Here is a 54,583-nt window from a genome sequence, read left to right as displayed (position 1 = left end):
CACGGCGCCCTCGGCGAGCGTCGCCTGCACGCCCCCGGCGTCCAGCTCCTCGAGCTCGGGCAGCTCGCCCAGGATGGCTGGCCCCTGCTTGTTCTGGCGCTTCATGCGGGCGAAGTAGGCGTGGGCGTCGGGCTGGCCGTCGAGCAGCTCGTCGATGAAGCCCTGCTCGTCGTCGTTCTTCAGGTAGTCGGACCACCACGCGTACTTGCGCTCGTAGCCGACCGTGGTGGAGGGCAGCGCGCCGAGTGCCTTGCCGCAGGCGGAGCCGGCGCCGTGGGCCGGGAACACCTGCACGTGGTCCGGGAGGGTCAGGAACTTCGCCTTGAGGGAGGCGAAGAGCTGCTGGGCGCCCTCGAAGCGGGTGTCGACGCCGCCGGCGGCCTCGTCCAGCAGGTCCGGGCGGCCGAGGTCGCCGGAGAACACGAAGTCGCCGGTGAGCATGTAGCCCGGGGCGTCCGCGAAGGCGCCGTCGGTGACGAGGAAGGACAGGTGCTCGGGGGTGTGGCCCGGGGTGTGCACGGCCTCGACGGTGATGTTGCCGAGCGTCACCGTGTCGCCGTCCTTGAGGAGGTTGCCCTCGAAGCCGTAGGCCCAGTCCTCGCCGCCCTCGCCGGACAGGTGGATCTGGGCGCCGGTGGCGTGGGCCAGCTCGCGGGTGCCGGAGAGGTAGTCCGCGTGGATGTGGGTCTCGGTCACGTGGGTGATGGTCATGCCGTTCTTGGCGGCCAGGTCCAGGTACACCTGGATGTCGCGGCGGGGGTCCACCACCATCGCCTCGTTCTTCGCCTGGCAGCCGATCACGTAGCTGGCCTGGGCGAGGTCCTCGTCGTAGATGCGCTCGAGCAGCATGGTTCTCCTCCGGGTCGGGGGGTCTCGATGTCCATCCGATACCCCCTGGGGTATGTCGAGAACGAGCGTAGGGTATACCCCCAGGGGTATGCAAGAGAGAGGGTGAGCCCGGGCGGCGACGGGAAGGGACGGCACGGTCGGGAGACGTCGCCAGGGGGCGTGAGCCAGATGATTCCGCTGCGGATCGGGCGTCAGAACGGCAGAAACGTCTGGCTCACGCGGCGGGGGGCGTGAGCCAGATGATTCCGCTGCGGATCGGGCGTCAGAACTGCAGAAACGTCTGGCTCGCGCGGCGGGGAGCGTGAGCCAGATGATTCCGCTGCGGATCGGGCGTCAGAACCGCAGAAACGTCTGGCTCAGCGCCCGGGCCCCTCAGAGCAGGGGACGCAGCGGGACCAGGAGGACCTCGACCACGCGGGCGAGGCGGTGACGGTCCTTCCAGCGCGGGGTGTCGATCCGGACGGCCCGCTGGGCGTCGAGAGCGAAGATCTCCTCCATCCGGGCGGCGAAGTCGCGGTCCACGACCACCACGTTGGACTCGTAGTTGAAGCCCAGGGAGAGGCGGTCGACGTTGGCCGAGCCCACGGTGGACCAGATGCCGTCCACGGTGGCGGTCTTCGCGTGGATCATGCTGGCCCTGTACAGCAGGATCGTGATGCCGGCCTCGAGCATCTTCCCGAAGAAGCCGCGCGAGGCCCAGTCCGCCACGATGTGGTTGGAGTCCTCCGGCACCATCACCTGCACGTCCACCCCCCGCCGGGCCGCGTGCAGCAGCGCCTCGAGGACCTGCTGGTCCGGGATGAAGTACGGCGTGTTGATGAGGATGCGGTGCTGCGCCCGCTGGATGGCGTCGAGGTAGCTCAGCCGGATCGGGTAGACCAGCAGCGGCGGTTGGTTCGCGGCCACGGTGATGCGCGGGTCCCACGTGTCCGGGGGGCGCCAGGACATCTGCTCGCCCGCGCGGTGGTGGGCGTTCCACTTGATGGAGATCGACTGGCCCAGCGCCCACACCGCCGGGCCGCGCTCACGCACGTGGGTGTCCCGCCACAGGCGGGCGTAGTCGTCGCCGATGTTGAAGCCGCCGGCGAAGCCGACCTCGTCGTCCACCACCATGATCTTCGAGTGGTTGAACCCGCTGTGCCGGACCACGCCTCGCCAGATCGGGCGGGCGAAGGCCGGCAGCCGGAACACGTGGATGCGCGGGTCCAGCTGACGGTAGAAGCGGGGCGGGACCACGAGGTTCCCGAACCCGTCGTAGGAGACGTAGACCTCCACGCCGCGCGCGGCCGCCCGGTTGAAGGCGTCCATGAACCGCTGGCCCGTGGGGTCGTCCTTCCAGATGAAGGTCTCGAACTTGATGATCCGCTGCGCTCCGTCGATCGCGGCGATCATCTCCTTGTAGAGGTCCTCACCCGAGGTGAAGATGCGCAGCTCGGAGCCCTCCACGTGGGCGTCAAACACGCCGGGGTTCGGCGCGGGTCGGCGCACTCGGCCGCCGCGCTTGACCATGTCCACGCCGGTGAGCCCGGCGGCGACCGTCAGCGGCAGTCCCACGAGACCGACGCCCGCGGCCACGGCCGCTCCCCGGAGGAGACGACGGACCGGCAGGCGGGACAGGGACGGCAGGGACGGTCGACGCATTCGCTCAGTCTACTCAGGGCCCCGTCAGCGCGGATCGGTCGAGCGGCGCATCTCGGTCCAGGCCGCGCTCACCTCGGAGCGCATGCGCACGAGTTCGATCGCCGTCTCCTGCAGCCTCCGGGCGCTCTCGCTCTCGGGGATGTACTGCCGCACCCGCTGGGCCTGGTCCTCCGCGGAGACGTCCACCATGACGGCGATCGAGTGTGCCACCAGGCGGGACTCCGCCCCGGTGCGTCGGCTCGCGTAGACGCGCAGCGCCACATGCATGGACCGCTCCGTGGTGTTCACCAGGAGGGCCTCCACGCGCACGAGGTCGCCCACGTGGATGTTCCGCACGAAGCGCACACCGCCGCCGAACACCGCGACCACGGATTCATGTCCGGTCCAGCGGGCGGCGCAGACGGCGGCCGCCTCGTCCACCCAGCGCAGGATCGCGCCCGCATTGATGGTGCCGCCCACGGTGGCCTCCGCGTTGGGGGCCAGGAACGCGAGGGTGCTCATCTCCTCGGGGGCCTCCCCGGGCGCGGGGAACGGCAGTCGGGCCATGCCACGCTCGACGGCGCGGCGGGCCACGGTGGAGCGGCGGGCCTGTTCGTCGCGCTCGATCTGGCCGGGGGTCGAGGGCTCCCAGACCGGCACGGTCACGCGCACCCCGTCCTCCTCCGCGGCGTAGACCACGAGGGACGAGGTGGCGACCACGGGGTCGCCGTCGTCGTCGCGGATCTCCGGCAGCAGCAGGCGGGTCTGGACGTGCACCTCGGCGCCGTCCGTGTGGACCACGCGCGCCTGCACCACGGCACGGCGGTCCACCGGCACGGGGTGGCGGAACTGGGTGTGCCCCATGTAGCGGGCACGCACGAACGTCCCGGCCCAGCTCGCCGCGACGGCGTAGCCGGCCTTCTCGATCCAGGAGATGACGGTGCCGGCGTCCACCAGGCCGGTGGGATGGTCGAAGCTGTCCGCCCGGAATTCAAGGGCGAGGGCTCCGGGTGGTCTCATGCCGTCGAACGTATCACCCGAGTCCGGGCCCTGTGCGGCCGGTCACGCCCCGTCCAGGAGTCTGCGGGGAACCTCTCGGCCGCGCCCCAAGCGGGTCCGTGCACGGGGGACAATGGACCCATGACCGCCTTCGACCGTCTCCCCCTGCCCGCGGAGCCCCAGACCCCGCACGACCGCCTGCGCCGCCGCACCGAGGCCGCCGTCGCCGAGCGCGGGGAGGCCGCCGTCGCCGGGCTGGCGGTGCGCCTGATGACCGGCGCGGCCACTCCCGATGACGTCACCTCGGGCGCCGCCCGCGCCCTCACCGGCGACGACGGCGACCTCAGCCCCGCCGCGACCGGCGCCCTGGCCCTGATGCACGCGTGGCACCGCAGCGCGCTGCCCGCCCTGACCGGGGCGCTCACCGCTCCCGAGGCGGACGTCCGCTCGGCGGCCCACCTCGTGCTCGCCTCCCGCGCCGGCTCGCTGCGCCGCGACGCCGCCGTCGACCGCACCCTCGTGGACGCGGTGCGGGCCGGCTGTGCCGACCCGGACCCGGAGGTCCGCGCGTCGGCCGCGTCCGCACTGGGTGCCCTCGCCCGCCCCGAGGACCTCGAGTCCGCCCTGCCCGTGCTCACCGGCATGGTGATGGACGTGGACGCGGACCTGGCCGCGGCCGCCGAGCTGGCCCTCGAGCAGCTCGCGATCCGCCTGGACCGGCCCGGCCTGCGGGTCAGCCTCGAGGGCTGAGGCGACGCCCGTGCAGTGCCCCCACTTCGACGTCGGCGAGTGCCGTTCCTGCCCACTGATGGGCGTGCCGTACGCCCGGCAGCTCGCGGACAAGCAGGCCGCGGTCCTGGCCGCGCTGGCGGACGCGCTCGATGCGGACACGGTCGTGGCCGAGCCGTTCGCCTCCGCGGAGGCCGGGTTCCGGAACAAGGCGAAGCTCGTGGTCACGGGGTCGGCGGCGGCGCCGCGGCTGGGCATCCTGGACCCGCGGCAGCACCCCCGCCATCACGACGGCGCCGGCGTGGACCTGCGCGACTGCGGCCTGTACGAGGCCGGCATGGAGGGCGTGTTCGAGGCGTGCGCGGCGGCGGTGACGGCGGCCGGGCTGGAGCCCTACGACGTCGCCGCCCGCACGGGCGAGCTGAAGAACGTGATCGTGACGCTCTCCCCCGACCGGGAGGCGATGGTCCGGTTCGTGCTGCGCTCCGCCGACCGGCTGGACGCGCTGCGCGCGGCGGTGCCGGGGCTGCTGGATGACCTCGCGGCGCGCGGGACACCCGCCGCCGTGGTGAGCGCGAACCTGCTGCCCGAGCACGTGGCCCTGCCCGAGGGCGACGAGGAGATCGTGCTCGCCGGCGGGCCGACCCTGCGGATGGAACTGAACGGGATCGGCCTGCGGCTGCGCCCGCAGGGGTTCTTCCAGACGAACACCGCGGTGACCGAGGGGCTGTACGCGACGGCGGCGGCGTGGGTCGCCGAGGGCGGTGTGCCGGCGTCGGCGTGGGACCTGTACTGCGGGGTGGGCGGGTTCGCGTTCCACCTGGCCCGGGCCGGCGTGCGGGACGTGTGGGGCATGGAGTCCTCCGCCGAGGCGGTGGCCGCGGCCCGGGAGACGGCCGCGGAGCTCGGCCTGGCCGACCGGGCGCGCTTCTCCGCCGGCGACGCCACCTCCGCGCTTTCGTTCGAGAAACGGCGGGCTCCGGAGGCGCTTTCGTTCGAGAAACGGCGGTCCCGCCCGGACGCCGTCGTCGTGAATCCGCCGCGGCGGGGCATCGGCGCCGAGCTGGCCGACGCGCTGGAGGACTCGGGCGCGCCCACCGTGCTGTACTCGAGCTGCAACCCGACGACGCTGGCACAGGACCTGGCCCGGATGCCGAGCTATCGGGTGGCGCGGGTGCAGGTGTTCGACATGTTCCCGCAGACCCGGCACGCGGAGGTGCTCACACTGCTGACCCGGCGGTGACGGGGGCCGGGGCGCGTCACCGCGGGCTCCCCGCCCGACGGTTCCGCTTCTTCAACTCGACGAAGACCTGCAGCAGCGTCAGAGCCGACGGCGCGAGCGCGGGTTGCGTGAGCACGAGCGGTTGCGCACGGGTCAACCCGCCACCCTGCAACGGCCGTCCCGAGTCCCACCGGTTGGCCTTGCGCAGACCACCCTCGTTCCACAGCCGCTCGTCCACCTTGAGCGCCACCTTCATCGTGTGCTCCGACTCTGGCGCCACAGCACGGACTTCCTTCACGTCCGCCCAGTCCACGGACCAGTCCCGCGTCCACACCCGTCGCTCATCGAACGTGACATGCCGAGGCCGGAACAGACCCATCGTCGCGGAGGGAAGCACCGCCAACGCCAGCGCCAACCCGATGAACGACGCCACACGCCACACCCCGAACCCGGCCGAGACATCCTCCGGCGGCCGGAAGATCACCCACACGAACACCGCGATGCACACCACGACGATCAGCCACAGGAGCAACCACCGCGCCGGACGCACCCGCGCCTGCACCGGCAGACTCGCCAGGATCTCCTCCCGCGTCGCCTTCTTCCGCAACCGCGTCGGCTTCGCATCCATCACTTGCTCCTCATCCAGTTCATGAGCCCTTCGCCCCCCAGCCATCTCCGCCGAGTGTGTCCTGCTCGTTCCCGGGCCACGCTTCCGGCGCGCGGGGGGACGCACCTCCGCCCCCCGTCGGCACGACCCTATTCCCGGAACCCACCGCGCCGCAGCGACATCACCGCAGCTGAGAACCGCTGTGATGTCGCTGCGGTGCGGTCGGCCGGAACGACGGCGCGCTCGCTGCGGTGAACATCGCCGCGGCACTCCCCGTGCGGCCCCACTTCCCCGCCCGTAGGCTGGTTCCCATGTCGCAGACGCTCACCCCCGCCGCTCCGCAGGACCTGAACGCCCGCCGCCACCGGCTCCGCCGCTACCGCGCCGTCATCTTCGACATGGACGGGGTCATCACGGACACCGCCGGCGTGCACGCGCAGGCGTGGAAGGAGCTCTTCGACGGGGCGCTGCCCGCCGTGGGCGCGCTGCCCGCCAACGCCGCCGTCGTCGCCGCGGACCCGGACGTGCTACGTCCCTTCGACGCCGCCGCCGACTACCTGCACCACGTGGACGGGCGCCCCCGCGAGGACGGGGTCCGCACGTTCTTCGCCTCCCGCGGCCTGCAGGTCCCGGAGGCCGACGCCCCCGAGGCGGACGCGGCCCCGGAGCTGACGGTCCTCGCCCTCGCCGAGCGCAAGCAGGGCTACTTCGAGCAGGTCCTCGAGCGCGACGGCGTCCGCGTGTTCCCGGAGGCCCAGGACCTCCTCGAGCGGCTGCGGGCCAAGGGTGTGCCGGTCGCACTGGTCACCAGCTCCAAGAACTCCCGCGCCGTGCTCACGGCCGGCGGCGTGCTGGACTTCTTCCCCGTGATCGTGGACGGGAACACCGCCGTCGAGCGCGGGCTGCCGGGCAAGCCGGACCCGGCGATGTTCTGGGAGGCCGCCCGCGAGCTGGGCGTCGACGTCGCGGACGCGATGGTCCTCGAGGACGCCGTCTCCGGCGTGAAGGCCGCCTCGGACGGCCGCTTCGGCCTCGTGATCGGCGTGGACCGCGAGCCCGAGCTCGGCAAGGGCCGACTCAAGGCGGCCGGCGCCCACCTGGTGGTCCAGGACTACGGGACCCTGCATCTGGAGGACCGCACCACCACCCCGTTCGACCCCGCGTGGGTGCTGCGCTGGGACCGCTTCGACCCGGCCTCCGAGGGCACGCGCGAGGTGCTGTGCACCCTGGCCAACGGGTACTGGGGCACCCGCGGTGCTGTGCCCGGCACGCGCATCTCCTCCGTCCACTACCCCGGCACCTACATGGCCGGGGTGTTCAACCGGCTGACCTCGATGGTCCAGGGCCGGGTCGTGGAGACCGAGCACATGGTCAACATCCAGGACTGGACCCCGCTCGTGGTGACCCCGCGCCACGGCCGCCCGCTGCTGCCCGGCGAGGAGAACCTCGTGGAGTACGGCCAGGAGATGGACCTGCGCCGCGGCGTGCTCTCCCGCACCATGACCTTCGAGGACGAGCAGGGCCGGCGCACCACGGTCCACACCCGACAGTTCACCTCGCTGGCCAACCGGCACCTCGCCGCGATCGAGCTGACCGTCGTGGCGGAGAACTGGTCCGGGGACCTCACGGTGCGCTCGAAGATCGAGGGCCGCGTGGCCAACCTCAACGTCTCCGACGACCGCACCCTCGCCAACCAGCACCTCGAGCCGGTCCAGGCCCGGGAGATCGACGGCGAGACCGTCCTGCTCGAGACCGCCACCAACCAGTCCGGCATCCACGTGGCCGTGGCCACCCGCACCCGCCAGGTGGCGCCGGTGGGCCACCACGAGCCCATCCGCCGCCCCGTGGACGGCTCGGACCTGGTGGTCGGCCAGGACATCCTCCTCCACGTGGACGAGGGCGTGCCGCTCGTGCTGGAGAAGATCGCCGCCGTCGCCACGAGCCACGACCACGCCAACGCCTCCGTGTGGGAGTCGGCGGTGAAGGACGTCCAGCGCGCCCAGAACTTCCGCAACCTGCTGACCCTGCACGAGCAGCGCTGGGGCACCAACTGGGACCGGTTCTCCGTGCGCATCGACCTGGCCGAGCCGTACCGGCATCAGCGCCGCTCCACGGCGGCGGAGGCCGGCGGCGAATACGCGCCGCCCGTCGTCGACGCCGGCCACTCGGCCCCGGTGGGGTCCGCGGTCCCGATGGGCAAGGACGGCGCGTCGCTGCGCCAGCAGCTCGCCCTGAACCTGCACACGTTCCACGTGCTCCAGACGGCCTACGGCCGCCGCCGGGACCTGGACGCCTCCGTGGGGGCACGCGGCCTGCACGGCGAGGGCTACCGCGGCCACATCTTCTGGGACGAGATCTACGTCTACCCGATGCTCACGCTGCGCCGCCCCGAGATCACCCGGGGCCTGCTGATGTACCGCTACCGGCGTCTCAACGAGGCCCGCGCCAACGCCCAGGCCGCGGGCTGGGCCGGCGCCATGTACCCGTGGCAGTCCGGCGCGGACGGCTCCGAGGAGACGCCCACCGAGCTGTGGAACCCGCGCTCGCGCATGTGGATGCCGGACAACTCCCACAACCAGCGGCACGTCTCCCTGGACATCGCCTACTCGGTGCTGCGGTACATCGAGATCACGAAGGACACGTCCTTCATCTCGGACTACGGCGCGGAGATGCTCGTGGAGATCTCCCGGTTCTTCATGTCCATGACCCTGCACAACGCCGTCACGGACCGCTACGAGATCCACGGCGTCATGGGCCCGGACGAGTTCCACGACGGCTATCCCGAGACCCCCGGCTCCGGCCTGCGCAACAACGCGTACACGAACGTGCTGACCTCGTGGGTGCTCGCGGAGACCGCCCGCCTGGTCCGCTGGCTGGACACGATCGACGACGGCCTGCCCGAGCTCATGGAGATCTCCGAGGAGGAGATCGAGCGCTGGGAGGAGGTCAGCACCCGCCTGACCGTGCCGTTCTTCGAGGAGGGCGAGGAGGCCGGCATCCTCGCCCAGTTCGAGGGCTACCAGGACCTGCTCGAGTTCGACTGGGAGGCCTACCGCGCCAAGTACGGGAACATCGGCCGCATGGACCTGATCCTGCAGGCCGAGGGCGACGCCACCAACCGGTACAAGCTCTCCAAGCAGGCCGACACCCTCATGCTCGGCTACCTGTTCTCCTCCGAGGAGCTGGACCGGATCCTGCGCCGCATGGGCTACGAGCTGCCGCAGGAGGCGTTCGAGCGGATGGTCACGTACTACGAGGCCCGCTCGACGCACGGCTCCACGCTCTCCCGTCTGGTGCACGCGTGGGTGGCGGCCCGCACGGACCCGGACCGCTCGTGGGACCTGTTCACGGAGGCCCTCGAGTCGGACCTCTCGGACACGCAGGGCGGCACCACCAAGGAGGGCATCCACCTGGGCCTGATGGCGGGCACCGTGGACACGGTGATCCGCTGCTACGCGGGCCTCGAGACGCGCGACGACGTCGTCCGGCTGCACCCCCGCATGCCCGCCCAGCTGCCCGGCGCCCGCTTCACCATCCGGTTCCGCCAGCAGCCCGTGGTCATCCACATGACCCAGCGGGAGGTGACGGTGGCCGCGGGCGAGGGCATGTGGCACGACGTGCCGATGATCATCGCCGGCCGCGAGCACACCCTCTCCCCCGGCGAGAAGCTGACGGTCCCGCTGGACTGAGGGCCGCCGTCGTCGGCCACCCCACCCCGTCCCTTTGGGGGCGAAAGTGGGCGGTATCCCGCGCGGATACCGCCCACTTTCGCCCCCGGACGCGGGAGGACGCTGGAGGACACGGGAGGACGCGGCTGCCGCCCCGGCTCAGCGCAGCGGCAGCTCGGCGCGGACCACCCAGCAGCCGCCCAGCGGGCCGGCCATGAGGGTGCCGCCGAACACGGCCACGCGCTCGCGCATGCCGGCCAGGCCGAAGCCGCTGGCCATCGCGACCACCACGCGGTCCCGGCGGGGCTCGCCCTCGTCCATGGGGCTGGCGATGCACAGCACGAGGCGGTCCGCGCCCTCGAGCTCCGAGGTCAGGCGCACCGTGCCGCGGCGCGGGGCGTGCTTGAGGATGTTCGTCACCGACTCCTGCACCACGCGCAGCACGGTCAGCTCCAGGGAGCGCGGCAGCTCCTCCAGCTCGGTCAGCGAGCGCTCCACCGCGAACCCGGCCGCGTGCAGGCGGGCCTCGAACTCGTCGAGGCGGGCCGGCAGGTCCACGACGGCGTCCCCCTCCGCCGTCTGCGCGTTGCGGGAGGAGCCGCGCAGCGCGGTGAGCATGCGGCGCAGGTCCACGAGGGACTGCCGGGCGGCCTGCTCGATGGCCTTCTCCGCGGCGGCCCGCTTCTCCGGGTCCTTCTGGGTGGGCAGCATGGCGGCCTGCATCGAGATCACGGTGAGCCCGTGCGCGACGACGTCGTGCAGCTCCGCCGCGATCCGCTGCCGCTCGGCCTCCGCGGCGCAGGCGGCGGCCTCCTCGGCCCGGCGCAGGGCCGCCTCGCGGTCCCGGGTCCGATGCCGGGACCGGCGGATCATGAAGGCCGGCACCGCCACGCACAGCGCGAGGATGAGCGTGACGACCATGACGCCCTTGAGGCCGTCCTCGTCCGACCACGTGCCGTCCGTGAGGAGCTCGCCCGCGACGGTGAGCAGGATGAGGGCGCCCAGGGCGGACCAGACGAACGCCCGGTGCGAGTACCGCGTCACCATGGCGGCGCCGAGGATGACCCCGCCGGTGAAGGCCTGCGGGGTGAGGTGCGCGTGGTCCGCCTCCACGAGGCCCACCAGACCGAACGTGCTCCCGAGCAGCACGAGCACCGCCGCCAGGGTGGGCTGCCACCCGAACAGCAGCGTGACCAGCACGCTCGCCAGGAACAGGACCCAGCGCAGGAGCGGCTCCCGCCCCTCACCCGTCAGCCCGCCGTCCTCCTCGAGGAGGGCCACGAGTTCGGGATCGGCGCTCAGCCCGGCCGCCACCATGGGCCCCAGCACCAGGGTGAGGATCTCCCCCAGCACCATGAGCCCGACGATCACGTAGAGCACGATCCGCGTGTGCCGGGAGACGGGTTCCGTGCGCAGGATCGCCGGCAGGCGGGATCCCAGGGGGGACTCGGCGGACCCGTGCGACGTCGCCGTAGACCGGGCGGGGGCGGGCGCCGCGGTGCTCATCCGATGTCCACGAGGCCCGCGCGGGCGGCGCGGATGAGGATCTGCACACGGTCGCGGACCTGCCACTTGTCCAGGACCTTGCCGATGTGGGACTTGACCGTGGCCTCGGCGAGGAACAGGGCGCCGGCGATCTCCGCGTTGGAGGCGCCCTTGGCGAGCTCGCGGACCACGTCCAGCTCGCGCTCGGTGAGGCGCTCGTGCGGGGCCAGCGGCTCGGCCGGGCAGGGGGCGGCGTGCCCGGGGGCCGCGGTGACGGCCTCCACCAGGTCCGCGGCCACGCGGGCGGAGAACACGGCGTCCCCGGCGTGGACGCGGCGGATGGCGTCCACCACCTCGGCCGGCGGGGCGTCCTTCACGAGGTAGCCGGCGGCGCCGGCGCGCAGGGCGGGCACGAGGTACTGCTCGGAGGAGAAGGTGGTGATCGCCAGGACGCGCACGCCCGGGGCCTCGGCGGAGATGCGCGCGGTGGCCTCGACGCCGTCCATGTGGGGCATCTGCATGTCCATCAGCACGACGTCGGGGGCCAGCGTGCGGGCCGCCTCGAGGGCCTGGACCCCGTCCTCGGCGGAGCCGACCACCTCGAGGTCCTCGGCCTGGGCCACGAAGTGCTCGAGGGCGGTGCGCATCAACGCCTGGTCGTCGGCCACGACTACTCGGATCATGGCGCCCAGCGTAGGCGGCGCACAGGCCGCCGCGCGTCCGCCGAAGGTCGACGTCGGCCCCCGCCTCGGGGCGGACCGGGCCGGCTCCCGCGCCCGGCCGGCCACCGCAGTCCCGGCGCCTCCGTGGGCAGAACCCACAACCCCGTCGCCTCCGTGGGCAGAACCCACAACCCCGGCGCCTCCGTGGGCAGAAGAGAGGGCACTTCTGCCCACGGAACGCTCTGGCCTGCCGCTTCCGCCCACGGAACCGGGCCGCCCCACCCGGGCCCCGCTCCACCCCCGCGCGTCACCGCGGCAGCAGGAACCAGCCCATCACGGCCATGCCGAGGATCCCGGCGAGCATGGCCGGCAGCAGCACCACGAACAGGTTCCGCCGCGTCACGGCCCAGCCGGGCATGTGCGGCGACTGCGCCCCCGCGGCCATGCCGTGGGCCACCTGGATGCGGGCGGGCCCGGCGACGATGCCCCAGCCGGCGGCCGCGTTGTGCAGGCCGTTGGACCAGGGCGGGGGGACGCCCAGGGCGGCGCCCGTGTCCATCTGCAGGGGGCCGATCAGGGCCATGGCCCCGGTGTTCGAGGCCGTGATGAAGCCGGCGAACGCGCCGAGGAACGGCATCGCCACCAGGTAGGACTCCCCCATCCCGCTGAGTGCGCCCGCGAGCGCCTGCGAGACCCCGCCGGCGGAGAGGATGAGCCCGAACGCCACGTAGAGCGCGTTGGGGATGGCGGTGCCCACCCACAGCTTCCCGGCCTCGCGGGGGACGCGGCGGCGGGCGGCGGCGTCGAGGTGGAGCAGCTGCACGCCCACGCCCACCGCCACGAACGCCCACAGCGCCGGCGTCCCCACGAGGGCCGCCGCCCCCTCGAGCCCGAACGCGCCCTTCACGGTGGTGCCCAGCACGGTGCCGGCCATGAGCGTCAGGTACGGCACCACGTCCCGCCCCGGCCCGGGCAGCAGCCGGCCGCCGCGGATCACGAGCAGCCAGGCCACGGTGAGCACGAACGTGGCGACGGCGCCCGCCGGCGCGGTGCCGACCACGAGGTTCGCCCCCAGGATCAGCGCCCACTGGGCGACCCCGGAGAGCACGGCGACGCCGAGCCAGGGCAGTGTCCGGGCCGGGCCGACGTCGACTCGCATGCCGCGCGCCCCGCGCAGCAGCAGCACCGTGGCCACGCCCGCCACCAGGCAGGCCGGCAGGTTGAACACCGCGGCGGTGACCCCGATCTCCCGGAAGTCCAGGCCGAACAGGCGGGCGCCCATGAGCGTGCCCGGCGCCATGGACCCCCACGGGCCGATGGTGAGCGCGAGGACGGAGATCAGCGCGGACCGGAACGCCGTGTAGCCCAGACCCAGCAGCAGCGGCACACCCACGATCAGGGAGACGCCGAACCCGGTCACGGTCTCGAGGAACGGGATGACGCCGTGCACCATGAGCAGCGCGGTCGCGATCGTGGGGCCGTTGCCCGCCGACAGCCACGCGGCCAGGCGCGCGTGCCCGCCCGAGTACTCCATGACGCGGGACAGGGTGATACCGCCAGCGATGATCGCCAGGATCTCGAGCAGCGTGGGCACGCCGGCGCCGACCGCGCCGCCCAGGTCGCCCGGGGCCACGCCGAAGACCGTGAGGGCCAGCAGCACGGCCACGGCCGTCCCGGCGGCCGGGGCCACCCACGCGGGCAGCCGGGTGAGCAGCAGCACGAGGGTGAGCAGGATGGGTGAGAGCGCGAGCAGCACCTCCACGGCGCACCCCCTCTCCTCGTGTACTGCGCCCCACTGTAGGCGCGGGGTGGGGCCGACACCCCTCCCCTTACTCTGGGGGTCATGACGCAGCCATCCCACCCCGACGACGTCACCCGCGCCCGCCTGATCCCGCCCGTGCCCGTGGCGGTGGCCCCGATGGCCGGCGGCCCCTCGACCCCGGAGCTGGTCGCCGCCGTCGTGGGCGCCGGCATCGGCGGGTTCCTCGCCGGCGGCATGCGGACGGCCGCGCAGATGCGCGCGCAGGTGGACGCGCTGCGCGCGCTGCTGGGCGCGGAGGGACCGGACCGCTGGGGCGTGAACCTGTTCGTCCCGGACGCCGTGAACACAACCATCCCGGCCGCGGCGCGCACGGAGGCGGCACGGTCGGCGCGGGCGGCGGCCGTCGCGGCGTACCGGGAGGACCTGGCGGCCGACGGCGCCGCCGACCTGCCCACCGCCGCGGACGTCGTCCCGGACCCGGACGCCGAACGGGCCGACTTCGACGCCCTGCTCACCGCCGCCGAGGAGCAGGCGTGGCCGCTGGTCTCCTTCACGTTCGGCCTGCCGGCCGCGGACGTGTTCGCCCGGCTGGCCGCCGCGGGCATCCCGGCCGGAGCCACCGTGACGGACGCGACCGAGGCGCGGGCCGCCCTCGAGCACGGCGCCGCGTTCCTCGTGGTGCAGGGCCACCGCGCCGGCGGGCACCGGGGCACGTCGGACCCGGCCGCGAAGCCGACCCGCGCCGAGCTGCCGGCGGTGTTGCCGGCGGTGCGCGACGTCGTCGGGACGGGGGCCACGAGCGCCGTGCCCGTGGTGGCCGCCGGCGGCGTGGGCACCGCCGAGGACGTGCGCGCCCTGCTGACCGCCGGCGCGGACGCCGTCTCGGCCGGCACCGCGTTCCTCCTCACCCCGGAGGCGGGCACCTCGGCGGCGCACCGGGCCGCCGTCGCGGCGTGTGCGGCCGGGACACGCTTCTCCGCTGACGACGGCCGGGCCCGCACCGGCCTGACCCGCGCCTACACGGGGCGGTGGGCGCGGTCGCTGGCCACCGCGTTCATGGCGGAGCACCCGGACGCCCCCGCCGCGTACCCCGAGGTCAACGTCCTGACGAAGGGGCTGCGCGCCGCCGCCGCGGCCGCCGGCGACCTCGAACGCGTCCACCTGTGGGCCGGCACCGAGGCGCACCGGGTCCGGGAGGCGCCGGCCGTCGACGTCCTCGCCTCCCTCACGCCCTGAGGACCGCCCCGGATCATCCCGCGGGCTGACGCCGGCCCCTCCGCCTGCGGCCTAGGCTGGCCCGCGTGAACCCCCTGCGCCGCCTCGACCAGTGGACGCGCCTGCACCCCGTGCGCACCGACGTGATGGCCGCCGCGGCACTGTTCACCGTGCTCGTGGCGCTGCCGTGGATCGCGCTCGGGCCGATGGTCGCCCCGGACCCCCAGGGCCGGCAGACGGCCGTCTCCCTCCTGGCCGGGGCCGGCATGGTCCTGCCGTGGGCCGTGCGTCGGGTGCGCCCGGTGGCCTCGGCCGCCGTCGTGACGGCCGCGGCCGTCCTGCACCTGCTCGCCGGGCCCGAGTTCAGCCTGTCCCTGCTGATGGTGCCGCTCACCGTCTACAACCTCGCTGCAAACGCGCCCCGGAGCGTCTCCGTGGCCGGGCTCCTCCTGGGGCTGGTCGGCGGCGTGGCCAACGGGGTGAAGGTGTGGCTGTTCCCGGCGCAGTTCGTCACCCCCGACGGCCTCACCGTCCGCTCCCCCGCGGAGCCGCTGGCCATGGTCATCATGGCGATCGGCTGCGGGCTCGTGGTGCTCACCGCGTGGGCGTTCGGCGACGTCGTGCGCAACCGCCGCCTCGCCGTGCGCGCCCTCGAGGACCGCGCCCACCGCCTCGAGGTGCAGTCCCGGCAGGAGCGCGAGCTCGCCGCCGCCGACGAGCGCAGCCACATCGCCCGGGAGATGCACGACATCGTCGCCCACTCCCTGCAGGTGATCATCTCCCAGGCCGACGGCGCCCGGTACGCCGCCGCCGCCAAGCCCGCGCTCGCGGTCACCGCGCTCGAGACCATCGGCCAGACCGGCCGTTCCGCGCTCGCGGACATGCGCCAGCTGCTCGGCGTGCTCCGCGAGACCGGCGAGACCGTGGCCGGGGTGCCCGGCGTGACCGACGACGACGCCCGGCGACCCGCCGCCGACGTCGTCGCCTCCCCCGACGGCCGCGGCACCCGCCTGCCCCCGGGCCGCCGGCCCCAGCCGCGACTCGCGGACCTGCCCGCCCTCGTGGAGACGATGCGCCTGTCCGGGCTCGAGGTGTCCCTGCTGGAGACCGGCACACCCCGCCGCACGCTGCCGGCGGGTGGGGAGCTGGCGGCGTACCGGATCGTGCAGGAGGCGCTCACCAACACGCTGCGCCACGGCGGGCCGGACGCGGACGCCTTCGTCACGCTCGCCTGGACGGCGCACGGCCTGGACCTGCAGATCGACGACGACGGCTGCGGCGCCGCCGCCGACCCCGCCACCCGGGGCAGCGGCCAGGGTCTGCGGGGGGCCGCCGAGCGGACGGCCCTGTTCGGCGGGACGCTCGAGACGGGGCCGCGCGTCGGGGCCGGGTACCGCGTGTCCGCCCACCTGCCGTACTCGGCGGTGTGAGGGGTGGCCGCCCCCGTCTCGCCCGCTCACCCCGCCCGACTTGAGAGGATGACCCCATGAGCTCTGAGGAGACCGTCCCCGTCCGCGTGGCCCTGGTGGACGACCAGGCACTGATCCGCTCCGGGCTGGCCATGCTCGTGGACTCGCAGCCGGACCTGACGGTCGTGGCGGAGGCGGGCAGCGGGCGCGAGGCGGTGGCGTCGGTGTCCGTGGCGGGCGCCGACGTCGTGCTGATGGACGTGCGCATGCCGGAGATGGACGGCATCGAGGCCACCCGCGCGCTGCTGCGCCGGCCGGACGCCCCGCGCGTCGTGGTGCTGACCACCTTCGACCTGGACGAGTACGCCTTCGACGCGATCGAGGCGGGCGCCAGCGGCTTCCTGCTCAAGGACGCCCCGCCCGAGGAGCTGCTCGCCGCGATCCGCACGGTGCACCGGGGCGACGCCGTGATCGCCCCGTCCACGACGCGCCGGCTCCTGACGCACATGGCCCCGCGTCTGCGCTCGGACCAGGTCCGCAGCGCCGAGTGCGAGGAGCAGCAGGCGGCCGTGGCGTCGCTGACCCCGCGCGAGCACGAGGTGCTGGTGCTCATGGCGCAGGGCGCCGCGAATCTGGAGATCGCCGCCGAGCTCGTGCTCTCCGAGGCCACGGTGAAGACGCACGTCGGCCGGGTGCTGGCCAAGCTAGGCGCCCGCGACCGCGTGCAGGCCGTGCTCATCGCCCACCGCGCGGGCCTCGTGCAGTTCTGACCCGCCGTTCCGGCACGCCCTGCAGCCCCCGCCCTAGCCCCTGCCCCACCCCTCGTCGAGGCCCGCAGACACGCCGCTACGCCGTCGTCGTAGCGGCGTGTCTGCGGGCCTCAACGGCCGGCCTCGGCGGTCGGCCGGGGCGGTCGGCCGGGGCGGCGGGGCCCTTCCCTGAGCCACTCCCCAGGCGCCTGCCAGCACAATCACAGGTCATACCTGGGTATGAGTCGGACGCCCCGAGGTTCATCCTCATGGCCCTGCCGGTGCGCCCACCCCCTCCGCGATGCTGGACGCAGGCCCCGCAGCGGGTCCGCCGCCGGGGTGCACGCGCCGATGGCCGCCCCGGCCCGACGCGCACTGGAGGAGAGGCACCATGACCGGCAGCATCCTGGACCACCCCACCCCGACGACGTCCCGCGCCTCCGACCCAGCCGCCGAGCAGGCGCAGCGGGACAGTGAATGCGTGGCCTTCTTCGTGGCGCTGGTGACGGCCGCCGTCGTGATGCTGGGCCTGAGCCTGTTCACGGGGGTCGAGGGGCTGCTCCGCCTGGCGCTCACCGCGGGCGCCGGCCTGCTCGCCGGCGCCGTCGCGTGGGCCACCGCCCGCCCCGTCCTGGAGGACGACGCCCCGGGCGACTGACCCGGCCGCGCCCTCAGGGCCGCAGGCCGCGCAGGTACGTGTCCAGCAGCCAGCCCCGCTGGTCCGGGCCGTGGCCCAGCAGCGCGCACTCCGGCGACCGGGTGACCATGAGCAGGCCGAACAGGTAGTCCGCCCCGGTCACGTCCGGGCCCACGAGCCCGGCCCGCCGCGCCTCGGCCACCACCTGGTCCGCGAGCTCGAGGATCACACGCTCGGCCTCGGCGATGAGGGCCTCGGGCGGCCGGTCGGCGGGGTCGAAGTCGTCCCGGGCCGCCGCGAGCGAGGCCAGGTTCACGGCCCCCAGGTCCTCCGCGAGCCTCCGCCACCGCGCCTCGGTCCCACCGCCGTGCCCGTCCCCGCCCACCCCGTCGAGGAAGGCCTGCAGGATCCCCCGGTGCGGGCCACGACGTCCTCGAGCACGGCGTCCAGCAGATCCCGACGCGTGGGGAAGTGCCGGTACAGCGTCCCCACGCCGACCCCGGCCTCCTGCGCCACCCCGCGCAGGGACATCGCCGCCCCCTGGGTGGCGATGAGACGGCCGGCGGCCGCCAGCAGGTCCTGGCGGTTGGCGCGGGCGTCGGCTCTCATGTCCCCATCATCCCACTCCACCCCGCACCGCCCGGCGGCGGGGACCTGACGCCCTCGGGTCCACGCCTCGCCGGCCCGCCTCATCCCCGGGCATGACCCGCCGCCCGCGGAGGTGGTCCCCTCCTCCGATCCGCCCCGCCGGGTCCGCGCGGGAGAGTGGCCGCCATGGACACCTCTTCCCCCGCACACCCCTTCTCCCCCACGACCCCCGGCCCCGTCGCGCCGGGGCCGGGCACGCCGTCGTCGTCCGCCACCACGACGACGGCGCCCGCCGTCTGCGCCCGCGGCCTCACCCGCGCCTACGGGCGCGGTGACGCGCAGGTGCACGCCCTGCGCGGGGTGGACGTGGACTTCGCCTCGGGCGCGTTCACCGCGATCATGGGGCCCTCGGGGTCGGGCAAGTCGACGCTCCTGCACTGCCTGGCCGGGCTGGACGCGCGGACCTCGGGCTCCGTGAGGATCGGCGGCACGGAGATCACAGGACTGGACGACACCGCCCTGACCCGCCTGCGCCACCGCCCGCACGAGCTCTCGGGCGGTCAGCAGCAGCGCGTCGCCGTCGCCCGCGCCCTGCTCACCCGACCGGGCGTCGTGTTCGGGGACGAGCCCACCGGCAACCTGGACACCGCCACCTCCACCGAGGTGTGAGCAGGCGGGGCGCGGTGCGTGCGAGCCGCGCCCCACAGCTCGGCGCCGGTCCGCGGCCCCGGCGACGCGCCCGAGACCTCGTGACGGGGTCCCGGGCGCGCCCTACGCTGAGCCGCATGAGCGAGACCCTCCTCGCTGCCCCTGCCGCCCCCGCCGGCTCCCCCGCCTGGATCGACTACACCGCCCCCGACTTCGCCCGCCAGCAGGCCTTCTACGAGGCCCTCTTCGGCTGGTCCTTCACCGACTCCGGCGAGGAGTTCGGCCACTACCGCATGATCACCAAGGACGGCGCCTCCGTGGGCGGCGCCATGGACGCCGACCAGCTCTCGCAGATGACCGGCGAGGACGCCCCGCCCGCCGCGTGGACCGTGTACCTGCGCACACAGGACATGGACGCCACCCTCACCGCCGTGCGGGAGAACGGCGGCGCCGTGCTCGTGGACGCCATGCCCGTCGGCGACCTCGGTGTGATGGCCATGGCCGAGGGCCCGGGCCACGAGGTGGTGGGCTTCTGGCAGTCCGGCACCTTGGCCGGCCATGACCTGCCGCTCACCCCCGGCACCTCCGTGTGATTCGAGCTCATGACGACCCGCTTCGACGAGTCCGCCGAGTTCTACCGCGCCGTGGCCGGCTGGCAGCCCACCCCGCTGGGGGACGACGGCGCCCCGGAGGACACGCAGACCGCGGCCGACGCCGAGGACGCGGCCCACGACGGCCCCCGCTACGCGACGAACCACCCGTTCGACCGCGCGACCGCGGGCCTGTGCGACGCGCGGGCCTGGCTGCCGCCGAACGCGGTGGGGTACTGGCGCATGTACATCGCCGTCGCGGACACGGACCGCGCGCTCGAGGTGATCCGCGAGCACGGCGGCACGGTCCTGGACGGCCCCCAGGACTCCCCGTTCGGCCGCGTCACCACCGTGCAGGACCCCGCCGGGGCCACGTTCCAAATCAACGAGCCGCCCGCGCAGGGCTGACCTGCGCCGCGGCCCTCACTCCTGCGCGGCGCGCCGGCCGTCGGAACGGCGGTAGGCCATCGCGAGCACGGCCCCGGAGAGGTTATGCCAGATCGAGAACACGGCGCCCGGCAGGGCCGCCGCCGGCGAGATGTACTGCGCGGCGAGGCCCGCGGCCAGGCCCGAGTTCTGCATGCCGACCTCGATCGAGACCGTGCGCGCCACGGGCGTGGGCAGCCGGAACAGCTTCGCCGCGCCGTAGCCGAGCAGGTAGCCGAGCCCGTTGTGCAGCACCACCGCTGCGAACACCAGCAGGCCCGCCGACAGCACGCGGGAGGCGCTGTTGCCGACGACGGCGGCCACCACCAGCGCGATGAACACCACCGAGACCCACGGCAGGGCGGGCAGCACGCGGTCGACGACGCGGCGCAGCAGCAGGCGCACGACGAGTCCGCCCAGGACCGGCAGGAGCACGATGTTCACGATGGACTTGGCCATGGCGCCGCCGTCGACGGCCATGTACTGGCCGGCCAGCCACAGGGTGAGCAGCGGCGTGAGCAGCGGGGCCAGGAGCGTGGACACGGAGGTCATGGCCACGGAGAGGGCTGTGTCGGCGCGGGCGAGATAGCTGACCACGTTCGAGGACGTGCCGCCCGGGGTCGAGCCCACGAGGATCACGCCCGCCGCGAGCTCGGGCGGCAGCTGGAGCACGACGGCGACGCCGAGCCCCAGCAGCGGCATGATCGCGTACTGCGCCACCACGCCCAGCAGCACGGGCAGCGGCCGGCGGGCGACGAGGCCGAAGTCCGGAAGGGTCAGCGTCAGGCCCATGCCGAACATGATGATCCCGAGGAACAGGTTCACCTGGGGCAGCAGCGTCTTCGCGGCGGTCGGGGCGAGGAAGCCCACGAGCGCGGCGGCGAGCACCAGCAGCGGGAAGACGGTGACGGCGATGCGCGCGGAGCGGTCTTCCGCGCGGCGGGCGTCGGTGGGGGCGGGATCCGGTGCGGTCATCCCGTCATGGTAGGAGCGCGACCGCGGTGCGTCGTCGCGTGACGCGGCGCCGTCGTCGGCCTTCCGGAATCTTCTGCGCCCCTGACCCTTCTGGACGTCCGCTCCCGCCCCAGAAGGGTCAGTTCCGCAGACGATCCTCCGCGCCACCGGCGTCGAGACCGCCACGCTCCGCGATCGCGGCCCGCACCAGCCCCGCCGTCTCGACGAATCCCCGCCACCGGTCCGTCCCCGCCACCCGGATGTTGAGCCAGCCCTGACGCAGGAACACCGCGTCCCGGCGGGTGTCCTTGCCGACCTGCGCGGCGCCGTCGTGGGTCTTGCCCTCGTAGTGGATCGCGATCCGCCACCGCCGGTAGCCGAGGTCCGCGCTGGCGGGGTGCCACAGCGAGTAGTCGGGGTCCCAGAGCTCGATCTGCAGGTCCGGCTCGGGCAGCCCCGCGGCCATCAGGGCCAGGCGCAGCTCGGTCTCGGCCGGGGAGTCGGACCCGGTGCGCACGAGCGCCAGCGCCTCCCGCGCCCGCACGATCCCGGCCTCGCCCGTGTGCCGCTCGAGCGCGGCACCGAGCTCGCGGCGGGTGGCCAGCGCGACCTTCCCCCGCCGCTCGTCCTCCCGTGCCAGCCGATCCCCCACCGCCACGAGCGCGTCCCGGTCCAGGACGGTGGCCAGATGGAACCAGGTGTCGGCGTGAGAGGTCCAGCGCAGCCCATGCAGCCGGTCCCGCCGCACGATGACGCGGTCCAGGTCCACGAGCCGGGTGCGCACGCCGGGCTCCCGCAGCACCCGGCGGGTGCGGGACCGCAGGACGGTGGGGCGCACCCGGGCCTTCACGTCGTCCGGGAGGGGCCAGCCCAGCAGCCGGGCCACGGACTCGCCGGTCACCACGACGTCGGGACGCATCGCCGCCAGGTCCTGCAGCCGGGACAGCTCGGTGGCGAGGGGACGTGCGGGCGGCGTCGCCCCGGTGACGGGGCCGATCCAGCGGTAGTGGCCGTGCGTGACGCGTTCGACGTCCCGGCTGCGCAGCCGCGACCCCGACACCCCGGCGGCCAGCGCCTGCGCCCGCGTGAACGGGGCGTCCTGGAGGTGGGCGGGGAAGGGTCCGGGCACGCGCATGGCCCCGATCCTGCTCGCTCCCGACGCCGGCGGGCCCGGTTGTCCACAGGCCCTGCGGAGACGTCGGGGCGACGTCGTCGTGGGCGTCCTGCCGCGCGCGGGGAATCCGTTGCGCATCTGACCCTTCTGGGCCTCCGCGGAGCGCCCAGAAGGGTCGGATCCGCAGAAGATTCCGGGATCATCCGCTCAGCCCGTACTCCTTCAGCATCTTCCGGGCCTCCTGGGTGCCGGCCCTCTGCAGCTCGAGCAGCTGCGCGTAGATCCCGCCTGACTCGGCCAGCTCGGCCGGGGTCCCGATCTCCTGCACCTGCCCGCCGCGCAGCGTGACGATCCGGTCGACGGACGCGATCGTGCTCAGCCGGTGCGCCACGATCAGGCTCGACCGCCCCACCATCAGGTCCTCGAGGGCCGCCTGCACGAGCCGTTCGGACTTCGTGTCCAGTGCGGAGGTGGCCTCGTCCAGCACGAGGATCGGTGCGTCCTTGAGCACGGCCCGCGCCACCGCGATCCGCTGCTTCTGCCCGCCGGACAGCCGCAGCCCGCGCTCGCCGATCACCTGTTCGTAGCCGTCGTCGAACGCCTCCACGAACCGGTGCGCGTACGCGGCCTCGGCGGCGGCCCGGACGCGCTCGTCGGAGGCGTCGGGGTCCGCGTAGGCGATGTTCTCGCGCACCGTCCCGGAGAACAGGCTCGGCTCCTGGAACACGGTGGCGATCCGCCCGCGCAGCACGGCCAGGTCCAGCCCGGCGACGTCCTGTCCGAACACCTCGATGCGTCCGCTCGTCACCGGGTACAGACCCAGCAGCAGGTGCGCGATGGTCGACTTCCCGCCGCCCGACTCGCCCACGAGCGCCACCCTGGCACCCCGCGGGATGTCGAAGGACACGCGGTCCAGCACGGGGCGGGAGGCGTCGGCGTCGTAGGCGAAGGAGACCTCGTCGAAGCGCACGGCCGGCACGTCCGCGGGGACGTCCGGCGCACCCGGCACGACGTCGGCCCGCGGCTCCGCCGGCACGCGCGGTGCGTCCGCGCTCGCCACCGCGAGCGCCGCCCCGCCGGCCCGCTCGCGTTCCTCGGCGAGCACCTCGAAGTAGTCCTTCGACCCGGCGACGGCGCGCTGGGCGGAGTCCACGAGGAAGCTCATGGAGAAGATCGGCTGCCGGGCCATGTTCATCAGCTGCAGGAGGATCACCATGTCGCCCACGGAGAACAGGCCCTGCGCGGTGCGGACGAACACGATCAGGTACATCGCGCCGAAGGCCACGTTCAGGGCGAGCCGCCGCCCGGCGTCCATGCCGTGCCAGAACCGGGACTGCTGCCGGGTGATCCCCACGGTCCGCAGGAACCGGTCGCGGAACCCGGTGAGCTCCTGCTCCTGCCGGTTGTAGGCCCGCACCACGGACATCTGGGAGACCACCTCGGCGAACCGCCCCGAGGCGATGTCCACCTCCGTGTTCTTCTCCCCCTCCCACACCTGCCACTTCGCGGAGGTCCGCGCGGTGAGCCACATGTACACGGGGAAGACGACGGCCAGCAGGATCGCCAGCGGCCACCAGTAGAACGCCATGATCACGAGCACCGCAGCGGTGGTGATGAGCATGGTGAACGCGTTGTTCGCGAAGAACTGCAGGAACTGGGTGAGCTCGTTGATGGTGCGGTTCAACCGGTTGACGACCTGCCCGGTGATCGCGGTGTCGAAGTACCGCTGGGGCAGGTGCAGCAGCTGCTCGAAGTACCGCGTGGAGAGGATGGCGCGCATGCGCGCGGCCATCACGTCGCCCCAGTAGCCGCCGACACTCGCCACCAGGGTGGTCGCCACCTCGACGGCGAGGAACGCGACCGCCAGCCAGGTCACCGCGGTGACGGCCTCGGCCACACCGGTCTCCCCCGCGACGGCGGCGACGATCCGGTCCGTGGCCGCACCGATCAGGAACGGGGTGGCCAGGGCCAGCACCGCGGCCAGCACGGAGCTGACGGCGATGCCGAGGTAGAGGCGGTGGAGCTGGGGCGCGAAGCGCAGGATGCGGAGCAGCGACGTCACCGGGCCAGGCTAGTGGCCGGGGCGGACATCAGCGCGGGCCGGCCGGCCCGCGCGGACGTCAGAACGGGGGCGCTGCGGCGACGGCGGCCAGCACGGGGTGCAGCAGCGGGGCCACGCCGTGCCCGCCCGGTGCGGCCGGGGCGGCGGGGTCCATCCAGTGCAGCTCGACGATCTCGTCCGTCGGCTCGGGGACCTCGTGCCGGGCGACGGGCCGCCACAGCGCGAACACCTCCGAGTGCAGGGCGGCGCCGGGCTCGTTGGCGGCGGCGGTGTCCCACGCGCCCAGGCGGGTCAGCTCGTCCGGGCGCAGGCGCAGCCCGGTCTCCTCGGCCACCTCGCGGACGGCGGTGTCCACGGGGTCCTCGCCCGGCAGGTGCTTGCCGCCGGGGAACATGAACATGGCGGTGCCGGCCTTGCGGACGGTCAGCACGCGGCGGTCCGGGCGGGCCAGCACGACGGCGGAGACGCGGATGACCTCCCCGGCCGCGACGGTCGGGGTGCGGGCGGAGTCGGAGGGGGAAGGACTCATGCCCCCATCATCCTCCCCGCGCGGCTCAGAGGAGCGTGAGCCCCACCTTCACGGCGATTCCCAGCATGAGCACGCCCACCACGGCGTCCACGATCCGCCACGTCCGCGCCGAGTCCATGGACGGGGCGAGCTTCGTGCCGCCCCAGCCGAGCGCGGTGAACCACACGAGCGAGGCCGCCACCGCACCGCCCACGTACGCCCACTTCGCCGCCCCGAACGTCTGCGCGAAGGTGCCCATCATGACCACGGTGTCGAGGATGGCGTGCGGGTTCACCAGGGAGACGGACAGCGCCAGCAGGATGATCCGCGGCAGCGGCGTCTGCGGGCGGTCCAGCGCCACGCGGCGCGGCTGCACGCGCTGCCGCACCGTCACCGACCCGCCGCCTGAGGGGGCGCCGAAGCCGGGCGCGCCGTCGTCGTGATGCCCGACGCCGGCCCCGGCCGGCTCGCGCTCGGCCAGGCGGCCGGTCACCGGGTCGATCAGCGGCAGCTCACCGGTGAGGACCGCGAGGTCGATGCGGTCGGGGCCGTGCCCGGTCCCCTCGACGTCCGCGGCCGCGGTGCTGAGGGTCCGGTCCCCGCGCCAGGCGGAGCGCAGCGCGCCCGCGGCGAACCCGAGGAGGTAGACCACGCCGGCCACGGTCAGCGCGGGCACGAGCCACGGCCAGCGCTCGGCCACCACGCCCACGCCGCCGGCGCCGAGCACGAGCAGCGCCACATCGGCCACGAAGCACACGGTCAGGACGGTCCACACGCGGTCGCGTCGGACGATCTGGCGCAGCAGGAACAGGGTCTGCGCGCCGATGGCGACGATGAGGGCGAGGTAGGTCAGGAATCCGGTGGCGAAGATGGTCACCGAGCGAGGATAGGAGCCGTCCCACGTCCGTGCCATCGCGATCTTCTTCAGGATCTGAAGACATCCTTCATGGCCACCCCTACCCTGGACCGCATGAACTCCGACCACCTGCGCGCCCTCGTCGCGGCCGTCGACCACGGCACCTTCGACGCCGCCGCGGACTCCCTGCGGATCTCCGGCTCGGCCTTCTCGCAGCGGATCAAGGCCCTGGAGCGGCAGGTGGGCCAGGTGCTCCTGGCCCGCACCGTCCCCGTCCGGCCGACCGCGGCCGGAGAGCGCATGCTCCGTCTCGCCCGGCAGACCCTCGCGCTCGAGGACGAGGCGCTCGCCGCGCTCGGCCGGGGTGACGGCGGCCGCGTGCCGCTGCGCGTGGCCCTCAACGCGGACTCCCTCGACACGTGGTGGGAGCCCGTGCTGCGCGAGGCGGCGACGTGGGACGACGTCGTCCTGCAGATGCAGTCCGAGGACCAGGAGCACACCGCCGTCCTGCTGCGGGACGGCGCGGTCGTGGCGGCCGTGACGGACGACCCCACGCCCGTGGCCGGGTGCACCTCCACCCCGCTGGGCACGATGCGCTATCACGCGGTGTGCGCGTCCTTCCTGCTGGAGCTGCACCGCGACGCGCGGGGCCGGGTCGACTTCGGCACGCTGCCGATCGTGGACTACGGCCCCCGCGACGGCCTGCAGCACACGGTGCTGCGCCGCGTCACCCGCGGCCGGCCCGTGGCCGACCCACCGACCCACCTCGTGCCGTCCGTGCACGCGTATCTGCGGGCGGTGGAGCTCGGGCTGGGCTGGGGCATGCTCCCCTCGGTGCAGATCCCGCCGGGCGTGCTCGAGGGCCGGCACCCCGACCTCGAGACGATCCCGGCCCTCGGCGCGGCCGACGTGCACCTGCACTGGCAGCGCTGGACGGCCGGGACCGCGGCTCTGGACCGCCTCACGGACGCGGTGCTGCGCGCCGCGCCCTCCGCCGGGGACACCGCGGACTGACGGGCGCATTCGAGACCCGCCCCGGACGCGCCGCGACCCCCGCCGGAGGGACGGGGGTCGCGGTCACGGGCCGCTCGGGGCGGCCGGGGTCGGGTCAGCGGCCGTCGCCGGTGCCCGGGCGGCGGGTGGCGTCGCCCTCGGTGCGCACGTCGCCGGCGCGGTCGTCCACGCGGTGCACGTCGTGGTCACGGTGCGCGCCGGCCACGTGGTGGTCGCGGCGCACGTGCTCGGCGTGCACCTCACGCTTGCGGCGACCGGCCAGGCCCGCCAGGCCCAGCAGGCCGGCCAGGCCCCACAGGCCCCAGTTGCCGTTGTCGTCCTTCTCCTCCTCCTGGGGGGCGGGCGACTCGGAGGCCGGTGCCGTGGTGGCGGTCTCGGTGGCCGGGGCCGTGGTCTGCGCGACGGCGGCGGGGGCACCGAGGCCGGTGACGACGGCGGCGCCGAGGGTCAGGGCGGTGGCGGTGCGGCGGATGTCAGTCATGATCGTGCTCCTCTCACCGGCGGCCTGCGCCGACCGGCGTCGGGGTGGATCGGCCGGAAGTCCCGGACGACCCTTTCGGTCATACACAGGCACCGTACGCACAGGGGGGTGGGGATACGTCAACGGTTGCCGTCCCGGGGTCAGGGCCGGCCGGCCCGGGCGGAGCCGCAGCAGGAGCCCGCAGCCCCCGGCCCGGCGCGCCCCGGGGTGCAGGGCACGACGACGTCGAAACGCGTCCACCCGCCCTCGGACGCCACGGTCACGTCCCCGCCATGGCTGCGCGCGATCGAGCGCACGATGGCCAGACCCAGACCCGTGGACGGCTCCGTGCCCGAGGCGCTCGTCCGGCCCTTCCCGGGGCCGCGGACGAAGCGGTGGAAGAGGGTGGCGTGTCGGTCGGCCGGGATGCCGCCGCCGTCGTCGTGGACGCTGACGAGCATGAGGCCGGGCCGGGGCCGGTCCTCCCGCACGGAGGCCGTGACGGTGGTCCCGACGGGGGTGTGCTTGGCCGCGTTGGAGAGCAGGTTGCCGACCACGCGGGCCAGCTGCGACCGGTCGCCGGTGACGGACCGCTGGGTGCCCGGCTCCGCCCCCTCGGGCAGGTCCACCACCCATGTGTGGTCCGGCCACGCCGCGCGGGCGTCCATCACGCCCTCGAGGACCACCTCGGACAGGTCCACCTGTTCGGCCAGCGCCACCTCCCCGGAGGGCTTCAGGCCCATGGCCCGGCCGCGCGAGACGGACTCGAGCCGTTCGAGCAGGAGCATGTCGTCCACGAGGGCGGCCATCCGGTCGGCCTGGAACAGCACCCGGTCGAGCGACCGCCGGCCGGTCGCGGAGAGCTCCTCCGTCATCGCGATCATCTCGGCGTAGCCGCGCACCGAGGCGAGCGGCGTGCGCAGCTCGTGGGAGGCGTCCGCCATGAACCGGCGCATCTGCTGCTCCTGCACGCGGCGCTGCTCCAGGGCCGCCTCGACCGAGCCGGTGAACCGGTCGAGCGCCTGGGCGACGACGGCCACCTCGTCCGGCCCCTGCAGGAGCCGAGGCGGCATGCGTGAGTCCTCCGGATCGAGCCCGGCGCGGGCCATGTCCACCTGGGCGACCCGCTCGGCGACGGCGGCGACCTCGCGCAGCGGGGCCAGTCCCCGACGCAGCCACAGGGTCACCAGGATCGCGGTGGTGAGGACGGTGACGGACAGTCCGACGGCGACCGCGAGCAGCGCCTGCCGTGTGACGTCGGACATGGCGCCCGTCGGCGCCCCCACCACGAGCACCTGGTCCGCGGCCACCCAGGGGCCCGGCGCGGTCAGGGTCTGGGCCTGGACGCGATAGGAGACGTCGCCGACGACGGCGTCCAGCATCGGCCCGCCCGGCCGGTCCCGGAGGGCGTGCAGAAGGTCGTGGGCCTCCCGCGCCGTGAGCGGCACGGACTCCCCGGCGTCACCGACCCGGTGCCCGATGAGGGCGTCCTGCTGATGCTCCTCCAGACCGGAGAGCGGGACGAGCGCGACCACCGTGCCCTCGGGCTGGCCGAGGGTGCCCGGCACGCGGAGGTCCCCCTGCCCCGGGCCGCCGTCGCCCCCTCCGCCCGGCGAGGGGGCCGTCAGCTGCTCCGAGGCGCGGATCCATGCTTCGGAGGCGTCCCGGGAGGCGGATTCGGTCAGCAGGGCCTTCGTGATGCCGGCCGCGTAGAACGAGTAGGCCAGGATGGTGGCCATCAGGATCAGAAGGACGCCGGCGCCGATGCGTCGGGCCAGCGACGTGGGCCGCCTGCGGCGGGTGCTGCCGTGCCCCGACGGGACCGCGGCGGTCTCAGGCAGGCCGGATGACATACCCGGCGCCGCGGATGGTGTGGATCATGGGATCCCGGTCCGCGTCGATCTTCTTCCGCAGGTAGGAGATGTACAGCTCGACGATGTTCGCGCGGCCGCCGAAGTCGTAGCCCCAGACGTCCTGCAGGATGCGCTCCTTGGAGAGCACCGTGCGGACGTTGGCCATGAGGAACTTCAGCAGGTTGTACTGCGTGGCCGTCAGCTCGATCTCGTCGCCGCCGCGGGTCACCTCGTGGGTGCGGGTGTTCATCACCAGGTCGCCGACCACGAGCACCTCGGAGCCGCCCGAGACCACGCCGGAGCGCTGCACGAGCCGGTGCGCGCGGATGAGCACCTCCTCCATGGAGAAGGGCTTGGTCACGTAGTCGTCGCCGCCGGCGGCCAGGCCCGCCACGCGGTCCTCGGTCGCGTCCTTGGCGGTGAGGAACATGGCGGGCATCTCCGACCAGTGGGCGCGCAGGCGATCCAGGACGTCCAGGCCGTCCATGTCCGGCAGCATGACGTCCAGGATCGCCAGGTCCGGACGGCCGGCGGTGCCCAGCTCGGCGGCGGTCGCGCCGTCGTGGGCCACGATCACCTCCCAGCCGCAGAGGGTGAAGCCCATGGAGAGCAGGTCGGCGATCATCGGCTCGTCGTCCACGACGAGCACCCGCACCGGCGCGCCGTCCGGGTGCGAGAGCTCGGGCAGGACCTTCTTCAGCTCCGCCATGGATGACGGGCCGGTGGTGCTCTGGATGGGGCTCACAAGGTTCCTCTACGTTCAAGAGACGGTTCACGGTGCCCACGCGGACGTCGCGGGCTGCGGGGGACGAGCGCCTCGCGACGGAGGGGCGACGCCGTTCCGGGGGATGGCGGACGGGCGGCGACCGGAGGCCGGGGGGTGCGCGGATCCCCCCTCGACGGAGCCCCATGCTACGCGGATCAGCCGGGTCGGCCCAGAGTCTTCTCGGATTGCGGACATCAGCGTGACTCGTCACAGCCCTGACGCATCCGGCGGCGCCACCGGGGCCGCCCTGTGCTGACGCCGCGCCGCGTGGCCGGCGTCAGTCGACCGGCTTCATGGCCCAGTGCGTGGCCAGGGTGCCGAACATGTGGGTCTCGTGGCCGATGTTCACGAAGCCGGCCTCGGCGAAGAGGTCCGCGACCTCGTCCGGCGTGTGGAACGCCTTCGTCGAGGAGGACAGGTACGCGTAGGCCTCGGGCCGGTCGGCGATCAGCTTCGCGAGCTGCGGCATCACCCGGTGGATGTAGAAGGAGGAGAACGGCTTGAGCACGTTGTCCGGCGCCGGCGACGTCTCGAGGGCCGCGACCCAGCCGCCGGGCCGCAGCACGCGGAACTGCTCGGCGAGAGTCGCCGGGATGTCCGCGACGTTGCGCAGCAGGTAGCCGTGGGTCACGGCGTCGAACGAGTCGGCCTCGAACGGCAGGTCCGTCGCGTCCGCGACGACCCACTCGATGCGGTCCCCGCCCGCGCGGGCACGGCCGACCTCCATCATCTCGGCGGCGATGTCCGCGCCCACCACCTGTGCGTCGGGGTGCTGCTTGAGCACCTCGAACGCGAGGTCGCCGGTGCCGGTGGCCAGGTCGAGCACGCGGGCCTGCGCGGGGATGTTGGCCCGCGCCACCGTGTGGCGCACCAGGCGCGGCTCCTGACCCCATGTCATGACGGCGTTCATCAGGTCGTAGCGGCCGGCGATGGCGTCGAACATCGCGGAGACCCGGTCGTGGTGGTCGGCGGCGCCGCGCTGCGCGTCGCCGCGCGGGGCGGGGAGGGGGTTCTGGCTCACCAGGCCACCGTATCCCGCCCACCTCCCCCGACGACGCCCCTCACCGGGATTGCACAGGGGCGTTAGGTTGCCCTAACCTTCCGGAGTTACCTCACGTCAGTGTTTGCTAATGCCGGCCCGGCAGGGCCGACGCATCCTCCGACCGCAGACCCGACCCCCTCCGCCCGGCGCCCGCGCGTCGCGACCGTGAAAGGCCACCACCATGGCACCGTCCCCCCTGTCCCGCCGCTCCCTCCTCGCCGGCGGGGGAGTCGGCCTCACCCTCCTGCTCGCCGCGTGCTCCACCGGCCCGGCCGGAGGCTCGGCCTCGTCCTCGTCGGCCGGTGCGTCGTCGTCGGACGCCGCGGGCGGGGACGCCGCGTTCCCGCGCAGCATCGAGCACGTCTACGGCACCACCGAGATCCCGCAGCGCCCGACCCGCGTGGCCACCGTGTCCTGGGTGAACCAGGACGTGGCCCTCGCCCTCGGGGTGGTGCCGGTGGGCATGGCCGCCGTGGAGTTCGGCGGGAACGCGGAGAAGTCCACCGACTGGTTCGACGCGAAGCTCGCCGAGACCGAGGGCGCCCAGAAGCCCGTGCAGTGGTCCGAGGCCTCGGGCATCGACGCCGAGGCGATCGCCGCCGTGAAGCCGGACGTCATCCTCGCCGTCTACTCCGGCATCACGCAGGAGGACTACGACCGCCTCTCGAAGATCGCCCCCACCGTGGCCTACCCGAAGGACGTCCCCGCCTACGGCACCTCGTGGCAGCAGTCCACGGAGGTCATCGGCCGCGTGCTCGGCAAGGAGCAGGAGGCGGAGGAGCTCATCGCGGACCTCGAGCAGCAGATCAAGGACGCGGGCGAGAAGCACTCGGACCTCCAGGGCGCGTCCTTCGTCTACGGCACCATCGACCCCGCCGCCGCGGACCAGATCAGCATCTACACGGACGTGGACAACCGCCCGAAGTTCCTCGAGCTGCTCGGCATGGAGCAGGCGTCGGTGGTCACGGAGAACTCCCCGGAGGACCAGGCGTTCTTCTTCACGTGGTCGCCCGAGCGCGCGGACGAGCTGGAGTCGGACGTGTTCGTCTCCTGGGCCGCCGAAGACTCGGTCCGCGAGGCCATCGAGTCCGACCCCCTGCTGGGCTCGATCCCGGCCGTGGAGGCCGGCGCCCTCGTCCTGCAGACGGACGAGCAGGAGGTCCTCTCCGTCTCCGCGATCTCTCCGCTGTCCATCCCGTTCGCGCTCGAGAAGGTCGTCCCGCCGATCGCCGAGGCCGCGCAGACCACGCGGGGCTGATCCCTCCCCATGCCGTCCACGGCCCTCTCCTCCCCGGCCCGCGCCCGCGTGGGCGTGCTGATGGGCGCCCTGCCCGCGGCGCTGCTGCTGGCGGCGCTCGTGGCCGGCGTCGCCCTCGGCGCGCGCACCGTGCCGACGACGACGGCGCTCGACACCCTGGGCGCGGTCCTCACCGGGCACCCCGTGCCGGAGGGCATCGAGGCGGCGGCCGTGGCCTCCCGCGTGCCCCGCGTGGTGACGGGGGCGCTGGTGGGGGCGGCGCTGGCCGTGGCCGGCGCCGCCCTGCAGGGGGCCACCCGCAACCCGCTCGGCGACCCGGGACTGCTCGGGCTCTCCGCCGGCGCGGGGCTGGCCGTCGCGGCGGGCATGGCGCTCGGCGTCGCCGGCTCCACGTTCGGGGTGCTGGCGCTGGCCGCCGTCGGGACGCTGGTCGCGGCGGCGCTCGGCTACGCGGTGGCCGCGGCCGCCACGCGGAGGGGCCGGACGACACCCGGCGCCCCCTCCCCCATGGCGCTCGTGCTGGCCGGCGCCGCGATCACCGCCGGCGCCACCGCCGGCACCACGGCGCTGCTCGTGCTCTCCCCCACGGTCCAGGACCGACTGCGGTTCTGGGCCGTGGGCACGGTGGCGCGCGCCGACCTCGGCGAGGCGCTCGCCCTGGCGCCCGTGATCGCCGTCGGGCTGCTCGCCGCCGTCGCCGTGGCCCCCGGGCTCGACGCCCTCGCCCTCGGCGACGACCTCGCGCACGGCCTGGGCGGGCGCCCGGAGCGGGTGCGCGCGGTGCTGCTGGGCGCGGTCGTGCTGCTCACGGCCGCGGCGGTGGCGCTGGCCGGGCCGGTCGGGTTCGTGGGGCTGCTCGTGCCCCACGCGCTGCGCCGTCTGCGACCGCCAAGCACGCGGGCCCTGATGGTCGGCTGCGCCCTGTGGGGCGCCGTCCTCGTGATCCTCGCGGACCTCGCCGGGCGGCTCGTCGTGGCGCCCGGGGAGATCCACCTCGGGGTGACCACCGTCCTGCTCGGCGTGCCCGTGCTGCTGGCGCTGCTGCGCCGCCCGGGGGTGGCCGCATGAGCCTCCAGCGCACCGCCTCGGACGACGTCGTCGCCCGCCTGCGCCGCTCCGACCGGCGCCGCCTCGGAGGGGCGTGCGCGGGCCTCGCCGTGGCCGTGCTGGTCCTCGCCCTGCTGCGCGTGGTGTGGGGCACGTACCAGGTGACCGTCCCGGACCTCGTGCGGATCCTGGCCGGGGAGACGATCCCGGGAGCGAGCTTCATCGTGCTGGAGGAGAAGCTGCCCCGCGCCGTGGCCGCGGTGCTCACCGGCGCCGCCCTGGGCGCGGCCGGCGCGCTCTACCGGCGCACCCTGCGCAACCCCCTGGCCTCGCCGGACATCCTGGGCGTCACCCAGGGCGCCGCGGCGGCGGTCGTGCTGGGGATGCTGACGACCGCCGGGCAGACCGGCGGCGGATCGGATCTGACGCGCGCCGCCACGGCACTGATCGGCGGCCTCGCGGCGGTGGTCGCCGTGTTCGCCACGGCCCGCTCGGTGGGCGGCGAACGGTTCGTGGTGGCCGGCATCGCGGTGGCGGCGGCGGGCCAGGCCGTGGTGGCCGGGGCCATGCTCTCGCTGGCCCAGCACGACCTGCAGTCGGCCACCGTCTGGATCGCCGGCTCGCTCAACGGCGTCACGTGGGGCCGCATCGCGCTGCTCGCGGGCGTGCTCGTGGTCGCCCTGCCGCTGGCGGGGGTGCTCCACGCGCGGCTGGCCCCCGCCGACGTCGGCCCGGACCTCGCGCACGCCCTCGGCGCCCGGCCGCGCCCCACCTCGGCCGCGGCGCTGGGGCTCGGCGCGGTGCTGGCCGCCGTGGCGACCGCCGTCGTGGGGCCACTGGCGTTCGTGGCGCTGCTGGCCACCCCGGTGGCGCGCGGGCTCGCCCGCGGCCTGCCCTCGCTGCCCGCGGCGGCGCTCACGGGCGCCGCGCTCGTGCTGCTCGCGGACCTCGTGGCCGGCGAGGCCGTCCCCCTGCTCACCGGCGCCGCCCTGCCCACCGGTGTGCTCACCGGCGCCGCCGGCGCCCCGCTCATGCTCTGGCTGCTGCTGCGCCAGGGCCGGACCCCAGGAGGCGTGCGCTCCGCATGACCGCTCCCCCGCTCACCGTCTCGTCCCCCGCCGCACCACGCGCCGGGGCCGCCGACGACGTCGCGATCCGCCTGCGCGGCCTGACGCTCGGCTACGGCCCGGCCTCGGCGCCGCCGATCGTCGAGGACCTCGACCTGGACGTGCCCGCCGGGCGCGTCACCGCGATCATCGGCGCCAACGGCTGCGGCAAGTCCACGCTGCTGCGCGGCCTGACCCGCCAGCTCGCCCCGCGCGCCGGGAGCATCGAGGTGCTCGGCCGGGACGCCGCGCGCGTGTCCGCGCGCGACTACGCCCGCACCGTGGCGCTGCTGCCCCAGCACCCCGTGGCGCCCGAGGGCATGACGGTGGCGCAGCTCGTGGCGCGCGGCCGTCACCCGCACCGCGGGCTCCTGGGCGGCCGGGCCGCCGGCGACGACGCCGCGATCGCCTCGGCGCTCGAGCGCACCGACCTCGTGGAGCTCGCCGAGCGTGAGGCCGGCACGCTCTCCGGCGGGCAGCGGCAGCGGGCGTGGCTCGCCCTCGTGCTCGCCCAGCAGACCCCGGTGGTGCTCCTCGACGAGCCGACGAGCTACCTCGACCTCAGCCATCAGGTGGAGGTGCTCGACCTGGTGCGTGCGCTCCCGGACCCGCGTGGCGGGGGCCGGGCGACCGTCGTCGCGGTGCTGCACGAGCTGAACCTGGCGGCGCGCAGCGCGGACCACATCGTGGCGATGGCCGCGGGCCGGGTGGTGGCGCAGGGCACGCCGGTCGAGGTGATCGTGCCGGAGGTGCTGGCCGAGGTGTTCGGCCTGGACGCGGACGTGGTGGCCGACCCGCTGCTGGGCCACCCCGTGGTGCTGCCGCGCGGGGACGGGGACCGCCGATGAGCGCCGACGGCATGTTCGTGGCGCACACGCGCGTGGTGTCCGTGGAGCAGCCGTGCCGCGGGTTCCGGCGGATCGTGCTGGCGGGCCCGGACCTGGAGGCCGCCAGCGGGGACCTGCTGGGACTGCTGCCGCCCGGCGTCGCCGACCTGCACGCCCTGTACCGGGGCGCGCGGCCGCGCCGGGACGCCTATGTGAAGCTGCTGATCCCCCCGCCGGGCGGGACGTCGGCGGACCCGGACCTGTCCGCCGGGTTCCGCGCCGGGTTCCTGGCCATCCCCGAGGAGGAGCGCGGCTGGATGCGCACGTACACGGTGCGCTCGGCCGGGCTCGTGCGGCTCGACGGGCGGCAGGTGCCCTCGCTGACCGTGGACGTGGTGCTGCACGGCGACCCGGACGACTCCGCCGACCCGCATCAGGGGCCGGGCCTGCGCTGGGCGCGCGCCGTCCAGGCCGGGGACGCGGTGAACGTGCTGGTGCCCTCGGCGGAGGCGCCGGCGTGGTCCGGCTGGCGGCAGACGGGGGCGCGCCGTGTGCTGGCCGTGGGCGACGAGACCGCCGTCCCCGCCCTGGTGTCCGTGGCGGAGGAGCTCGCCGACCCGTTCGGCGGGTTCGACGGCGAGGCGGACCTCGTGCTCGAGCTGCCCCACGACGGGCAGGCCGCCGACCTCATCGCCGAGCGCCTGGCCGTCCCCGAGCCGTGGGACTGGCGGGCCGTGACGGAGCTGGCGGACCGGGGCCGCGTGCGCCTGCACGTGGGCCGCCGGGCGCCGGGGGCGCCGTCGGGGTCCTGGGCACACGCCCGCCTCGCCGCCCTGCTGGGCGTGGACCCCGACGACGCCGGCGGGCCGGTCGCGCCGCCCGCTGCCTCCGTCGAGCGCGAGTGGACCGTCGCCGCCCTCGAGGCCGACGAACGGCCCGAGGCCTACGTGTTCCTCGCCGGGGAGTCCGCGATGGTGCGCGCCCTGCGTCGGCTCAGCGTGGGCCCCGGCGGCGTGCCGAAGAAGCACGTCTCCTTCATGGGCTACTGGCGGGAGGGCCAGGCGGAGAGCTGAGGAGCGGGGTGGCGGTCGCGCGCCGCTCCACCCTCGTACCGGCGGCGGGCTCTCCCTACTGTGGAAGTCCAGCACCCGATCGAACCGAAGGAGAGATCCCCATGACCCGCACCGTGATCATCGGCGGCCACGGCAAGGTGGCCCTGCTCGCTGCGCCCCTGCTGGCGGAGGCCGGCCACGACGTCGTCTCCCTCATCCGCAACCCCGACCACGCCGAGGACGTCCGCGCCGCCGGCGCCGAACCGCTCGTCCTGGACATCGAGAAGGCGGACCAGGAGGAGCTGGTCCACGCGCTGCGCGACGCGGACAACGTCGTGTTCTCCGCGGGCGCCGGCGGCGGGGACGCCCAGCGCACCCGGGCCGTGGACCACGACGCCGCCGTCGCCAGCATGCGCGCCGCCGAGGCCGCGGGTGTGCGGCGCTACGTGATGGTGTCCTACCTCGGCGCGTCCCTGCACCACGACGTGCCCGAGGACGACCCCTTCTACACGTACGCGCAGGCCAAGGCCGAGGCGGACGAGGCACTGCGGGACTCCGGGCTGGCCTGGACCATCCTCGGCCCCGGCACCCTGACCGAGGCGGAGCCGTCCGGCCGCATCACCGTGGACCCGGATCTCTCCGGCTCCGACGCCTCGCAGGGTGAGGTCAGCCGCGGCAACGTCGCCCGAGCGATCGTGGCCGTGCTCAACGAACCGGGCACGGTGGGCCGGAAGATCGACTTCGTGGACGGCGACGTGCCCGTGGCCGAGGCCGTCCGCGGCGACTGACGCGCCGCCAGCGCCGGGGACGGCCCCTGCTCAGGCCAGGCCGAGGCGGCGGTCCACGGTGCCGAGCACGCCCATGAGCCCGGTGAAGCCGGCCAGGATCCCGGCGAGCACGACGCCCACGCTGCGACGGCCGAGCCGCGGCACGTCGAGGAACGGGTACGGATACCAGTCGATGCGGGGCCCGCGCGCCATGGTCACCGCGGCCCACATCAGCGGGATGACCGAGGCCAGCCCGGCGCGCCGCGGCGTGATCTGCCCGCGCGGATCGAACAGCGCCCACACCGCCGGGGCCAGCACGGGGTTGACGATGTGCTGCAGCGTGTCGTTGAACCGGTAGAGGAAGGTGTCCTGTTCGCGGCCGCGCAGCACCGCGTTGTAGACGATCCCCGTGACCATCACCGAGCCGAGGCCGGCGGTGCGCACGGCCCAGAACGCGTCCGACGTGGGCGCCTCACGACGCGCGGCCAGCGTCAGCGACGTGCCCGCGACCAGCGCGTTGGACAGCCACGTGAAGTACGCCGGCTGGTTGAGGGCGTGCGACCAGCCCGCGGGGAAACCGCCCTGATAGCCGACGCCCGGGATCACCATGGAGTCCTTGGACATCCCGATGGGGAACGAGGTCAGGCACCCGATCAGCGGCAGAGCCCCCGAGACCTGCCACGCCAGGCGGGTCCGACGGTCCACCGGCGGCACGGGGCGCGGGCGCAGCCGGGACACGACGGCGTGCGCGATCCGCCCCCGGACCCCCTGCGGGGCGGGACGGGTGCGGCGGACGGAGGGCAGGCTGACGCGGAGGGTGGAAAGGGGCATGGGGGTCGTCCTCGAACGGGGGTCAAGGGATCAGACCGCCCATTCTCACATGAACAGCAGATGAACGAAAGGGAGCGAGACGGAGAACACCGCCGCGTCCCCTCCCGCCCGCGCCGCCGCCTCAGGGGACGGCGGGCTCCTCCAGCGGCAGGATGCGCTCCGGGTCCTCGACCTCCACGCGCACGCCGTCGGCCTGCAGCCGACGCACGCCCTCGGCGATCAGCCGCCGGCCGACATCCTCGATCCGGTCCACCCGCGCGAGGTTGAGCACCACGGTGCGGATGGGCCCGTCGTCCTCGTCTCGGGCGGCCACGGCGGCGGCCTCGTACACCGCCCCGCCGCCGGTCGCGGCCGAGAGCGCCGCGCTGTCCGCCGCGGCCTCCTGCCACCGCGGGTAGACGGCGGCGTCCCACCCGGTGCCGGGCTTCTCCGCACCGGTGTGCAGGTCCGTGAGCGCGTCCAGCACCGCCTCCGCACCGCCGAACCGGATCACGCCCTGCAGGTGCAGGAACACGCGGTCACCCTCCCGCTCCACGAAGCGCACGGCGGTGCCGCCCAGGCTGTCGCCGTCCATGAGGTGCAGCCGGAAGTCCTCGGAGAGGCGGCGGCACGCCAGCACGCCGCGCGCCGAGTTGCCCACCTCGTCCAGGCGCGGGGAGAACACGCCGATCCCCACGCGGCCCGGCAGCGCGCCGAGCACGCCGCCCGCCACGCCGGACTTGGCCGGGATCCCGACGTCGGCGAGCCACTGGCCGGCGGCGTCGTACATGCCGGAGGAGGTCATCACGGACACGACGCGCCGCGCCACGATGGACGGCAGCACGCGCTCACCCGTCATCGGGTGGATGCCCCCGGTGGCCAGGCACGCGCCCATCACGGCGAGGTCCTTGGCGGTGACGAGCACGGCGCACTGCGCTACGTACCCGGCCACGATCTCCTCGGCGGAGTCCTGCAGCACCCCGTAGCTGCGGAGCATGTGTCCCAGGGAGAGGTTGCGGTCCGAGACCGCCATCTCGGACTCGTACGTCTCCCGGTCCACCGAGAGCCGACGCCCGGCGAGCACGGACATGATCTCCACGGCCCGGTCCAGCCGCTCCTTCCGGCTCGCCTCCGGCCCCACCAGCAGCTGGTGCACCGCGAGCGCGCCGGCGTTGATCATGGCGTTGTCCGGGCGGTGCGACTCCACCTCGAGGGAGAGCTCGTTGAAGGCCTCCCCCGAGGGGTTCAGCCCCACCTGCCGGTCCACGGCGGCGAAGCCCCGGTCCACGAGCGCGGCCGCGTACGTGAACGGCTTGGACACGGACTGGATGGTGAACTCCACGTCCGCGTCCCCCGCACAGTGCAGCCGCCCGGTGGGGGTGGCGAGCGCGATGCCGAAGCGGTCCGGGTCCGCCTCCGCGAGCACGGGGATGTACTGGGCCGTCTCGCCCGGGTTCACGGCGCCGAGCTCGGTGATCAGGTTCGCCAGGTAGTCGGGGATCGGGTGTCTCATCTCAGGCCTCCCAGCGCAGACAGGTCAGGGGCTCGCCCCCGGGCACGGGCACGTGGCCGGTGGCACGGAAGCCGAGCCTCTCATAGAACGGGACGGTTGCGGGCACGGACGCCTCCAGGTGTACGGGCAGGCCCGCCGCGCGGCGCTGGCCGTGGCGCACCAGGGCGCTCGCCGCCCCGCGTCCACGGGCGGACGGGACGGTGCCGACCTCCTCGAGGTACCAGTGCCGGCCCGCCGGGCGGGCCCGCTCGCAGGCGGCCTGGATGCGCTTCAGGGCGAGGGTGTGGCGGCCGTGGACGGCGACGGCGGCGGGCAGCCCCGCCACCAGGCCCGGCACGTCGACCCCGCGGGGTGTGGCGGGGGAGGTCCACACGGCGGCGCCGAGCAGCGTGCCGTCGTCGGCGTCCACGGCGACGTCCACGGCGCCGAGCGGGGCGCCGTCGGCCCCCGCGCGCAGCCCGTGGCGCACGGCGGCGGTGAACTTGCGCTCGAGGCGGGCCTCGCGCCGGTCCTCGGGCACGAGCCCGAGCGTGTACGGGTCCGTGGCGAAGGCCTCGGCGAGGACGGCGCCCACGCGGTGGACGGTGTCCTCGCGGGCTCCACCCGGGCGCAGGGTGAGCACGTGGACGCGGGGGCGCGGCGCAGCGGGGTCCGGGAAGGTCATGGCCGCCAGTCTAGGGACGGGGCCGGACGCGTCATCGGACCGGCCGACGCACGTTCCACCCCGTGTGATCGGCGACACTGGTGGACATGGACCTCTCCGCACCCCTCGACCCGACCCCCGCCGCCCCGCCTGCCGCGAACGCCCCGCCCGCCGACGTCGTCGCCCGCCTGCAGGCGGAGCTGCCCGGCCGCGTGGACGTCTCCGCCGCCGCACTCGAGGCCGCCCGTGCGGACCGCTCGGGGCATCGCTCCCCGGCCGCGCCGCTGGCCGTGGTCCGCGCGCGGACGGTGGAGGACGTGCAGGCCGCGTGCGGGATCGCGCACGGGACCCGCACCCCGCTGGTCACCCGCGGAGCGGGCACGGGGCTGGCCGGCGGCGCCGTCGCGGGGGCGGGCGAGATCGTCCTGGACATGACCGCGATGGACCGGATCCTGGAGGTCTCCCCCGCGGACCGCGTGGCCGTCGTCGAGCCGGGGATCCTCAACGGGGCGCTGAACGCCGCGCTCGCCGAGCACGGGCTGTGGTGGGCCCCGGACCCCGCGTCGAAGGACATCTCCACGGTGGGCGGCAACATCGCGATGAACGCCGGCGGGCTGCTGTGCGCCAAGTACGGCGTCACGCGTGAGGCGGTGCTGGGCCTGGACGTGGTGCTCGCGGACGGCACCCTGCTGCGGCTGGGCCACCGCACCGTCAAGGGGGTGACCGGCTACGACCTGGTCGCGCTGATGATCGGCTCGGAGGGCACGCTCGGCGTGATCGTGGGCGCGACGCTGGCGCTGCGGCCGGCCGTGCGCGGCGTGCCGGTGACGCTCGGCGGGTTCTTCCCGGACGTCGTCGCGGGCGCCGCCGCGGCCGAGGCGATCACCGGGGCCGGTCACGTGCCCGCCCTGATGGAGCTGATGGACGAGGCGACGCTCGCCGCGGTGCGCGCGCACGCGGGGCCCGAACGCGGGGCCGCCCTGCCCGAGTCCGGCGCGTTCCTGCTGGTGCAGGCCGACGGTGCCGGCGCCGAGGCGGACGGGGAGGCCATGGCCGCCCTCATGCGCGCCCACGGCGGGGACGTCACCGTGACCGTGGACCCCGCCGGGGGGGAGGCCCTCATGGCCCTGCGCCGCACCGCGTTCCCCGCGCTCGAGCGCCTCGGCACCCCGCTCGTGGAGGACGTGGCCGTCCCGCGCAGCCGCATGGCCGAGATGTTCGCGCGGATCCGTGAGATCGAGGCACGCACCGGCGTCGCCATCCCCACCACGGCCCACGCCGGGGACGGCAACCTGCACCCGATCCTGCTGTTCGGCGCCGCGGCGCAGGTGGGCGGCGCGGCCGAGGACGCCGCGTCGATCCCGGCGGACGTGTGGGAGGCCGCCCGCGAGCTGTTCCGCGCGGGCCTGGAACTCGGCGGCACGCTCACCGGCGAGCACGGCGTGGGCCTGCTCAAGCGCGCGTTCCTGCGGGACGAGCTCGGCGACGCCCAGCACGACCTCCAGCAGCGCATCAAGGCCGTGTTCGACCCGCACGGCATCCTCAACCCAGGAAAGGTGTTCACCCCGTGACTCAGCCGACCACCCCCAAGACCCCCGCCGACGCCGGCACGCCGACCCCGTTCGAGGTCGGGCTGCAGCTGCGCTGGTCCGACGAGGACCGCTACGGCCACGTCAACAACGCCCGCCTGCTCACCCTCACCGAGGAGGCGCGCGTGCGCGCCCTGGCCGCGTGGGCCACGACGACGGCGTCCCCGGACGTCCAGCGCGTCGTGCGGTCCATGGAGGTCCAGTACGAGGCGCCCGTGGTCTACGCCGGGCCCGAGGTGACGGCGCGGGTGTGGATCCTGCGGATCGGCCGGACGTCCTTCACGCTGCGCCACGAGCTGTGGCAGGACGGGCGGCGCTGCGTGCTGTGCGACGCCGTGTTCGTGCAGGTGGACCCGGCGGTCGGGCGGCCCGTGGCCGTCTCCGACGAGGAGCGCGCCGCCTTCGAGCGCGTGCTGATCCCCGCCGAGGACTGACGGGCCGCCGTCGGGCCTGTGGACGGCCAGCCGTCTCGCAGGATCCCGCCGTAGGCTCTGAGGCCATGGAGCAGGACCCTTCCCCGGACGCGCCCACGCCCTCGGCGGACGTCGAGGCGCTGCGCGGCACCCCCGTGTCCGAGTTGACGCAGCTCTCCCCCGCGATGTCCGAGGCGCTGGATCGCCTGCGCAAGGACGTGGAGCGTTTCGACCTCGAGTACCGCTCGGCCCTGCTCCAGGTGGAGGCGCGGCTCGAGGTGCTGCGGGACGAGTTCACGCACCTGCACGACTACAACCCCATCGAGCACATCGTCACGCGGGTGAAGTCGCCGGAGTCGATCCTGCGCAAGGCGTCCGCCCGCGGGCTGTCCCTGGACCTGGACGCGCTGCGCACCAACGTCACGGACATCGCCGGGGCGCGCGTGATCGTCAGCTTCGCCCGGGACGTGTACCGCGTGTTCCGCCAGTTCACGCAGCAGCCGGACATCCGGGTGCTCGAGGTGGAGGACTACATCTCCCGGCCCAAGCCCTCCGGCTACCGCAGTCTGCACTGCCTCGTGCAGGTGCCGATCCACCTGTCCACCGGCACGATCCCGGTGACCGTGGAGATGCAGTTCCGCACGAGCGCCATGGACTTCTGGGCCACGCTCGAGCACAAGATCAACTACAAGTTCGACGGCGGCGTGCCCCCGGACATCGCGACCGAGCTCGTGGCCGCCGCCCGCGTGGCCGCGGATCTGGACACCCGCATGGAGCGGCTGCATGACCAGGTGCAGGAGACCGACAGGGACGACGACGCCGCCGCGGCCTGGGAGGACGACGGCGGTCCCGCCTTCGAGGACGAGCCGGCGGCGGGGCCGGATGGCGCGGGTCCGGGTGAGGCGCGGCCGGGTGACGACGCGCCCGGCGCGTCCACCGTCTGAGCCCCTCCGTCCACACCCGGCGGGCCGCGTGCACAGGGTTCTCCACAGAGTTGTCCACAGGTGTGGATGAGTCACACGCGTGTGATCCAGCAAAGCAGAGCAGGGCGTGACCGCAGGCCAGGGAGGACATGCGGAGGGAGCGGCTGCCGGTAGCCTGAGCCGATGCCCTCCACCGCCGTGCCGCCGCGCGACTCCGGCGCCGCCTCCACCCTGCCCGCCCGCACAGGGCACCGCGGGGTGTCGATCCTGCGCACCGCCGCCCTCGTCCTCGTGGTGGCGGCGTTCGTGTGGCTGGCACTCACCGTGCGCCTGCCCGGCGTGGACGAGCTGCGCGCCCAGCTGGACGGCTTCGGCTGGTGGAGCTGGCTGGCGTTCACCGTGCTGTACGCGGCCGTGGCGCTCACCCCCATCCCCGTGACGATCATGGCGGTCACCGCCGGTGTGCTCTTCGGCGCGATCGAGGGGACGGTGCTGTCCGTCGTCGGAGCCCTGCTGGGCTCGCTCGGGGCGTACGGCATCGCGCGCGCGGTCGGGCGCGAGGTGGTCCTGCGCGGGCTCGGCCGCCACGCCGAGACCGTGGAGCGGCGGCTCGAGGACACCGGGTTCCTCGCCCTGCTGGCCCTGCGCGTCGCCCCGGGGCTGCCGTACTGGCCCGTGAACTACGGGGCGGGCGCGCTCGCCGTGCCGCTGGGGATCTTCGCCGGCTCCACCGCGGTCGGCGTGATCCCCGGGCAGCTCTCCCTCGTGGCGATGGGGGCGTTCGCGGTGCGCCCGGGCGTCGTGAACGGCGTGCTGCTCGGGGTGGGCTGGCTCGCCGTGGGCGGTCTGACCCTGTGGGCGGTGCGGCGCTGGCGACGGGCAGCCCGGGCCGCGGAGGGGCCGGCGGGCTCGGAGGGGCCGGAAAGCCCGCGGAGTGGTCAGGACACGCCGTCTCCGCGTGCGCGACGCGGCGTGTCGTGACCACTCTGCGCCGGACGTCAGCCGAGGGTTGTGTACCGCACGCCGAACTTGCTGCTGACCTGCAGGAACACGAGCACGTCCGTGCCGCGCGCGTAGGCGGGCATGCCGTACCAGGTGCGGGGTTCGAGCTCCGGGGCCGCCTCCGTGACGATCCGGTGCACCCCCACCGCCATGGCGCGGTCCTGCTCGGGCATCTCCTCGATCTTCACCAGCAGGTCCTGCAGGGCGTCGGCCTTCTTCCTGCCGCCGCGCTGGGCGCGCAGCTCCTGCGCGCGCTCGGCGATCGCGGCCTGCTCCGCGGCGCTGAAACCGGTGGACTCGCTCACGGTGCCTCCTGGGGTGCGGGGACGGGTCCTGCCCTGGTCTCAGCCCCGACGGCCCAGGCGACCGAGCAGGCGGGTCTGCCGGTCGGCGTCGTCGGCCACGGGGACGGGCTCGCCCAGGATGCCGGGCGTGTAGGCGGCGTCGCCGAACAGTTCCAGCGACTCCTCCACGCAGTCGATCTCCGCGTCCGTGAACCGCGCGTCCACGCCCTGCGAGCGGGCCAGGTCCCAACGGTGCACGATCACGTCGAACGCGTGGAAGCGGATCAACGCCTCGCCCACGGGCATCTCCCCGAGCGCGGTCTTCATGGGCCGCATGATGAACTCCTCGTCACCGGCGAGGGCGGACATGGCGGCGGCGTGCTTGGCCCACTGGGTGGCCAGCTGCTGGCGGGACCCGTCGAAGAGGGGCACCTCCCGGCCCTGGCGGGCGGCGAAGTCGCGCTGGCCGGCGATCACGTGGTCCAGCAGGTCCAGCGCGTCCCAGCCCTCACACGGGGTGGCGGCGTCCCAGTCCCGCACCTCCCGGACGACGGCGGTGAACGGCTCGGCGGCCGCGTTCCAGCGGGCCTCGACCTCGGTGGCGGGGATGGACATGGTGCTCTCCTCAGGGTCGCGGGGTTCTCGGGGCCGCGGCGGGCGACGACGGCGCCGGGCTCGGCTTCTTCGGGCCGCGGATGGACTCGGGGCGGGCCGGGTCCAGGACGGACCGGGGGTCGAAGAACTCCTCCAGCACGGGCCGCTCGCCCGAGACGGCCGCGGCGAGGCTGATGCCGTCCACGTTGATGCGCGAGCCGCGGTAGTAGCCGGGCTCGAGCTGGCCCCACGCCTTGGAGGTGCCGTCCACGAGGAAGAAGGAGCGGTAGCCGAGCTCGCGGAAGTAGCGGTACCGCTCGTTGTCCTCCGTGTACGTGCCGGGGCCGGTGACGTCCGCGCCGAACGGGTAGATGAGCATGTCCGTGGGGCCGAGGATCGGCTCGACCTCCTCGTGCCAGTGCCCCATGTCGAACTCGAGCTCCTCCATGGTCAGCTTCGGCACCGTCCGGTGGCCCCACGTGTGGGAGGCAAACTCCCAGCCGCTGTCCTTGAGCGCGTCGGCGACCTCGGTGGCGGCCGCGACGTCGGCGTCGAACGTGGGGCTGTCCCCGAACTCGCGGGCCGAGGTGCGGTAGCCGAACACGCCGTCGTAGCCGGTCATGGCGAGCACGCCGCGGGCGCCGTTGAGGCTGAAGTCCGGGTGCTCGGCGAGGAAGTCGTCCAGGCGCGGGACGACGTCGAACGCCCCGATGTGCGTGGTGCCCTCGGCGTCCGTGTACTCGTTGCGGACGCGGCCGTCCTCGGCCACGATCAGGCGGTCCGCGAAGCCGTCGCCGTCCATGTAGAGGTAGTACGAGCAGTCGTCCAGGGAGAGGATCAGCGGGGTGCGACCCTCGGGGACCATGAGGGTCTTCGGGCGGACGACGTCGTCCTCGCCCACCTCGTACAGCTCGTGCGGGGAGACCAGCACGTAGCCGCGCTCGTAGACCTGCCGGATGACGGCGTCGAACTCGTCCACCGTGACCATGAAGTCCAGGTAGCCGCCGGCCTTGTCGTCGCCATCGAAGGCGCGGGCCGGGTCCACCACGAGGGAGTGGAAGAACAGGTGCGGAACCCGGGCCACGTCCGGCCAGGCCACCGGGTCGCCGGCGGGCGGCGGTCCAGCGGGGGCGGCGGAGGTGGGCGCGGACGAGGCGGGCTCGGACGACGACGACGGCGCGTCCTCCCCGTCCTGCCCGCAGGCGGTCAGCAGTCCCGATCCGAGCAGGGCGGAACCGGCCAGGAGCATCTGTCGGCGGGTCGGCTGCGGCACGGGCGGGGGCATCGGGCACCTTTCTCCGGGGGCACCCATCATCCCAAGGACGCCCGGCCCGAGACCACCCCTGCCGGGCGGGGCGGTGGTGGGAGCCGGCCGGGCATGGGAGGCCGGCCGGCGGCGGGGCTCGATCCGCCGTAGACGGCACAGAGTGGTCACGCGGACGAGCCGAGCTCGGCGCGGACCGTGTTCGACCGCTTCGTGTTCGGCAACCACCTCCGCAGCGTCAGCGTCGACTGTGCCCCGGCTGGGAGGAGCCTTCGACGCGCGCCGACACATGCGCCCCTCGCGCCGTGCCGCGTGCCACACTGGCGAGCGTGACCCGACGTCCGGATGCACCACCCCCGGCCGACCCGCGCACGCGTGCGGCCCTGCGCGCCGTGCTCACGGTCCTGGCCGTGATGGCGGTGCTGTTCGCCGCCGTCGTGCTGATGCTGGCCTACGGGCCCGCCCGCTGAACCCGCCCTTCCCCGATCCAGGAGCAGTCATGTCCCCCGCGGACCCCACCGCCGACGTCGCGGCCCGGCCGGCCGGCCCCGCCGCGGTGGCCGAGGCCTTCGCGGCCGCCTGGAACGCCGCCGACGCCGACGCGCTCGCCGACCTGTTCGCCGAGGACGCGGACTTCGTGAACGTGGTGGGCGTGTGGTGGACGCGGCGGCGGCAGATCCGGGTGAACCACGCGCTCGGCTTCCGCTGGATGTTCCCGGCCTCCCGGCTCGTGCTCGGTCAGGTGCGCGTGCGCGAGCTCGGGGACGTGGCGGTGGTGCATGCGCCGTGGACCATGACGGGGCAGACCGCGCCCGACGGCGACGAGGCCGGCGAGCGCACCGGCGTCCTGCTGCTCGTGGTGCGCCGCACCGAGGCCGGGGCGTGGGAGGCGGTAGCCGGGCAGAACACGGACTCCGTGCCCGAGGCGCAGACCCACCTGGCCGACGACGACGGGCTGGCCGCGGTGCACTACCACCCGTCGGCGTGGATCGATCCCGACGACGACCCCGACGGCCCGGAGGCCTGCTGAGCGGCGGCGGGCTCACTCCACCGTCAGCAGCCGCACCCAGTCGTCCTCGACGCGCTCCCCGCCGACCACGAACTGCCGCGCCCCGATCGTCGCGAAGCCAAGGCGCTCGTAGAACCGGTTGGCCCGTGTGTTCTGCGCGTTCGTGCCGAGCCACACGTGCCGGAACCCCAGCCGCCTCAGCCGCTCGACGCCGTCGTGCACGAGGGCCTCGGCCAGCCCGGTGCCGCGCCCCTCGGCGAGCACGTACAGCTTCGAGAGGTGGCCGGCCGGCACGTCGCCGAGCCGCTCCGTGACGGGTGCCTCGGGGGTCGCGGCGGTCTCGTACATGGCGTAGCCGAGCAGGGTCTCCGGGGCGTCGGCCGCGGCGCCCACGAGCACGATCCGCTCCGGGTCCGCGATCCACGCGGCCACGGCCGCCTCGCTCAGGTGCAGCGCGATGTGCGCGTCCACCGCGGCACGCGGCAGCGAGGCCTGGGAGGCGTCCGGGAAGGTGGCCGCGGCGATCGCGGCGATCGCGGGCGCGTCCTCGGGGCGGGCCGGACGGACGACGGCGGCGCGGGGTGCGGAAGTCATCCCCGCTCAGGCCTGCAGCGCGGGGTGCAGGTCCTTCATGCGGAACCGACGCCGGCGCCGCACCACGAGCACGTCCAGGGCGAGCGCCGCCGCCCCGATGCCCATCAGCACGACCACCGGCACCCAGAAGCGCTGGTCCAGACCGCCGGAGATCGCGTTGCGGAACGCCTCGATGGAGTAGCTCATCGGCATGAACGGGTGCAGCGCCTGGAAGAAGCCGGGCAGCACCTCGGCCGGGTAGGTGCCGCCGGTGGAGGCCAGCTGCAGGATCAGCAGGACCAGCAGCAGCGCCGAACCGGGGGTGCCGAGCGCCGTCTGCACCAGGTGCGCGATGAGGGAGAACACCACGGCCACGAGCACCGTCAGGGCCACGGCCCGCACCGGGTGGACGGGGGCCAGGCCCAGCGGCAGCGTGGCGGCCAGCATGAGCAGACCGCCGCCCACGGCCACGATGCCCACGGGCAGCCACGCGGCCAGCGCGATCGCCACCGGGTTGCGGCGCCCGGCCAGCAGCCGCCCGCTGATGGGCCGCATGATGTTGAACGCGGCGATGCCGAACACCCACAGCGCGATGGAGAAGAACATCGGCGCCATGCCGCGGCCGTAGACCTCCGCGGAGTTGTCCACCTGCATCACGGCCTCCACCGGCCGGGACATCACCAGGGCGGCCTCGTCCCGCTCGTCCTCGGTCAGGGCGGGGACGCGGTCGACGCCGTCGGAGAGCCCGGAGGCGAGCTCGTGGGCGCCGTCGTCGAGGGTGCCGAGGCCGGTGTGCAGCTCCCCGGCGCCGTCCTGGAGCTGGGCCAGGCCGTCGTCGAGCTCGGTGGCGCCGGACTCCAGCTGGCCCGCACCGTCCTGCAGGGTCAGCGCCCCGTCGTGGAGCGCGGCGTTGCCCTCGGCGAGGGTGGTCGCCCCGTCCGTCAGCTCGCCGAGGCCGGACTGCAGCTCCCCGGCGCCGTCCTGGAGCTGGGCCAGGCCGCCGTCGAGCTCGGTCGCGCCGGAGCCCAGCTGCTCGAGGCCGTCCGCGAACCTCCCGGCGCCGTCGGCGAGGGAGTCGGCCCCGTCCTTCGCCTCACCGATCCCGCCCTGCAGCTTCTCGGCGCCCGCGGCCACGGCGTGGGCGCCGTCGTTGAGGTCCGTCAGATCCGCCTTGGCGGAGGCGGCGACGTCGTCCTCGACGAAGCCCTGGACGCGCTCGTTGGCGGCCGCGGAGGTCGCGGCGGCCTCCTCGGCGCGGCCGGCGACGGCGGTCACCCGCTCGTCCGCGCCGGTGAGCGCCTCCTGGAGCGCGGCGTACTGCTCGGACTCGGCGAGCGTCGGGTCCTCTTCGGCGAGCTCGGCCAGGGCGGCCTGCGCATCGGCGATGCGGGCGCCCGCGCCGTCCTCGGCCGTGCCGGCCACCTCGGCGACCCGCTGGACGTCCTCGTCCACCGCGGCGACGTCGGCGGCCACCGCGTCCTGCCGCTCGATCACCTGGTCCAGGCCGGGGATCACCGTGTCGTAGAGCTGCTGGGTGCCGTCGGCCACCTGCGTGGCGCCGTCGGTGAGCTCGGCCGATCCGGTCTGCAGCTGGGCCAGCCCGTCGGAGAGGTCCGTGGCGCCCTGACGCAGGGCGGGGGCGTTCTCGGCGAGCTGCCCGGCACCGTCGGCGAGGGCCTGGGAGCCCCCGCGCGCCTGGTCGAGCCCGTCGGCCAGGCGCCCGGCCCCGTCCTGCGCGGACGCGGCGCCCTCGGCGAGTCGCTGGGCGCCGTCGTCGGCCTGGGCGGCGCCGTCCGCGAGGTCACCGGCACCCGTGGCGAGCTGGCCCGCGCCCTCGGCCAGCTTGCCCGAGCCGTCGTGGGCCTGGACGATCCCGTCCTCCAGCCGGCTCGCGCCGTCCACCGCGGAGGCCGTGCCGTCGGCCAGCTGCGCGGCACCGTCGGCGGCGTCCACCATGCCCGACCGCAGCTCGCCGAGGCTGGAGAAGACGGACTCGAAGTACGCCTCGATCGCGGACCGGTTCACGGCGGCCTCGACCTTGGCCTGGCTCGCGTTCGTGACGGAGCCGATCACGAAGCCGTTGGCGTCGTCTCGGCGCAGGGTGATCTGCGCCTGCCGCGGTGTCCCGCCGCCCTCGGGGCTGACGAGGTCACGACTGAGCTCGGCGGGGATCTCCAGGACGAGGTAGTACCGGCCCTCCCGCAGTCCCTCCTCGGCCTCCTCCCGCGTGGTCTCGCGCCAGTCGAAGGCGCGGTCGTCCTTGAGGCGTTCGGTCATGTCCGCGCCGGTGCGCAGCGTGGTGTCGCCGCGCTGGACGGGCTCGTCCTCGTTGACGATCGCCACCGGCAGCCGGTCCATGGCCCCGTAGGGGTCCCAGTTCGCGGACAGGTACAGGGCGCCGTAGATGGCGGGGACGAGGAAGATGAACAGCAGGGCGAGCAGGGGCAGGCCACGGCGGAAGCGTCGCAGCTCGTAGCGGAACAGCATCAGTTCTCCCGGACGGGGGGCAGGGTGAGGACGACGGCGTCGCGCGGCACGGGCGCGGAGGCCACGGCGCTCACCGCGAACGGGTGGCCGTGGTCCTTGAGGACGTCCAGGGCCGCGTGGAGCGCGACCAGCTCATCGATGGTCAGGGTGGCGTCCACGTCGTCGAAGGTGACGAGGCGGGCCGGGCGCAGGCAGGCGACGACGGCGGCCAGCAGCGCGCGCTCGGGTGCAGGCAGCTCCCCGACGACGGCCTCCGGCGCCACGCTCAGCCTCACCGCGTCCGCGAGGAGGGCGAAGCGCGCGCGGCCGGCGCGGCGGCGCACGCCGTCGGCGAGGCAGCGCTCGTCCACGACCTCGGCCGCGGTCAGCGCCGGCTCGAGCTCCACCACGTCGGTGGTGTGGGCGACGGCGGTGCGGGCGCGGAGGGCGTGCGGGTGGCGCGCGGCGTCGATCGGGGGCCGGTACGCGCGGGCGGCGGGCCGCTCCGGCCCGTCCAGGGCGACGTCCACGGGGCCGCCGGTGAGCACGAGCTCGCCCCGCACGCCCTGCAGGCGCCCCGTGAGGGCGAGCAGCAGGGCCGAGCGGCCCGAGCCCTGGGTTCCGAGCACGGCCAGGTGGGTCTGCGGGGGCAGCACGAGGTCGAGGGGGCCGAACACCGGCCCGCGACCGCCGCGCAGGGTCAGACCGCGCGCCACGAGGGTGGCGGGCGGGAGGTCGTCGAGGTGCGCCGGGACGGGGGCGGGCCCGGGGCCATGGTGATCGGCGTCGGTGGGAGTGGAAGACATAGGCCCTCTTTGCCGAGTCGAGGCGGATTCAATACCATCGGTATTCAATACCATCGGCATCGAGAGGGCAACATGGCCACCCGACCCCGCCGCGAGGATGTCCGCGCGGCCATCCTCGACCACGCGGCCCGGGTGTTCGGACGGGAGGGCTACGCGCGCTCCTCCCTCGCCCGCATCGCGGCGGAGGCCGGCTACACGAAGGGCGCCGTCTATTCCGGCTTCGCGGGGAAGCCGGACCTCTTCGCCGCCGCCTGCACCGTCCAGTTCGAGCGGGCGACCACCCGAGCCATGGACGGCGTCGCCGACGCCCTGGACGACCCCGACCTGCCGCGCGAGGACCTGGTGGCCCGCGTGGCGGAGGCCCTGGCCGACGTCGTGCTCGAGACCACGGGCTCCTGGCCCCTGCTCCTCCACGAGTTCCAGGCCGTGGGCCTGCGCGAGCCCGCCGTGGGGAGAGCCTACCGGACGCTGACCGTCCGGCGGCGGGACTTCCTGGCCGGCCTGCTGCGCGAGCACCGCGTGCTGGCCGACGTCCCGGACGAGCAGGTCACGCACACCGCGGCCATGCTCCTGATGCTCGTGCACACGCTGTCGGTCGAGCGGCACCTGGCCCCGGAGGACCTGACGGTGGACGACGTGCGGGACACGCTGGCCGCGGCCGTGCGCTCCCTCCTGCCCTGACGCCCGCGCGCCGGCCCCGCCTCAGCCCAGGGCGCCGGCCACACCGCGCACCAGCGCCACCGTGCCCCCGACGCCGGCCAGGCAGATCGCGAGGACGCGCGCCTTCGCGGGGTCCACCCGGCGGGCCACCACCGAACCGAGCAGCACACCCAGCGGACCGCCCGCCACCACGGCGACCCACACCGGCCACGGCACGTGCAGCCCCGCGGGCACGGCCGCTCCGAACAACGACTTCGTGACCAGCGAGGTGAGATTGGCCAGCAGGAACACGGGCTGGAGGGTGGCCGCCCACGAGCGCTGGTCCCACCGGCTCGCCACCGCGTAGACCGCGAGCGCCGGCCCGGCGATGCCCGCGGTGGTGTTCATGAACCCGGCCACGGCGCCGGAGGCGAACACGGCCCCGTTCCCCTGGGCGGTGAAGCGCTGCTGCAGGCCCAGGACGGCGGCCACGGCCACCAGCACGGAGGACCCCAGGAGGATCTCGAGGGCGTGGGCGTCCAGGACCCGCACGGCCCACGCCCCCGCGAACGAGCCGGCCACGAGCAGGGGTGCGAGGCGGACGAAGCGCGGCCAGTCCACGTGCCTGTGGAGCACCGCGAACAGCAGCACCGCGGACACCGAGGCGGCCACGTTGGACAGCGTCACCCCCGCCACCGGGCCCAGGAGCAGGGACAGCGTGGGTGCGGCGATCATGCCGACGCCCATTCCGCTCACCCGCTGGAGCGTGCCGCCCACGGTGATCGCGGCCAGCGCGACGACGGCCGGCAGCCACACCAGGGAGGGGTCCATGCGGGCAGTATGCCGGAGCCGGGGATGACCGTCGGCCCTGGCGCCCGCCCGTGACGGGTGCGCATGCTGGCCGCATGGCCCAGCACAGCTCCACCCCGTACCCGCTCGTGATCGTGGGCAGCGGCCCCGCCGGCGTCAGCGCCGCCCGCGCCTACGTCGACGCCGGGGGACCCGGCCCCGTCCTCATGCTCACCTCGGACGTGGACCACCCCTACGAGCGCCCGCCGCTGTCCAAGGAGCTGCTCCGCGGCACCGCCGAACCGGAGCCGACGGTGCTGGACGAGCTGCCGGACGCCGTCGAGCTGCGCCGGGGCGTGACCGTCACCCACGCGGACCTGGGGGCGCGGACGCTGTGGGCCGCCGAGGAGCCGATCCGCTTCGAGCGGCTCATCCTGGCCCTGGGCGCCCGTCCGGTCCCCCTGCCGGACGTCGAGGCCGACGCCGAGGTGCACCTGCTGCGCTCCTTCGCCGACGCCCGCCGCCTGGTGACGTCGGCCGGGCACGCGCGCTCCGCCGTCGTGGTGGGGTCCGGGTTCATCGGCTGCGAGGCGGCGGCCTCCCTGGCCCTGCGCGGGGTGGCCACCACGCTGGTCACCCCGGACGAGGTGCCGCAGCAGAAGCGGCTCGGCCGCGAGGCGGGCGATCGGATCGCGCAGTGGCTGATCGGCGCCGGCGTCGAGCTGCGCACCGGCGTGCGGGTGGGGCAGGTGCGCGCCCCGCGCACCGTCCACCTCGACGACGGCGCCACGCTCGCCCCGGACCTGATCCTCGCCGCGGTGGGGGTCGAGCCGGGGGGCGGGTGGCTCGAGGACTCCGAGCTGACCATGCACGAGGGGCGGATCGTGGCGGACGAGCACCTGGCGGCGGCGCCGGGCGTGTGGGTGGCCGGGGACGTGGCCCGCGCCCACCACGCCGTGGCCGGCCGGCCGATCCCCGTGGAGCACTGGGGCGACGCCCTCGGCATGGGCGAGGTCGCCGGGCACAACGCGGCCCGCACCGAGGTCGGCGTGCCGGGCGGCGCCGGCCAGGCCTCCGTGCTGGCCCACGCGGCGACGGCGGACCCGGAGTCCCTGCGGCGGTGGGAGGCCGTGCCCGGGTTCTGGAGCACCATCGGCGAGCACACGCTCAAGCACGCCGCGTGGGGCGACGGCCACGAGCAGGCCCGCATGGTGGAGCGCACCGGCGGGTTCACTCTCTGGTACACGGACGCGCAGGACCGCGTGGTGGGCGTGCTGACCTACAACGCGGACGAGGACTACGAGCGCGGGCGGGAGCTGGTGGCGGGCCGGGATGCCGTGGGCGAAGGCCGGGGCCGTCCCGACCCTGCATGACAGACTGAGGGGATGACCACCCCGACCCCCGGCGCCGGCTCCCCGGGCAGCGGTGTGGCCGGGGGCGTGCTGGCCGCAGTGGGGGCGCTGGCCCTGATCGCGACCGTCCTGGCGCTGGTCCTCGCGTTCGGTCCGGCCGGCCGGGACGACGCCGGCGCGGGCGCCGAGCGGCGGCGCTGGAACGGCGGCTTCACCCCCGCCCCGCCCACGGTGAACACGCAGGGGTACGCCGAGCCCGTGCAGGGCCGCGTGACCTCCCGCTTCGGGCCCCGCCCCAACCCGTTCGGCGAGGGCGTGGTGCCCTCGGGGGTGTCCGAGGAGGCCCTGACCCGCCACGACGGCGTGGACCTCGGCGGGGTGCCGGAGGGCACGCCCTTCCACTCGGTGTCCGACGGCCGAGTCCTATTCGTGGAGGCCGGCGGGGACGCGGGCGGCAACCTGCTCGCCGTGGACGCCGGGGACGGCCACGTGTGGCGCTACCTGCACGCCGCCCCGGACTCCACCGTGGTGGACGCGGGCCAGCGCGTCTCCGCCGGGGACCACCTGGCCGGCGTCGGGCAGACCGGCGCCGCCACCGGCGTGCACCTGCACCTGGAGCTGCGCGTGGACGGCGAGCCGGTGGACCCGGAGGCCTACCTGGCCGAGCGGGGCGTGGAGCTCGGCGGCTCCTACCCGGAGCGGCGCCGCGGCCTCAGCCGGTGACCGGGCCGCCGCCGTCGTCCACGGACCCGGCCCAGCGGACCTCCCCGTCCACGACCTCGTCCGTCGGCGCCAGGCCGATCGCCTGGGCGACCCGCTGGGAGGCCGTGTGCTCGGGGTGGACATCCGCCACGAGGCGCCGCACCCCCCGGTCCCGCAGCTCGCCCTTGAGGAGGCCGGCGGCCTCCTTCGCCAGCCCGCGGCCCTGCCACGGCGTGCCGATCAGCCAGGCGATCTGCGTGGGTCCCCCGTCCACGGGGATGGTGGCCTGGACGTAGCCGACCGGCCGGCCCTCCGGCTCCAGCACCACGATCCAGTTGGCCCAGTCCTCCGCGCCGTCCTCGGAGCGACCGCGCGTGAAGATGGCGTACCGCTGCCGCAGCTCCTCCTCGCCCGGCGGCGTCCCGCCGGTGTACGTGTACAGGTCCGGGTCGGCGAGGACCGCGACCATGGCCTCGGAGTCGTCCACCCGCAGCGGGCGCAGGGAGAGGGAATGCGGCATGGGCACAGTCGACCAGCCCGGCCCCGCGCAGACAAGAGGCGGGGCGCATCCGCCCGCCGCTAGCTGTTGTGGGTCATGAGGTTCTTGACATGGGTACCGGGCTGAGATGAGACGAGTGGGCCTCTCCCGCAGGATGGAAGT

Annotated in this window: 54 protein-coding genes and 1 pseudogene (1 of these 55 cut by a window edge); 26 read left to right on the top strand and 29 right to left on the bottom strand. The window is 74.7% G+C overall.

What is annotated here, in order from left to right; genetic code table 11:
* The 3 genes from KVS67_RS08220 to KVS67_RS08210 form a co-directional block, all read right to left on the bottom strand.
* Window positions 1–849 carry the 5' portion of an MBL fold metallo-hydrolase gene (locus KVS67_RS08220; protein WP_036384546.1) on the bottom strand. The gene continues 555 nt to the left of window position 1, outside the view, so 849 of the gene's 1,404 nt are visible here — the first part of the coding sequence; it begins with the start codon at window positions 847–849; its stop codon lies off the left edge, out of view.
* Between the two features lie 372 nt (window positions 850–1,221).
* Window positions 1,222–2,490: a phosphatidylserine/phosphatidylglycerophosphate/cardiolipin synthase family protein gene (locus KVS67_RS08215; protein ID WP_036384548.1), complete on the bottom strand. Its 1,269-nt coding sequence runs from the start codon at window positions 2,488–2,490 to the stop codon at window positions 1,222–1,224.
* Window positions 2,491–2,514: 24 nt separating this feature from the next.
* Window positions 2,515–3,489 carry an acyl-CoA thioesterase gene (locus KVS67_RS08210; protein WP_036384550.1) on the bottom strand — a complete coding sequence of 325 codons (975 nt, stop codon included), beginning with the start codon at window positions 3,487–3,489 and terminating at the stop codon, window positions 2,515–2,517.
* A 120-nt stretch (window positions 3,490–3,609) separates the two neighbouring features.
* On the opposite strand from KVS67_RS08210, the gene KVS67_RS08205 reads away from it, so the two are divergent.
* Together KVS67_RS08205 and rlmC are read left to right on the top strand one after the other, a co-directional pair.
* Window positions 3,610–4,218, top strand: coding sequence for a HEAT repeat domain-containing protein (locus KVS67_RS08205; RefSeq protein ID WP_020628173.1), 609 nt, complete (start codon window positions 3,610–3,612; stop codon window positions 4,216–4,218).
* A gap of 10 nt (window positions 4,219–4,228) precedes the next feature.
* The gene (rlmC, locus tag KVS67_RS08200; protein WP_101967480.1) at window positions 4,229–5,440 is read left to right on the top strand and encodes a 23S rRNA (uracil(747)-C(5))-methyltransferase RlmC; all 1,212 of its coding nucleotides are present in this window, start codon (window positions 4,229–4,231) and stop codon (window positions 5,438–5,440) included.
* A 16-nt stretch (window positions 5,441–5,456) separates the two neighbouring features.
* Here the strand turns inward: rlmC and KVS67_RS08195 are convergent, their stop codons facing one another.
* Window positions 5,457–6,047 carry a hypothetical protein gene (locus tag KVS67_RS08195; protein WP_063189420.1) on the bottom strand — a complete coding sequence of 197 codons (591 nt, stop codon included), beginning with the start codon at window positions 6,045–6,047 and terminating at the stop codon, window positions 5,457–5,459.
* A gap of 290 nt (window positions 6,048–6,337) precedes the next feature.
* On the opposite strand from KVS67_RS08195, the gene KVS67_RS08190 reads away from it, so the two are divergent.
* Entirely contained in the window at window positions 6,338–9,715 is a 3,378-nt protein-coding gene (locus tag KVS67_RS08190) for a beta-phosphoglucomutase family hydrolase (protein ID WP_145951464.1), read from the top strand.
* A 138-nt stretch (window positions 9,716–9,853) separates the two neighbouring features.
* On the opposite strand, the gene KVS67_RS08185 is transcribed toward KVS67_RS08190, so the two are convergent.
* From KVS67_RS08185 to KVS67_RS08175, 3 genes are all read right to left on the bottom strand, one after another.
* Window positions 9,854–11,200 (bottom strand): sensor histidine kinase, encoded by a 1,347-nt coding sequence (locus KVS67_RS08185; RefSeq protein ID WP_217565236.1) that lies wholly within the window; start codon window positions 11,198–11,200, stop codon window positions 9,854–9,856.
* The gene (locus KVS67_RS08180; protein ID WP_217565235.1) at window positions 11,197–11,862 is read right to left on the bottom strand and encodes a response regulator transcription factor; all 666 of its coding nucleotides are present in this window, start codon (window positions 11,860–11,862) and stop codon (window positions 11,197–11,199) included. The genes KVS67_RS08185 and KVS67_RS08180 overlap by 4 nt, the downstream gene beginning before the upstream one ends.
* Before the next feature lie 286 nt (window positions 11,863–12,148).
* Window positions 12,149–13,603 carry an L-lactate permease gene (locus KVS67_RS08175; RefSeq protein ID WP_217565234.1) on the bottom strand — a complete coding sequence of 485 codons (1,455 nt, stop codon included), beginning with the start codon at window positions 13,601–13,603 and terminating at the stop codon, window positions 12,149–12,151.
* Between the two features lie 81 nt (window positions 13,604–13,684).
* Between KVS67_RS08175 and KVS67_RS08170 the strand changes: the two genes are divergently transcribed.
* The 4 genes from KVS67_RS08170 to KVS67_RS08155 all read left to right on the top strand — a co-directional run bounded on the left by KVS67_RS08170 (window position 13,685) and on the right by KVS67_RS08155 (window position 17,634).
* Window positions 13,685–14,839: a nitronate monooxygenase family protein gene (locus KVS67_RS08170; RefSeq protein WP_217565233.1), complete on the top strand. Its 1,155-nt coding sequence runs from the start codon at window positions 13,685–13,687 to the stop codon at window positions 14,837–14,839.
* Window positions 14,840–14,904: 65 nt separating this feature from the next.
* On the top strand, window positions 14,905–16,248 hold the full coding sequence (locus KVS67_RS08165; RefSeq protein ID WP_063189408.1) for a sensor histidine kinase: 1,344 nt from the start codon (window positions 14,905–14,907) through the stop codon (window positions 16,246–16,248).
* Window positions 16,249–16,304: 56 nt separating this feature from the next.
* Window positions 16,305–16,997 carry a response regulator transcription factor gene (locus KVS67_RS08160; protein ID WP_036316208.1) on the top strand — a complete coding sequence of 231 codons (693 nt, stop codon included), beginning with the start codon at window positions 16,305–16,307 and terminating at the stop codon, window positions 16,995–16,997.
* A 370-nt stretch (window positions 16,998–17,367) separates the two neighbouring features.
* The gene (locus tag KVS67_RS08155; RefSeq protein WP_020625619.1) at window positions 17,368–17,634 is read left to right on the top strand and encodes a hypothetical protein; all 267 of its coding nucleotides are present in this window, start codon (window positions 17,368–17,370) and stop codon (window positions 17,632–17,634) included.
* Window positions 17,635–17,647: 13 nt separating this feature from the next.
* On the opposite strand, the gene KVS67_RS14075 is transcribed toward KVS67_RS08155, so the two are convergent.
* A complete protein-coding gene (locus KVS67_RS14075; protein WP_228070425.1) occupies window positions 17,648–17,929 on the bottom strand; it encodes a hypothetical protein in 282 nt (93 codons plus the stop codon).
* A complete protein-coding gene (locus KVS67_RS14070) occupies window positions 17,926–18,222 on the bottom strand; it encodes a TetR/AcrR family transcriptional regulator (protein ID WP_231866303.1) in 297 nt (98 codons plus the stop codon). The genes KVS67_RS14075 and KVS67_RS14070 overlap by 4 nt, the downstream gene beginning before the upstream one ends.
* A 165-nt stretch (window positions 18,223–18,387) precedes the next feature.
* Between KVS67_RS14070 and KVS67_RS08145 the strand changes: the two are divergent.
* From KVS67_RS08145 to KVS67_RS14060, 3 genes and pseudogenes are all read left to right on the top strand, one after another.
* Window positions 18,388–18,867, top strand: a pseudogene (locus KVS67_RS08145) (ABC transporter ATP-binding protein); the annotation flags it as partial.
* 119 nt (window positions 18,868–18,986) lie between these two features.
* Entirely contained in the window at window positions 18,987–19,442 is a 456-nt protein-coding gene (locus KVS67_RS14065; RefSeq protein ID WP_231866301.1) for a VOC family protein, read from the top strand.
* A 9-nt stretch (window positions 19,443–19,451) separates the two neighbouring features.
* Entirely contained in the window at window positions 19,452–19,847 is a 396-nt protein-coding gene (locus tag KVS67_RS14060; protein WP_228070611.1) for a VOC family protein, read from the top strand.
* Window positions 19,848–19,862: 15 nt separating this feature from the next.
* On the opposite strand, the gene KVS67_RS08135 is transcribed toward KVS67_RS14060, so the two are convergent.
* The 5 genes from KVS67_RS08135 to KVS67_RS08115 all read right to left on the bottom strand — a co-directional run bounded on the left by KVS67_RS08135 (window position 19,863) and on the right by KVS67_RS08115 (window position 25,380).
* A complete protein-coding gene (locus tag KVS67_RS08135) occupies window positions 19,863–20,840 on the bottom strand; it encodes a bile acid:sodium symporter family protein (protein WP_063189406.1) in 978 nt (325 codons plus the stop codon).
* Between the two features lie 118 nt (window positions 20,841–20,958).
* On the bottom strand, window positions 20,959–21,954 hold the full coding sequence (locus KVS67_RS08130; RefSeq protein WP_044659313.1) for a hypothetical protein: 996 nt from the start codon (window positions 21,952–21,954) through the stop codon (window positions 20,959–20,961).
* A gap of 178 nt (window positions 21,955–22,132) precedes the next feature.
* Window positions 22,133–23,995 carry an ABC transporter ATP-binding protein gene (locus KVS67_RS08125; RefSeq protein WP_217565232.1) on the bottom strand — a complete coding sequence of 621 codons (1,863 nt, stop codon included), beginning with the start codon at window positions 23,993–23,995 and terminating at the stop codon, window positions 22,133–22,135.
* 58 nt (window positions 23,996–24,053) lie between these two features.
* The gene (locus KVS67_RS08120) at window positions 24,054–24,524 is read right to left on the bottom strand and encodes an NUDIX domain-containing protein (protein WP_002855389.1); all 471 of its coding nucleotides are present in this window, start codon (window positions 24,522–24,524) and stop codon (window positions 24,054–24,056) included.
* A 25-nt stretch (window positions 24,525–24,549) separates the two neighbouring features.
* Window positions 24,550–25,380, bottom strand: a complete 831-nt coding sequence (locus KVS67_RS08115; protein ID WP_227717951.1) for a LysE/ArgO family amino acid transporter — start codon at window positions 25,378–25,380, stop codon at window positions 24,550–24,552.
* A 69-nt stretch (window positions 25,381–25,449) separates the two neighbouring features.
* On the opposite strand from KVS67_RS08115, the gene KVS67_RS08110 reads away from it, so the two are divergent.
* Window positions 25,450–26,373, top strand: coding sequence for an ArgP/LysG family DNA-binding transcriptional regulator (locus KVS67_RS08110; RefSeq protein WP_082067595.1), 924 nt, complete (start codon window positions 25,450–25,452; stop codon window positions 26,371–26,373).
* Between the two features lie 94 nt (window positions 26,374–26,467).
* Here the strand turns inward: KVS67_RS08110 and KVS67_RS08105 are convergent, their stop codons facing one another.
* The 4 genes from KVS67_RS08105 to KVS67_RS08085 all read right to left on the bottom strand — a co-directional run bounded on the left by KVS67_RS08105 (window position 26,468) and on the right by KVS67_RS08085 (window position 30,473).
* Window positions 26,468–26,854 carry a WGxxGxxG family protein gene (locus tag KVS67_RS08105; protein WP_044659315.1) on the bottom strand — a complete coding sequence of 129 codons (387 nt, stop codon included), beginning with the start codon at window positions 26,852–26,854 and terminating at the stop codon, window positions 26,468–26,470.
* 140 nt (window positions 26,855–26,994) lie between these two features.
* Window positions 26,995–28,572 carry a cell wall metabolism sensor histidine kinase WalK gene (locus KVS67_RS08100; RefSeq protein ID WP_235281271.1) on the bottom strand — a complete coding sequence of 526 codons (1,578 nt, stop codon included), beginning with the start codon at window positions 28,570–28,572 and terminating at the stop codon, window positions 26,995–26,997.
* 94 nt (window positions 28,573–28,666) lie between these two features.
* Window positions 28,667–29,395: a response regulator transcription factor gene (locus KVS67_RS08090; protein ID WP_044659339.1), complete on the bottom strand. Its 729-nt coding sequence runs from the start codon at window positions 29,393–29,395 to the stop codon at window positions 28,667–28,669.
* 334 nt (window positions 29,396–29,729) lie between these two features.
* Window positions 29,730–30,473: a ubiquinone/menaquinone biosynthesis methyltransferase gene (locus tag KVS67_RS08085; protein WP_044659316.1), complete on the bottom strand. Its 744-nt coding sequence runs from the start codon at window positions 30,471–30,473 to the stop codon at window positions 29,730–29,732.
* A 202-nt stretch (window positions 30,474–30,675) separates the two neighbouring features.
* Here KVS67_RS08085 and KVS67_RS08080 point away from each other — a divergent pair, with 202 nt between their 5' ends.
* The 6 genes from KVS67_RS08080 (at window position 30,676) to KVS67_RS08055 (ending at window position 36,572) form a co-directional block, all read left to right on the top strand.
* A complete protein-coding gene (locus KVS67_RS08080; RefSeq protein ID WP_217565231.1) occupies window positions 30,676–31,752 on the top strand; it encodes an iron-siderophore ABC transporter substrate-binding protein in 1,077 nt (358 codons plus the stop codon).
* Between the two features lie 9 nt (window positions 31,753–31,761).
* Entirely contained in the window at window positions 31,762–32,820 is a 1,059-nt protein-coding gene (locus KVS67_RS08075) for an iron ABC transporter permease (RefSeq protein ID WP_217565230.1), read from the top strand.
* Window positions 32,817–33,887 (top strand): iron chelate uptake ABC transporter family permease subunit, encoded by a 1,071-nt coding sequence (locus tag KVS67_RS08070; protein ID WP_217565229.1) that lies wholly within the window; start codon window positions 32,817–32,819, stop codon window positions 33,885–33,887. The genes KVS67_RS08075 and KVS67_RS08070 overlap by 4 nt, the downstream gene beginning before the upstream one ends.
* Window positions 33,884–34,753, top strand: coding sequence for an ABC transporter ATP-binding protein (locus tag KVS67_RS08065; protein ID WP_217565228.1), 870 nt, complete (start codon window positions 33,884–33,886; stop codon window positions 34,751–34,753). Before KVS67_RS08070 ends, KVS67_RS08065 begins: the two co-directional genes overlap by 4 nt.
* Window positions 34,750–35,805, top strand: coding sequence for a siderophore-interacting protein (locus KVS67_RS08060; RefSeq protein WP_217565227.1), 1,056 nt, complete (start codon window positions 34,750–34,752; stop codon window positions 35,803–35,805). The genes KVS67_RS08065 and KVS67_RS08060 overlap by 4 nt, the downstream gene beginning before the upstream one ends.
* Before the next feature lie 101 nt (window positions 35,806–35,906).
* Window positions 35,907–36,572, top strand: coding sequence for an SDR family oxidoreductase (locus KVS67_RS08055; RefSeq protein WP_217565226.1), 666 nt, complete (start codon window positions 35,907–35,909; stop codon window positions 36,570–36,572).
* Between the two features lie 30 nt (window positions 36,573–36,602).
* Here KVS67_RS08055 and KVS67_RS08050 read toward each other — a convergent pair whose 3' ends face one another.
* The 3 genes from KVS67_RS08050 to KVS67_RS08040 form a co-directional block, all read right to left on the bottom strand.
* Window positions 36,603–37,382, bottom strand: a complete 780-nt coding sequence (locus KVS67_RS08050) for a Pr6Pr family membrane protein (protein ID WP_115165660.1) — start codon at window positions 37,380–37,382, stop codon at window positions 36,603–36,605.
* Between the two features lie 121 nt (window positions 37,383–37,503).
* Window positions 37,504–38,874: a glutaminase A gene (gene glsA, locus KVS67_RS08045; protein WP_044659324.1), complete on the bottom strand. Its 1,371-nt coding sequence runs from the start codon at window positions 38,872–38,874 to the stop codon at window positions 37,504–37,506.
* A 1-nt stretch (window position 38,875) separates the two neighbouring features.
* A complete protein-coding gene (locus KVS67_RS08040; protein WP_044659325.1) occupies window positions 38,876–39,538 on the bottom strand; it encodes a GNAT family N-acetyltransferase in 663 nt (220 codons plus the stop codon).
* Window positions 39,539–39,618: 80 nt separating this feature from the next.
* Between KVS67_RS08040 and KVS67_RS08035 the strand changes: the two genes are divergently transcribed.
* The 4 genes from KVS67_RS08035 (at window position 39,619) to KVS67_RS08020 (ending at window position 43,423) form a co-directional block, all read left to right on the top strand.
* A complete protein-coding gene (locus tag KVS67_RS08035; protein ID WP_235281273.1) occupies window positions 39,619–41,088 on the top strand; it encodes an FAD-binding oxidoreductase in 1,470 nt (489 codons plus the stop codon).
* Entirely contained in the window at window positions 41,085–41,540 is a 456-nt protein-coding gene (locus KVS67_RS08030) for a thioesterase family protein (protein ID WP_144824506.1), read from the top strand. The genes KVS67_RS08035 and KVS67_RS08030 overlap by 4 nt, the downstream gene beginning before the upstream one ends.
* A gap of 65 nt (window positions 41,541–41,605) precedes the next feature.
* Entirely contained in the window at window positions 41,606–42,463 is an 858-nt protein-coding gene (locus KVS67_RS08025) for a GTP pyrophosphokinase family protein (RefSeq protein ID WP_217565225.1), read from the top strand.
* Between the two features lie 162 nt (window positions 42,464–42,625).
* Window positions 42,626–43,423, top strand: coding sequence for a TVP38/TMEM64 family protein (locus KVS67_RS08020; protein ID WP_020624722.1), 798 nt, complete (start codon window positions 42,626–42,628; stop codon window positions 43,421–43,423).
* A gap of 17 nt (window positions 43,424–43,440) precedes the next feature.
* Here the strand turns inward: KVS67_RS08020 and KVS67_RS08015 are convergent, their stop codons facing one another.
* The 3 genes from KVS67_RS08015 to KVS67_RS08005 are packed head-to-tail and all read right to left on the bottom strand — an operon-like array spanning window position 43,441 to window position 45,607.
* Window positions 43,441–43,749 carry a hypothetical protein gene (locus KVS67_RS08015; protein ID WP_036314546.1) on the bottom strand — a complete coding sequence of 103 codons (309 nt, stop codon included), beginning with the start codon at window positions 43,747–43,749 and terminating at the stop codon, window positions 43,441–43,443.
* 39 nt (window positions 43,750–43,788) lie between these two features.
* Window positions 43,789–44,343: a TIGR03086 family metal-binding protein gene (locus tag KVS67_RS08010; RefSeq protein ID WP_036339014.1), complete on the bottom strand. Its 555-nt coding sequence runs from the start codon at window positions 44,341–44,343 to the stop codon at window positions 43,789–43,791.
* A 10-nt stretch (window positions 44,344–44,353) separates the two neighbouring features.
* Complete coding sequence (locus KVS67_RS08005; RefSeq protein WP_217565224.1) at window positions 44,354–45,607, bottom strand: polysaccharide deacetylase family protein; 1,254 nt, start codon at window positions 45,605–45,607, stop codon at window positions 44,354–44,356.
* A 308-nt stretch (window positions 45,608–45,915) separates the two neighbouring features.
* Between KVS67_RS08005 and KVS67_RS08000 the strand changes: the two genes are divergently transcribed.
* Entirely contained in the window at window positions 45,916–46,056 is a 141-nt protein-coding gene (locus KVS67_RS08000) for a hypothetical protein (protein WP_002855432.1), read from the top strand.
* A gap of 29 nt (window positions 46,057–46,085) precedes the next feature.
* Window positions 46,086–46,616, top strand: a complete 531-nt coding sequence (locus KVS67_RS07995) for an SgcJ/EcaC family oxidoreductase (protein WP_134377322.1) — start codon at window positions 46,086–46,088, stop codon at window positions 46,614–46,616.
* Window positions 46,617–46,628: 12 nt separating this feature from the next.
* Here KVS67_RS07995 and KVS67_RS07990 read toward each other — a convergent pair whose 3' ends face one another.
* Genes KVS67_RS07990 through KVS67_RS07980 form a run of 3 tightly spaced genes read right to left on the bottom strand, consistent with a single transcriptional unit; the run spans window position 46,629 to window position 50,440 of the window.
* Window positions 46,629–47,189, bottom strand: a complete 561-nt coding sequence (locus KVS67_RS07990) for a GNAT family N-acetyltransferase (protein WP_217565223.1) — start codon at window positions 47,187–47,189, stop codon at window positions 46,629–46,631.
* Window positions 47,190–47,195: 6 nt separating this feature from the next.
* Window positions 47,196–49,655: a YhgE/Pip family protein gene (locus tag KVS67_RS07985; RefSeq protein ID WP_152743632.1), complete on the bottom strand. Its 2,460-nt coding sequence runs from the start codon at window positions 49,653–49,655 to the stop codon at window positions 47,196–47,198.
* Complete coding sequence (locus tag KVS67_RS07980; RefSeq protein WP_069941208.1) at window positions 49,655–50,440, bottom strand: ABC transporter ATP-binding protein; 786 nt, start codon at window positions 50,438–50,440, stop codon at window positions 49,655–49,657. The genes KVS67_RS07985 and KVS67_RS07980 overlap by 1 nt, the downstream gene beginning before the upstream one ends.
* A gap of 72 nt (window positions 50,441–50,512) precedes the next feature.
* On the opposite strand from KVS67_RS07980, the gene KVS67_RS07975 reads away from it, so the two are divergent.
* Entirely contained in the window at window positions 50,513–51,121 is a 609-nt protein-coding gene (locus KVS67_RS07975; RefSeq protein WP_020624715.1) for a TetR/AcrR family transcriptional regulator, read from the top strand.
* 21 nt (window positions 51,122–51,142) lie between these two features.
* Here KVS67_RS07975 and KVS67_RS07970 read toward each other — a convergent pair whose 3' ends face one another.
* Window positions 51,143–51,910 carry a sulfite exporter TauE/SafE family protein gene (locus KVS67_RS07970; RefSeq protein ID WP_060774821.1) on the bottom strand — a complete coding sequence of 256 codons (768 nt, stop codon included), beginning with the start codon at window positions 51,908–51,910 and terminating at the stop codon, window positions 51,143–51,145.
* 74 nt (window positions 51,911–51,984) lie between these two features.
* Between KVS67_RS07970 and KVS67_RS07965 the strand changes: the two genes are divergently transcribed.
* Window positions 51,985–53,241 carry an NAD(P)/FAD-dependent oxidoreductase gene (locus KVS67_RS07965; protein ID WP_152743630.1) on the top strand — a complete coding sequence of 419 codons (1,257 nt, stop codon included), beginning with the start codon at window positions 51,985–51,987 and terminating at the stop codon, window positions 53,239–53,241.
* 12 nt (window positions 53,242–53,253) lie between these two features.
* Window positions 53,254–53,943 (top strand): M23 family metallopeptidase, encoded by a 690-nt coding sequence (locus KVS67_RS07960; RefSeq protein ID WP_020624712.1) that lies wholly within the window; start codon window positions 53,254–53,256, stop codon window positions 53,941–53,943.
* Here the strand turns inward: KVS67_RS07960 and KVS67_RS07955 are convergent.
* A complete protein-coding gene (locus KVS67_RS07955) occupies window positions 53,933–54,442 on the bottom strand; it encodes a GNAT family N-acetyltransferase (RefSeq protein WP_069941211.1) in 510 nt (169 codons plus the stop codon). The genes KVS67_RS07960 and KVS67_RS07955 overlap by 11 nt on opposite strands.
* Window positions 54,443–54,583: the final 141 nt, after the last annotated feature.

It is taken from the genome of Micrococcus sp. GbtcB5 (assembly GCF_019091605.1).
GTDB lineage: Bacteria > Actinomycetota > Actinomycetes > Actinomycetales > Micrococcaceae > Micrococcus > Micrococcus luteus.
The sequence above is the reverse complement of the archived record's forward strand: the minus strand, read 5'-3'. Positions and strand labels throughout refer to the sequence as shown.

Bases quoted from the DNA above. Each gene is read 5' to 3' on its own strand.
- KVS67_RS07960 (WP_020624712.1), top strand. From the start codon at position 53,254: ATGACCACCCCGACCCCCGGCGCCGGCTCCCCGGGCAGCGGTGTGGCC.
- KVS67_RS08080 (WP_217565231.1), top strand. From the start codon at position 30,676: ATGGCACCGTCCCCCCTGTCCCGCCGCTCCCTCCTCGCCGGCGGGGGA.
- KVS67_RS08170 (WP_217565233.1), top strand. From the start codon at position 13,685: ATGACGCAGCCATCCCACCCCGACGACGTCACCCGCGCCCGCCTGATC.
- KVS67_RS08040 (WP_044659325.1), bottom strand. From the start codon at position 39,538: ATGACCTTCCCGGACCCCGCTGCGCCGCGCCCCCGCGTCCACGTGCTC.
- KVS67_RS08130 (WP_044659313.1), bottom strand. From the start codon at position 21,954: ATGCGCGTGCCCGGACCCTTCCCCGCCCACCTCCAGGACGCCCCGTTC.
- KVS67_RS14060 (WP_228070611.1), top strand. From the start codon at position 19,452: ATGACGACCCGCTTCGACGAGTCCGCCGAGTTCTACCGCGCCGTGGCC.
- KVS67_RS08070 (WP_217565229.1), top strand. From the start codon at position 32,817: ATGAGCCTCCAGCGCACCGCCTCGGACGACGTCGTCGCCCGCCTGCGC.
- KVS67_RS08185 (WP_217565236.1), bottom strand. From the start codon at position 11,200: ATGAGCACCGCGGCGCCCGCCCCCGCCCGGTCTACGGCGACGTCGCAC.
- KVS67_RS07965 (WP_152743630.1), top strand. From the start codon at position 51,985: ATGGCCCAGCACAGCTCCACCCCGTACCCGCTCGTGATCGTGGGCAGC.
- KVS67_RS07980 (WP_069941208.1), bottom strand. From the start codon at position 50,440: ATGTCTTCCACTCCCACCGACGCCGATCACCATGGCCCCGGGCCCGCC.
- KVS67_RS14070 (WP_231866303.1), bottom strand. From the start codon at position 18,222: ATGAGAGCCGACGCCCGCGCCAACCGCCAGGACCTGCTGGCGGCCGCC.
- KVS67_RS08180 (WP_217565235.1), bottom strand. From the start codon at position 11,862: ATGATCCGAGTAGTCGTGGCCGACGACCAGGCGTTGATGCGCACCGCC.
- KVS67_RS08210 (WP_036384550.1), bottom strand. From the start codon at position 3,489: ATGAGACCACCCGGAGCCCTCGCCCTTGAATTCCGGGCGGACAGCTTC.
- glsA (WP_044659324.1), bottom strand. From the start codon at position 38,874: ATGAGACACCCGATCCCCGACTACCTGGCGAACCTGATCACCGAGCTC.
- KVS67_RS08205 (WP_020628173.1), top strand. From the start codon at position 3,610: ATGACCGCCTTCGACCGTCTCCCCCTGCCCGCGGAGCCCCAGACCCCG.
- KVS67_RS08110 (WP_082067595.1), top strand. From the start codon at position 25,450: ATGGCCACCCCTACCCTGGACCGCATGAACTCCGACCACCTGCGCGCC.
- KVS67_RS08025 (WP_217565225.1), top strand. From the start codon at position 41,606: ATGGAGCAGGACCCTTCCCCGGACGCGCCCACGCCCTCGGCGGACGTC.
- KVS67_RS07975 (WP_020624715.1), top strand. From the start codon at position 50,513: ATGGCCACCCGACCCCGCCGCGAGGATGTCCGCGCGGCCATCCTCGAC.
- KVS67_RS07990 (WP_217565223.1), bottom strand. From the start codon at position 47,189: ATGACTTCCGCACCCCGCGCCGCCGTCGTCCGTCCGGCCCGCCCCGAG.
- KVS67_RS08120 (WP_002855389.1), bottom strand. From the start codon at position 24,524: ATGAGTCCTTCCCCCTCCGACTCCGCCCGCACCCCGACCGTCGCGGCC.
- KVS67_RS08105 (WP_044659315.1), bottom strand. From the start codon at position 26,854: ATGACTGACATCCGCCGCACCGCCACCGCCCTGACCCTCGGCGCCGCC.
- KVS67_RS08135 (WP_063189406.1), bottom strand. From the start codon at position 20,840: ATGACCGCACCGGATCCCGCCCCCACCGACGCCCGCCGCGCGGAAGAC.
- KVS67_RS08055 (WP_217565226.1), top strand. From the start codon at position 35,907: ATGACCCGCACCGTGATCATCGGCGGCCACGGCAAGGTGGCCCTGCTC.
- KVS67_RS08005 (WP_217565224.1), bottom strand. From the start codon at position 45,607: ATGCCCCCGCCCGTGCCGCAGCCGACCCGCCGACAGATGCTCCTGGCC.
- KVS67_RS08065 (WP_217565228.1), top strand. From the start codon at position 33,884: ATGACCGCTCCCCCGCTCACCGTCTCGTCCCCCGCCGCACCACGCGCC.
- KVS67_RS08190 (WP_145951464.1), top strand. From the start codon at position 6,338: ATGTCGCAGACGCTCACCCCCGCCGCTCCGCAGGACCTGAACGCCCGC.
- KVS67_RS08020 (WP_020624722.1), top strand. From the start codon at position 42,626: ATGCCCTCCACCGCCGTGCCGCCGCGCGACTCCGGCGCCGCCTCCACC.
- KVS67_RS08010 (WP_036339014.1), bottom strand. From the start codon at position 44,343: ATGTCCATCCCCGCCACCGAGGTCGAGGCCCGCTGGAACGCGGCCGCC.
- KVS67_RS07970 (WP_060774821.1), bottom strand. From the start codon at position 51,910: ATGGACCCCTCCCTGGTGTGGCTGCCGGCCGTCGTCGCGCTGGCCGCG.
- KVS67_RS08075 (WP_217565230.1), top strand. From the start codon at position 31,762: ATGCCGTCCACGGCCCTCTCCTCCCCGGCCCGCGCCCGCGTGGGCGTG.
- KVS67_RS08160 (WP_036316208.1), top strand. From the start codon at position 16,305: ATGAGCTCTGAGGAGACCGTCCCCGTCCGCGTGGCCCTGGTGGACGAC.
- KVS67_RS07995 (WP_134377322.1), top strand. From the start codon at position 46,086: ATGTCCCCCGCGGACCCCACCGCCGACGTCGCGGCCCGGCCGGCCGGC.
- KVS67_RS08215 (WP_036384548.1), bottom strand. From the start codon at position 2,490: ATGCGTCGACCGTCCCTGCCGTCCCTGTCCCGCCTGCCGGTCCGTCGT.
- KVS67_RS08155 (WP_020625619.1), top strand. From the start codon at position 17,368: ATGACCGGCAGCATCCTGGACCACCCCACCCCGACGACGTCCCGCGCC.
- KVS67_RS08050 (WP_115165660.1), bottom strand. From the start codon at position 37,382: ATGCCCCTTTCCACCCTCCGCGTCAGCCTGCCCTCCGTCCGCCGCACC.
- KVS67_RS08090 (WP_044659339.1), bottom strand. From the start codon at position 29,395: ATGGCGGAGCTGAAGAAGGTCCTGCCCGAGCTCTCGCACCCGGACGGC.
- KVS67_RS08195 (WP_063189420.1), bottom strand. From the start codon at position 6,047: ATGGATGCGAAGCCGACGCGGTTGCGGAAGAAGGCGACGCGGGAGGAG.
- KVS67_RS08100 (WP_235281271.1), bottom strand. From the start codon at position 28,572: ATGGCCACCATCCTGGCCTACTCGTTCTACGCGGCCGGCATCACGAAG.
- KVS67_RS07985 (WP_152743632.1), bottom strand. From the start codon at position 49,655: ATGCTGTTCCGCTACGAGCTGCGACGCTTCCGCCGTGGCCTGCCCCTG.
- KVS67_RS08060 (WP_217565227.1), top strand. From the start codon at position 34,750: ATGAGCGCCGACGGCATGTTCGTGGCGCACACGCGCGTGGTGTCCGTG.
- KVS67_RS07955 (WP_069941211.1), bottom strand. From the start codon at position 54,442: ATGCCGCATTCCCTCTCCCTGCGCCCGCTGCGGGTGGACGACTCCGAG.
- KVS67_RS14065 (WP_231866301.1), top strand. From the start codon at position 18,987: ATGAGCGAGACCCTCCTCGCTGCCCCTGCCGCCCCCGCCGGCTCCCCC.